Source organism: Campylobacter sp. FU_497, from assembly GCF_025772425.1.
Classification (GTDB): Bacteria; Campylobacterota; Campylobacteria; order Campylobacterales; family Campylobacteraceae; genus Campylobacter_D; species Campylobacter_D lari_C.
Window position 1 is genome coordinate 1 of the sequence record NZ_JAKMSC010000003.1, and the last position, 54760, is coordinate 54760.

Annotated in this window: 67 protein-coding genes and 1 pseudogene (1 of these 68 cut by a window edge); 51 read left to right on the forward strand and 17 right to left on the reverse strand. The window is 29.8% G+C overall.

Annotated elements, in window-relative coordinates:
- Nucleotides 1-591, reverse strand: a pseudogene (locus L8W68_RS02060) (hypothetical protein); the annotation flags it as partial.
- A 40-nt stretch (nucleotides 592-631) separates the two neighbouring features.
- Nucleotides 632-1666, reverse strand: coding sequence for a pseudaminic acid synthase (gene pseI / locus L8W68_RS02065; protein WP_263674829.1), 1035 nt, complete (start codon nucleotides 1664-1666; stop codon nucleotides 632-634).
- Nucleotides 1667-1783: 117 nt separating this feature from the next.
- On the opposite strand from pseI, the gene L8W68_RS02070 reads away from it, so the two are divergent.
- The 3 genes from L8W68_RS02070 to L8W68_RS02080 are packed head-to-tail and all read left to right on the forward strand — an operon-like array spanning nucleotide 1784 to nucleotide 3254.
- Nucleotides 1784-2206, forward strand: a complete 423-nt coding sequence (locus tag L8W68_RS02070) for a hypothetical protein (protein ID WP_087699344.1) — start codon at nucleotides 1784-1786, stop codon at nucleotides 2204-2206.
- Nucleotides 2203-2499 carry a flagellar motor switch protein FliN gene (fliN, locus tag L8W68_RS02075; protein WP_039617302.1) on the forward strand — a complete coding sequence of 99 codons (297 nt, stop codon included), beginning with the start codon at nucleotides 2203-2205 and terminating at the stop codon, nucleotides 2497-2499. The genes L8W68_RS02070 and fliN overlap by 4 nt, the downstream gene beginning before the upstream one ends.
- Entirely contained in the window at nucleotides 2496-3254 is a 759-nt protein-coding gene (locus tag L8W68_RS02080; RefSeq protein ID WP_263674830.1) for a hypothetical protein, read from the forward strand. The genes fliN and L8W68_RS02080 overlap by 4 nt, the downstream gene beginning before the upstream one ends.
- Here the strand turns inward: L8W68_RS02080 and L8W68_RS02085 are convergent.
- From L8W68_RS02085 to plsY, 5 genes are all read right to left on the reverse strand, one after another.
- Nucleotides 3251-4747 carry a Ppx/GppA phosphatase family protein gene (locus L8W68_RS02085; RefSeq protein ID WP_263674831.1) on the reverse strand — a complete coding sequence of 499 codons (1497 nt, stop codon included), beginning with the start codon at nucleotides 4745-4747 and terminating at the stop codon, nucleotides 3251-3253. The two genes, L8W68_RS02080 and L8W68_RS02085, sit on opposite strands and share 4 nt — an antisense overlap.
- Nucleotides 4747-4992 (reverse strand): YfhL family 4Fe-4S dicluster ferredoxin, encoded by a 246-nt coding sequence (locus L8W68_RS02090; protein WP_012660922.1) that lies wholly within the window; start codon nucleotides 4990-4992, stop codon nucleotides 4747-4749. The genes L8W68_RS02085 and L8W68_RS02090 overlap by 1 nt, the downstream gene beginning before the upstream one ends.
- 115 nt (nucleotides 4993-5107) lie before the next feature.
- Nucleotides 5108-5782: a homeostatic response regulator transcription factor HsrA gene (gene hsrA, locus L8W68_RS02095; protein WP_039617309.1), complete on the reverse strand. Its 675-nt coding sequence runs from the start codon at nucleotides 5780-5782 to the stop codon at nucleotides 5108-5110.
- A gap of 77 nt (nucleotides 5783-5859) precedes the next feature.
- Nucleotides 5860-6177: a dihydroneopterin aldolase gene (locus L8W68_RS02100; RefSeq protein WP_263674832.1), complete on the reverse strand. Its 318-nt coding sequence runs from the start codon at nucleotides 6175-6177 to the stop codon at nucleotides 5860-5862.
- Nucleotides 6162-6773: a glycerol-3-phosphate 1-O-acyltransferase PlsY gene (gene plsY / locus L8W68_RS02105; RefSeq protein WP_263674833.1), complete on the reverse strand. Its 612-nt coding sequence runs from the start codon at nucleotides 6771-6773 to the stop codon at nucleotides 6162-6164. Before plsY ends, L8W68_RS02100 begins: the two co-directional genes overlap by 16 nt.
- A 199-nt stretch (nucleotides 6774-6972) precedes the next feature.
- Here plsY and L8W68_RS02110 point away from each other — a divergent pair, with 199 nt between their 5' ends.
- The 4 genes from L8W68_RS02110 to L8W68_RS02125 all read left to right on the forward strand — a co-directional run bounded on the left by L8W68_RS02110 (nucleotide 6973) and on the right by L8W68_RS02125 (nucleotide 9235).
- On the forward strand, nucleotides 6973-8007 hold the full coding sequence (locus L8W68_RS02110) for a cytochrome-c peroxidase (RefSeq protein ID WP_263674834.1): 1035 nt from the start codon (nucleotides 6973-6975) through the stop codon (nucleotides 8005-8007).
- 151 nt (nucleotides 8008-8158) lie between these two features.
- Nucleotides 8159-8467, forward strand: coding sequence for a 50S ribosomal protein L21 (gene rplU / locus L8W68_RS02115; RefSeq protein WP_039617324.1), 309 nt, complete (start codon nucleotides 8159-8161; stop codon nucleotides 8465-8467).
- Between the two features lie 10 nt (nucleotides 8468-8477).
- Nucleotides 8478-8732, forward strand: coding sequence for a 50S ribosomal protein L27 (gene rpmA, locus L8W68_RS02120; RefSeq protein WP_002862355.1), 255 nt, complete (start codon nucleotides 8478-8480; stop codon nucleotides 8730-8732).
- A gap of 65 nt (nucleotides 8733-8797) precedes the next feature.
- The gene (locus L8W68_RS02125) at nucleotides 8798-9235 is read left to right on the forward strand and encodes a hypothetical protein (protein ID WP_263674835.1); all 438 of its coding nucleotides are present in this window, start codon (nucleotides 8798-8800) and stop codon (nucleotides 9233-9235) included.
- Here the strand turns inward: L8W68_RS02125 and L8W68_RS02130 are convergent.
- Nucleotides 9220-9582: a hypothetical protein gene (locus L8W68_RS02130; protein WP_263674836.1), complete on the reverse strand. Its 363-nt coding sequence runs from the start codon at nucleotides 9580-9582 to the stop codon at nucleotides 9220-9222. The two genes, L8W68_RS02125 and L8W68_RS02130, sit on opposite strands and share 16 nt — an antisense overlap.
- A gap of 88 nt (nucleotides 9583-9670) precedes the next feature.
- Between L8W68_RS02130 and L8W68_RS02135 the strand changes: the two genes are divergently transcribed.
- The 26 genes from L8W68_RS02135 to recO all read left to right on the forward strand — a co-directional run bounded on the left by L8W68_RS02135 (nucleotide 9671) and on the right by recO (nucleotide 28950).
- Nucleotides 9671-9811, forward strand: coding sequence for a hypothetical protein (locus L8W68_RS02135; RefSeq protein ID WP_263674837.1), 141 nt, complete (start codon nucleotides 9671-9673; stop codon nucleotides 9809-9811).
- Between the two features lie 156 nt (nucleotides 9812-9967).
- Nucleotides 9968-11011, forward strand: a complete 1044-nt coding sequence (gene obgE / locus L8W68_RS02140) for a GTPase ObgE (RefSeq protein ID WP_263674838.1) — start codon at nucleotides 9968-9970, stop codon at nucleotides 11009-11011.
- Nucleotides 11011-11478, forward strand: coding sequence for a DUF6194 family protein (locus L8W68_RS02145; protein WP_263663535.1), 468 nt, complete (start codon nucleotides 11011-11013; stop codon nucleotides 11476-11478). Before obgE ends, L8W68_RS02145 begins: the two co-directional genes overlap by 1 nt.
- The gene (gene fmt / locus L8W68_RS02150; protein ID WP_263663537.1) at nucleotides 11475-12386 is read left to right on the forward strand and encodes a methionyl-tRNA formyltransferase; all 912 of its coding nucleotides are present in this window, start codon (nucleotides 11475-11477) and stop codon (nucleotides 12384-12386) included. Before L8W68_RS02145 ends, fmt begins: the two co-directional genes overlap by 4 nt.
- Nucleotides 12367-13002 (forward strand): biotin--[acetyl-CoA-carboxylase] ligase, encoded by a 636-nt coding sequence (locus L8W68_RS02155; protein ID WP_263663538.1) that lies wholly within the window; start codon nucleotides 12367-12369, stop codon nucleotides 13000-13002. The genes fmt and L8W68_RS02155 overlap by 20 nt, the downstream gene beginning before the upstream one ends.
- Entirely contained in the window at nucleotides 12999-13781 is a 783-nt protein-coding gene (locus tag L8W68_RS02160) for a ParA family protein (protein WP_012660935.1), read from the forward strand. Before L8W68_RS02155 ends, L8W68_RS02160 begins: the two co-directional genes overlap by 4 nt.
- A gap of 3 nt (nucleotides 13782-13784) precedes the next feature.
- Nucleotides 13785-14636 carry a ParB/RepB/Spo0J family partition protein gene (locus L8W68_RS02165; protein WP_263674839.1) on the forward strand — a complete coding sequence of 284 codons (852 nt, stop codon included), beginning with the start codon at nucleotides 13785-13787 and terminating at the stop codon, nucleotides 14634-14636.
- 63 nt (nucleotides 14637-14699) lie between these two features.
- Nucleotides 14700-15125, forward strand: a complete 426-nt coding sequence (locus L8W68_RS02170; protein WP_263674840.1) for a FoF1 ATP synthase subunit B' — start codon at nucleotides 14700-14702, stop codon at nucleotides 15123-15125.
- A gap of 9 nt (nucleotides 15126-15134) precedes the next feature.
- Nucleotides 15135-15647, forward strand: coding sequence for a F0F1 ATP synthase subunit B (locus tag L8W68_RS02175; protein ID WP_263674841.1), 513 nt, complete (start codon nucleotides 15135-15137; stop codon nucleotides 15645-15647).
- Nucleotides 15647-16168, forward strand: a complete 522-nt coding sequence (locus L8W68_RS02180) for a F0F1 ATP synthase subunit delta (protein WP_263674842.1) — start codon at nucleotides 15647-15649, stop codon at nucleotides 16166-16168. Before L8W68_RS02175 ends, L8W68_RS02180 begins: the two co-directional genes overlap by 1 nt.
- A gap of 9 nt (nucleotides 16169-16177) precedes the next feature.
- Nucleotides 16178-17683, forward strand: a complete 1506-nt coding sequence (gene atpA, locus L8W68_RS02185; RefSeq protein WP_039617356.1) for a F0F1 ATP synthase subunit alpha — start codon at nucleotides 16178-16180, stop codon at nucleotides 17681-17683.
- Between the two features lie 9 nt (nucleotides 17684-17692).
- Nucleotides 17693-18577, forward strand: a complete 885-nt coding sequence (gene atpG, locus L8W68_RS02190) for an ATP synthase F1 subunit gamma (RefSeq protein ID WP_263674843.1) — start codon at nucleotides 17693-17695, stop codon at nucleotides 18575-18577.
- Between the two features lie 14 nt (nucleotides 18578-18591).
- Nucleotides 18592-19989 carry a F0F1 ATP synthase subunit beta gene (gene atpD / locus L8W68_RS02195; RefSeq protein WP_039617358.1) on the forward strand — a complete coding sequence of 466 codons (1398 nt, stop codon included), beginning with the start codon at nucleotides 18592-18594 and terminating at the stop codon, nucleotides 19987-19989.
- 2 nt (nucleotides 19990-19991) lie between these two features.
- A complete protein-coding gene (gene atpC, locus L8W68_RS02200; protein WP_039625212.1) occupies nucleotides 19992-20384 on the forward strand; it encodes an ATP synthase F1 subunit epsilon in 393 nt (130 codons plus the stop codon).
- Nucleotides 20384-20944: a MotA/TolQ/ExbB proton channel family protein gene (locus tag L8W68_RS02205; protein ID WP_039617360.1), complete on the forward strand. Its 561-nt coding sequence runs from the start codon at nucleotides 20384-20386 to the stop codon at nucleotides 20942-20944. The genes atpC and L8W68_RS02205 overlap by 1 nt, the downstream gene beginning before the upstream one ends.
- A gap of 3 nt (nucleotides 20945-20947) precedes the next feature.
- Nucleotides 20948-21334 carry an ExbD/TolR family protein gene (locus L8W68_RS02210; protein WP_263674844.1) on the forward strand — a complete coding sequence of 129 codons (387 nt, stop codon included), beginning with the start codon at nucleotides 20948-20950 and terminating at the stop codon, nucleotides 21332-21334.
- Between the two features lie 3 nt (nucleotides 21335-21337).
- Nucleotides 21338-22117, forward strand: a complete 780-nt coding sequence (locus L8W68_RS02215; protein WP_263674845.1) for an energy transducer TonB — start codon at nucleotides 21338-21340, stop codon at nucleotides 22115-22117.
- Entirely contained in the window at nucleotides 22114-23313 is a 1200-nt protein-coding gene (gene tolB / locus L8W68_RS02220) for a Tol-Pal system protein TolB (RefSeq protein ID WP_214135611.1), read from the forward strand. Before L8W68_RS02215 ends, tolB begins: the two co-directional genes overlap by 4 nt.
- A gap of 69 nt (nucleotides 23314-23382) precedes the next feature.
- Nucleotides 23383-23868: a peptidoglycan-associated lipoprotein Pal gene (gene pal / locus L8W68_RS02225; RefSeq protein ID WP_214135612.1), complete on the forward strand. Its 486-nt coding sequence runs from the start codon at nucleotides 23383-23385 to the stop codon at nucleotides 23866-23868.
- Nucleotides 23869-23879: 11 nt separating this feature from the next.
- Nucleotides 23880-24869 (forward strand): tetratricopeptide repeat protein, encoded by a 990-nt coding sequence (locus L8W68_RS02230; protein ID WP_263674846.1) that lies wholly within the window; start codon nucleotides 23880-23882, stop codon nucleotides 24867-24869.
- 14 nt (nucleotides 24870-24883) lie between these two features.
- On the forward strand, nucleotides 24884-25468 hold the full coding sequence (locus L8W68_RS02235) for an FKBP-type peptidyl-prolyl cis-trans isomerase (RefSeq protein WP_039617371.1): 585 nt from the start codon (nucleotides 24884-24886) through the stop codon (nucleotides 25466-25468).
- Nucleotides 25468-26388: an ACP S-malonyltransferase gene (gene fabD / locus L8W68_RS02240; RefSeq protein ID WP_263674847.1), complete on the forward strand. Its 921-nt coding sequence runs from the start codon at nucleotides 25468-25470 to the stop codon at nucleotides 26386-26388. Before L8W68_RS02235 ends, fabD begins: the two co-directional genes overlap by 1 nt.
- Nucleotides 26385-27071 carry a 5'-methylthioadenosine/adenosylhomocysteine nucleosidase gene (locus L8W68_RS02245; RefSeq protein ID WP_214135615.1) on the forward strand — a complete coding sequence of 229 codons (687 nt, stop codon included), beginning with the start codon at nucleotides 26385-26387 and terminating at the stop codon, nucleotides 27069-27071. Before fabD ends, L8W68_RS02245 begins: the two co-directional genes overlap by 4 nt.
- A complete protein-coding gene (locus L8W68_RS02250) occupies nucleotides 27068-27829 on the forward strand; it encodes an ATP-binding protein (protein ID WP_263674848.1) in 762 nt (253 codons plus the stop codon). Before L8W68_RS02245 ends, L8W68_RS02250 begins: the two co-directional genes overlap by 4 nt.
- On the forward strand, nucleotides 27822-28334 hold the full coding sequence (locus L8W68_RS02255) for a cysteine hydrolase family protein (RefSeq protein WP_263674849.1): 513 nt from the start codon (nucleotides 27822-27824) through the stop codon (nucleotides 28332-28334). The genes L8W68_RS02250 and L8W68_RS02255 overlap by 8 nt, the downstream gene beginning before the upstream one ends.
- Before the next feature lies 1 nt (nucleotide 28335).
- Entirely contained in the window at nucleotides 28336-28950 is a 615-nt protein-coding gene (gene recO / locus L8W68_RS02260; protein ID WP_047207928.1) for a recombination protein RecO, read from the forward strand.
- Here recO and L8W68_RS02265 read toward each other — a convergent pair.
- The 7 genes from L8W68_RS02265 to bamA form a co-directional block, all read right to left on the reverse strand.
- The gene (locus tag L8W68_RS02265) at nucleotides 28934-29254 is read right to left on the reverse strand and encodes a hypothetical protein (RefSeq protein WP_263674850.1); all 321 of its coding nucleotides are present in this window, start codon (nucleotides 29252-29254) and stop codon (nucleotides 28934-28936) included. The genes recO and L8W68_RS02265 overlap by 17 nt on opposite strands.
- Before the next feature lie 61 nt (nucleotides 29255-29315).
- Nucleotides 29316-30242: a tRNA dihydrouridine synthase gene (locus L8W68_RS02270; protein ID WP_263674851.1), complete on the reverse strand. Its 927-nt coding sequence runs from the start codon at nucleotides 30240-30242 to the stop codon at nucleotides 29316-29318.
- On the reverse strand, nucleotides 30239-31222 hold the full coding sequence (locus L8W68_RS02275) for a hypothetical protein (RefSeq protein WP_263674852.1): 984 nt from the start codon (nucleotides 31220-31222) through the stop codon (nucleotides 30239-30241). The genes L8W68_RS02270 and L8W68_RS02275 overlap by 4 nt, the downstream gene beginning before the upstream one ends.
- Nucleotides 31219-31575: an RNA polymerase-binding protein DksA gene (gene dksA / locus L8W68_RS02280; RefSeq protein ID WP_263674853.1), complete on the reverse strand. Its 357-nt coding sequence runs from the start codon at nucleotides 31573-31575 to the stop codon at nucleotides 31219-31221. Before dksA ends, L8W68_RS02275 begins: the two co-directional genes overlap by 4 nt.
- Before the next feature lie 8 nt (nucleotides 31576-31583).
- On the reverse strand, nucleotides 31584-32039 hold the full coding sequence (locus L8W68_RS02285; RefSeq protein WP_263674854.1) for a 23S rRNA (pseudouridine(1915)-N(3))-methyltransferase RlmH: 456 nt from the start codon (nucleotides 32037-32039) through the stop codon (nucleotides 31584-31586).
- Between the two features lie 3 nt (nucleotides 32040-32042).
- A complete protein-coding gene (gene accD / locus L8W68_RS02290; RefSeq protein ID WP_263674855.1) occupies nucleotides 32043-32885 on the reverse strand; it encodes an acetyl-CoA carboxylase, carboxyltransferase subunit beta in 843 nt (280 codons plus the stop codon).
- 50 nt (nucleotides 32886-32935) lie between these two features.
- On the reverse strand, nucleotides 32936-35152 hold the full coding sequence (bamA, locus tag L8W68_RS02295; protein WP_263674856.1) for an outer membrane protein assembly factor BamA: 2217 nt from the start codon (nucleotides 35150-35152) through the stop codon (nucleotides 32936-32938).
- A 77-nt stretch (nucleotides 35153-35229) separates the two neighbouring features.
- Between bamA and L8W68_RS02300 the strand changes: the two genes are divergently transcribed.
- The 14 genes from L8W68_RS02300 (at nucleotide 35230) to ribD (ending at nucleotide 49282) form a co-directional block, all read left to right on the forward strand.
- The gene (locus L8W68_RS02300; protein ID WP_263674857.1) at nucleotides 35230-36057 is read left to right on the forward strand and encodes a prephenate dehydrogenase; all 828 of its coding nucleotides are present in this window, start codon (nucleotides 35230-35232) and stop codon (nucleotides 36055-36057) included.
- A 71-nt stretch (nucleotides 36058-36128) separates the two neighbouring features.
- On the forward strand, nucleotides 36129-37508 hold the full coding sequence (locus tag L8W68_RS02305) for a M23 family metallopeptidase (RefSeq protein WP_263674858.1): 1380 nt from the start codon (nucleotides 36129-36131) through the stop codon (nucleotides 37506-37508).
- Nucleotides 37509-37510: 2 nt separating this feature from the next.
- Nucleotides 37511-38395: a UDP-3-O-acyl-N-acetylglucosamine deacetylase gene (lpxC, locus tag L8W68_RS02310; RefSeq protein ID WP_214099828.1), complete on the forward strand. Its 885-nt coding sequence runs from the start codon at nucleotides 37511-37513 to the stop codon at nucleotides 38393-38395.
- 41 nt (nucleotides 38396-38436) lie between these two features.
- Nucleotides 38437-38841, forward strand: a complete 405-nt coding sequence (locus L8W68_RS02315; protein ID WP_039642498.1) for a glycoprotease — start codon at nucleotides 38437-38439, stop codon at nucleotides 38839-38841.
- A gap of 8 nt (nucleotides 38842-38849) precedes the next feature.
- Nucleotides 38850-39728, forward strand: coding sequence for a homoserine kinase (thrB, locus tag L8W68_RS02320; protein ID WP_263674859.1), 879 nt, complete (start codon nucleotides 38850-38852; stop codon nucleotides 39726-39728).
- Nucleotides 39729-39776: 48 nt separating this feature from the next.
- Nucleotides 39777-40019, forward strand: a complete 243-nt coding sequence (locus L8W68_RS08240; protein WP_412175553.1) for a hypothetical protein — start codon at nucleotides 39777-39779, stop codon at nucleotides 40017-40019.
- Nucleotides 40000-42633 carry a translation initiation factor IF-2 gene (gene infB / locus L8W68_RS02325; RefSeq protein ID WP_263674860.1) on the forward strand — a complete coding sequence of 878 codons (2634 nt, stop codon included), beginning with the start codon at nucleotides 40000-40002 and terminating at the stop codon, nucleotides 42631-42633. The genes L8W68_RS08240 and infB overlap by 20 nt, the downstream gene beginning before the upstream one ends.
- Entirely contained in the window at nucleotides 42630-42989 is a 360-nt protein-coding gene (gene rbfA, locus L8W68_RS02330; RefSeq protein ID WP_115644958.1) for a 30S ribosome-binding factor RbfA, read from the forward strand. The genes infB and rbfA overlap by 4 nt, the downstream gene beginning before the upstream one ends.
- A complete protein-coding gene (locus L8W68_RS02335) occupies nucleotides 42982-43869 on the forward strand; it encodes a HipA domain-containing protein (protein ID WP_115644960.1) in 888 nt (295 codons plus the stop codon). The genes rbfA and L8W68_RS02335 overlap by 8 nt, the downstream gene beginning before the upstream one ends.
- Nucleotides 43866-44579 (forward strand): HIRAN domain-containing protein, encoded by a 714-nt coding sequence (locus L8W68_RS02340; protein WP_263674861.1) that lies wholly within the window; start codon nucleotides 43866-43868, stop codon nucleotides 44577-44579. Before L8W68_RS02335 ends, L8W68_RS02340 begins: the two co-directional genes overlap by 4 nt.
- Nucleotides 44569-44991 carry a ribosome maturation factor RimP gene (gene rimP, locus L8W68_RS02345; protein WP_263674862.1) on the forward strand — a complete coding sequence of 141 codons (423 nt, stop codon included), beginning with the start codon at nucleotides 44569-44571 and terminating at the stop codon, nucleotides 44989-44991. The genes L8W68_RS02340 and rimP overlap by 11 nt, the downstream gene beginning before the upstream one ends.
- Nucleotides 44992-45055: 64 nt before the next feature.
- Nucleotides 45056-46906 (forward strand): McrB family protein, encoded by a 1851-nt coding sequence (locus L8W68_RS02350; RefSeq protein ID WP_263674863.1) that lies wholly within the window; start codon nucleotides 45056-45058, stop codon nucleotides 46904-46906.
- A complete protein-coding gene (locus L8W68_RS02355; protein WP_263674864.1) occupies nucleotides 46899-48281 on the forward strand; it encodes an McrC family protein in 1383 nt (460 codons plus the stop codon). Before L8W68_RS02350 ends, L8W68_RS02355 begins: the two co-directional genes overlap by 8 nt.
- Nucleotides 48282-48289: 8 nt before the next feature.
- On the forward strand, nucleotides 48290-49282 hold the full coding sequence (gene ribD / locus L8W68_RS02360) for a bifunctional diaminohydroxyphosphoribosylaminopyrimidine deaminase/5-amino-6-(5-phosphoribosylamino)uracil reductase RibD (RefSeq protein ID WP_263674865.1): 993 nt from the start codon (nucleotides 48290-48292) through the stop codon (nucleotides 49280-49282).
- Here the strand turns inward: ribD and sppA are convergent.
- Together sppA and L8W68_RS02370 are read right to left on the reverse strand one after the other, a co-directional pair.
- Entirely contained in the window at nucleotides 49279-50172 is an 894-nt protein-coding gene (sppA, locus tag L8W68_RS02365) for a signal peptide peptidase SppA (protein WP_263674866.1), read from the reverse strand. The genes ribD and sppA overlap by 4 nt on opposite strands.
- Nucleotides 50160-51383 carry a metal-dependent hydrolase gene (locus L8W68_RS02370; RefSeq protein ID WP_263674867.1) on the reverse strand — a complete coding sequence of 408 codons (1224 nt, stop codon included), beginning with the start codon at nucleotides 51381-51383 and terminating at the stop codon, nucleotides 50160-50162. The genes sppA and L8W68_RS02370 overlap by 13 nt, the downstream gene beginning before the upstream one ends.
- An 88-nt stretch (nucleotides 51384-51471) precedes the next feature.
- On the opposite strand from L8W68_RS02370, the gene aroQ reads away from it, so the two are divergent.
- The 4 genes in view from aroQ to flhF are tightly spaced (at most 8 nt apart) and all read left to right on the forward strand, a layout consistent with a single transcriptional unit that may run on beyond the window.
- Complete coding sequence (gene aroQ, locus L8W68_RS02375; RefSeq protein WP_263674868.1) at nucleotides 51472-51951, forward strand: type II 3-dehydroquinate dehydratase; 480 nt, start codon at nucleotides 51472-51474, stop codon at nucleotides 51949-51951.
- The gene (locus L8W68_RS02380; protein ID WP_263674869.1) at nucleotides 51951-52976 is read left to right on the forward strand and encodes a M24 family metallopeptidase; all 1026 of its coding nucleotides are present in this window, start codon (nucleotides 51951-51953) and stop codon (nucleotides 52974-52976) included. Before aroQ ends, L8W68_RS02380 begins: the two co-directional genes overlap by 1 nt.
- Before the next feature lies 1 nt (nucleotide 52977).
- Nucleotides 52978-53451: a 2-amino-4-hydroxy-6-hydroxymethyldihydropteridine diphosphokinase gene (gene folK / locus L8W68_RS02385; RefSeq protein ID WP_263674870.1), complete on the forward strand. Its 474-nt coding sequence runs from the start codon at nucleotides 52978-52980 to the stop codon at nucleotides 53449-53451.
- An 8-nt stretch (nucleotides 53452-53459) separates the two neighbouring features.
- Nucleotides 53460-54760: the 5' portion of a flagellar biosynthesis protein FlhF gene (flhF, locus tag L8W68_RS02390; RefSeq protein WP_263674871.1), read on the forward strand. Its footprint extends 82 nt past the window's final position; the window shows 1301 of its 1383 coding nt (coding positions 1-1301); its start codon is at nucleotides 53460-53462; its stop codon lies off the right edge, out of view.

Sequence of the window (54760 nt, forward strand, 5' to 3'; positions counted from 1 at the left end):
ACCTTCGAAGGAGTCTTCTGATGAGTTTCCTTGTCTAATAACCAAAGATTTTATACTTTCTATACATAAAGAGTTGGTTGTGGTTATAGCATATTCATAGTTTTCATAGAAATTTGACATTAAAATCAAGTCATAAGTTTTTACAAAAAAGTGAATTTTTTCTTGTTCAAAAAAACGATAAAAAGTTAAAAAGTTAATATCCTCATATAGATAAATATGAAGTCTTTTATCTTGTAAATCTTGACTAAAATCATTTAAATGCAAAGCAATATATAAAAGTTCTATTTCAGGTTCTATAATGCAAATATAATCTTTAAGGGGATTTTTTAATAATTCAAAAATTAACATGCCGTTGCCAATTCCAAAAAAGATCAAAAATGGATGTCTTTTGTAGTTTTGCTCATAAAAAGATAAATTATCTAAAGCATTTTGTATACAAAATTGTTTTGTTTTATGATCATAAATATCGTAGTTTTTTTCAAAAAGTTCAAATCTTTCGTTGGATTTTACTTGCAAGATTTTATCGGCTAAGCTTGCATTGATTTCTTTTAAAACTTGTAAATTTTTAGAAAAATTAAGTTCAAGTAGCATTATAGTTCCTTGTTTATATTTTTTTAAGCAAAAGCATAAATCATTCCAAAATATACTCTTCTTTTAACGCTTGTCCAAATTCTATATCACAACTTGCTTTTTTGCCAAGTATGATAGGCAAAAATTTAGGATGCAAACCTAGGCTCGGTCTTACGCTTTTTATATTTTCTCGTGTGAAAATATCACCTTTTTTGATGTCTTTGCTTGCGTATAAACTTCTTGCAAAATGGCGGTTTTTTAAAGTTTTTTCATCCATGCTAAATTCTTTGTTTCCTAAAGCTTGCTCGCTTAAACGCACCATAGAACACATTTGCTTAAATTCCTCAAAATCAAGACTAAATTTAGCATCAGCGCTATTTAAAGTTTTGTCTAATATAAAATGTTTTTCTATAACTCTTGCACCAAGAGCTACGGCTAAAGTTGTTGCTAAAAATCCCTCGCTATGATCACTTAAACCAATAATAGTGTTAAATTTTTCTTGTAAAGTTTTTATGACATTTAAATTTAAATCACAAATTTGTGAAGGATAAGCTGAGGTGCATTTTAGCAAAATCAAATTCGGATTGTTTTCTTCTTTAAAAATTTTAACAATCATTTCAAGTTCTTCTTCATAGGCTATGCCTGTAGAAACTAAAGTAGGTTTGTTTTCTTTTGCTACATAACGCAAAAAATCATAATCATTTGCTTCAAAGGAAGCGATTTTATAAGCTGGGGGATTAAATTGCCTTAAAAAATTTACATCTTCTTTAGAAAAAGGACTAGAAAAGCAAATTAAACCTTCATTTTTAGCACATTCAAAAAGTTTTTCATGCCACTCATAAGGAGTTTTAGCTTCTTCGTAGAGCTCATATAGTTTGCGTCCATGCCATAAACCACCTTCAATAATAAAATCTTTTTTGTCAGAATTTAGTGTTAAGCTATCTGGGGTATAGGTTTGAATTTTTATAGCATCAGCTCCTGCTTGTTTGGCTGCTTGTATGGTTTTTAAAGCCACTTCAAGGCTGTTTGCGTGATTTGCTGAAAGCTCGGCAATGATGAAAACTTTTTCATTTAAATTGAAATTTTCTATAAACATTAAAAACCTTTTTTTAATTTAAATAAAAATTTACTATATTTTATATTTTAATTATTAATTATGATTAAAGGTTTATTTAGTAAAATAAATTTAATTAAGTTATCTAAGGAAAAAGCTATGACTAAAACACTTGAATATTCGATTTATCATTTTTGTGAACACATTTTAAAACTTAAAATTGCACCAACAAGTGTAATCAGAGGTGAGCTTTATGGAGCTTCTATACCTTTATATTTTAAAGATGAGGAATATAGTTTTTATTTATTTTTTCAAAAAAAAGCTTTAAATGAAATTGCGTTGTTTTTATTGCATGAAGAATTAAAAGAAGATGGTTTGGCAGATCTAGTTAAAGAAGTGGCTAATCAAATCATAGGTTATGCTAAAAAATTACTTAATGATACTAATGGAAAAGATGAATACCGTTTAGGGGTTCCTGAGTATTTAGGGCGCATTGATGGATTTTCAAAAATCAAGCTCAAAGAAAAATTTACCTATGAGATGAAAAATGCTCGTTTTAGAATAGGTTATAAAAAATTATGATAGAAGATCATTTAGGATTATTGCAATCTTATGAAGATATTTTAGATATTAGTGTTGATTTTGTTAGTGAGCTTGGCACAACTAATATGAGCGTGAGAGATCTTTTAAAACTAGAAGTTGGTTCTGTGATAGATCTTGAAAAGCCAGCAGGTGAGAGTGTGGAGCTTTACTTAAATAAAAGAATTTTTGGCAAAGGTGAGGTGATGGTGTATGAAAAAAACCTTGCCATAAGAATTAATGAGATTTTAGATTCAAAATCAGTATTGCAGTATTTTAAAAAAGAATTGCAATGAAATTTATTTGGATTTTACTACTTGCTTTGCCTCTTTTTGGGGCAAAAATTCTTGATTATAATATCTATCCAAGAGAAGATAGGGTGGATATTACTTTTTCATTTGATGTTCCTTATAAAGAAGGTATTAGTCAAAAGAGAAAAGATAATATTATCATTTTTACTTTAAATGCTCAAAGTGTTAAAGAAGAAGATAGGATAATAAATTCTAATATTGTTAAAAAAATAAAAATCTTTTCAGAAGGTAAAAAAACTTTTATAGCTTTAAGTACTGGCGATAAGATACAAATTAATGCAGATACAATTGGTGAGTATGGTTTAAGACTACGTGTGCAAAAAGAGGGTGTAAATTTAACTACAAAAAAAAGCTTAAATGAAAAAAATGAGGAGATAAAAATGCAAGAGTATGATTTTACAAATTATATTTTAGTTGTAAGTGTTTTGATACTTTTGCTTATTGGACTTTGGTTTTTAAAAATGTATTTAAGGCAAAAACATCCTTTAGATAGAAATTTTACTTTGATTTTTCAAAGACCGCTTGATAGACATAATCAACTTGTAGTTTTTGAGTATGGTCTAAAACGTTATACTATGATTATAGGAAATTCTAATGTGGTATTAGAAACGAGTGAAGCTTTGGCAAAAAATGAAGAGCAAAATAAAACACCCCAAAAACCAAAAGAAAAAGATTTTGACTCTTACTTTGAAGAAAATAAACAAAGATTGCAAAATTTACTTTTAAAGCAAAATAATTAATTTTTTTGATTAAAAGCTAAAATGATAAGCTTTGGCTTTGAAATCTTTTTAATCTCTTCTTTTGAAAAATAAATTTGCTTTTTATCTGAGTAAATATATAAAGTGTGGTTTTTTAGCATAAAATCAAGATTTATATCAGTATCTTTTGCTAATTTTTTTGCTAATGCTAGAATGAAATTAAGCCAAGTTAATATATGATTGTTTGGCAATAGTTCTTTGATATGTTCAATGGCAAATGGATTGATTTTTTTACCATTGGCCTTTAAAAGGGTAGAGATAAGTAAAATTTCTTTGTGTGAAAAGCCAAAATGCAAACCATTTAAAGCCATATAAGCGCTATGCTCATTAGCAAAATAAAAATTAATCCTTTCACCTATGTGAGCTAATTTGGCAGCATTTAAAAGATCTTTTTTAAAGTTAATATCAACTTTGTGAATAGGCAAAAGTGTATCAAATAATTTATTTGCAAAATACGCACTTTTATCGCTATAATCTATATTAAAACGATCTTGTAAAGATTTTAAACTTGGATTAAAATTAGGTGGAAATTTAGCGTTAAATTTTGAAAAATCAGTGGTGTCATTTTTTACCTTGGCGTATTTTTGAAAAAGATTGGATAAAAACACACCCTCTCTTACGCCCACTGCTGAGGTGATGATATTTTTGGCTTTCAAGTTTTTTGCTAAGGCTAAAAAGATTACACAACCTTCTTTTATGGTATCAAAACGATCTTTTTTGATATTAAAATCAACTAAATTTTTAGCATTTTGAATTTTTTCTATGTGGTTTTTTTCTTTCTCAAAACTATAGCTAAAATTGTGAATCATTTTTAATGGATAAGAATTTTTTTTCATTATAGAATTTGATAACGCTCTTAAACTCCCGCCTATGGCAATAATATTGTCATTTTGAAAGCGTTTTGGAACTTGCATTAGCGCTTCTTGTATAAACTGATCTAGTGCATTAAATCTTTTGGTGTCATAAAAAATTTCTTTTAATCTTACTGTGCCAAGATCAAGTGAAATACAATCTATAATTTTACCTTCTTTAATCAAACAAAGCTCAGTTGATCCTCCGCCTATGTCTATAGTAGTGGCATTTTGAATATTTGATAACAAATTTAGCGCAGCAAGACCGCCTAAAAATGATTCGGTTTTTCCATTAATACATTTTATATTTAAACCTACATTTTTTGCTATTCTGGCAATAAAGTCTTTTGCATTTGGTGCATCTCTTAATGCAGAAGTTCCAACAGCAATAATTTTTCTACATTTTTCTTTTAAAGCTTTTTCTTTAAAGTAAGCCAAAGCTTTCTCAGCCTTAAGCATAGCTTCTTCTTGGAGGATTTTGTTATTGTTGTAGGCATTTTCTCCAAGTCTTACTTTCTTTTTATGTTCGCTACAAATGAAAAAACCATATCTTGAGGTTCTTTCAAAAACAACCATACGAACGGAATTAGAACCAAGGTCAATTACTGCTGTTTTTTTAGCCATTAAATATCTTTATTTTTATGTTTCAAGCGAAGCTCATCAATGCTTTCTACATTGTCAGGATCAGGTATGATACAATCTACTGGACAGGCTACTATACAGGCTGGCTCTGAAAATTCATTCACGCATTCAGTGCATAGATCAGGATCTATAACATAGATTGGATCATTATCATAAATAGCCTCATCCGGACATTCTTCCCTGCATGCATCACAGGATATACATTCTCTAGTGATTAAAAGTGACATACTTTTCCTTTTATGAGTAATAAAGCAAACTTATACTATATAAAAACTTATAGCTAATTTAAATGAAAGAAAAAATAGAACCAATTTTTAGAATGATTGAATCATTCTAAAAATTTTAGTTAGTTTTTTTAGGAAAACAAAAGCGATATCCTCTGCGACGTACAGTTTCTATGGTAGAGATATTAAGTGGTTTATCCATTTTTTGTCTTATTTGATTGATTGCAACTTCTATAACATTTGGAGTTACAAGTTCAGGCTCTTCCCAAATAGCATCTAAAAGCTGTTCTTTTGATACGATTTGATCAGAATGTCTAGCAAGGTGAGTTAAAACTTCAAAAGGCTTTCCTTTTAATTCTATATCCTTTCCTTGATAAGTGATTTTTTCTTCATCAGGGTCAATCACTAAATCATCAATTTTAATCACATTGGTTCCACCAAATCTAAGTCTAGCTTCAATTCTCGCCATTAAAATTTCAAAATCTAAAGGTTTTTTTATATAATCATCTGCTCCAGCTTTTAAAGCTTTGATTTCATTTTCTTTATCTGCTTTTGAGCATATTGTAACTATAGCAGTTCTTGGAGATTTTTGTTTGATAGCATTGATCAAATCACTTGCGTCGTTATTGCCTATAGTCCAATTTGATAATACTAAATCATAGTGTCTAATACCTATAAAATACTCAGCGTCTTTAAAATTTTCTGAAGTATCACTTTGGTAGCCAAACTCGTTTAAAGTGTTTGATAAGGTTTTGTTAAGTGATGCTTCATCTTCTACAACTAAAATACGCATTTTATTCCTTTGAAGATAGTTTTAGTGCAAAAGTATAACACAAATTAAGCAAATATTCAAAATTCTTTAAAAAATTTTTAATATTTTTTGCTTAAACTAGCTCCAACGCATGCATTTTTAATAATATCAGGCTTATAGCAGGTAATATGTATAAACTGAAGTTTTTTATGGTGCTTTTTGATATCTTTGCATATATATTTTAAAGATTTTTCTATTGTCTTAAATTTTTTCTTTTTATAGATTTTTTCTATTCTCGCACATAGTTTTGCATAATCTAAAAATTTTTTACTTTTAGCTTCTAATTCTATTAAGACTTTTTGCTCTTGAATTCTTTCAAAATCCAAAAGTCCTATAATGCATTTAAATTCTAAGCTAACTTTTATATGACTTTGCATTCTTGTTTTCCGATTAATCTTAAAATATTTGGTATATGTTTATAAATAACTATAAAAGCGATAATAAATATCGGTGCATGAGTATTAATCACAGGCATATCATAATGAAATATAAAAGAAGTTATGATTAAAACAATCAAGGCTCCAAGTGAAGCTAAGCTTGAAATTTTAAATACCTTTCCTATGATAAACCAAGCTAAAATCGCAGATATAATTTCAAAAGGTAAAAATACTGCTAAAACTCCAGCTCCAGTAGCTACCCCCTTACCCCCTTCAAATTTTAAATAAGGAGAAAAACAGTGGCCAAATACCGCTAAAACCGCCATAGTCCATAAGATATTTTCATCATAGCCTAAAAATTTTGCTACTAATATAGGTATAATCCCTTTAAGTGCATCTAGAACAATAGTTGCAACAGCAAGTGTTTTGGCAAGTTTAGGATCACTTTCTTTTACTACTCTTAAAACATTAGTAGCCCCTATGCTTTTACTACCTGCATTTTTAATATTTGTTTTAGCAAAAATTTGAGCTAGTAAAAGCCCAAATGGTATAGCACCTATAAGATAAGCCAAAAGATAGATTATTAAATTTTCCATTTATTTTTTATCCTGATTATATAAAACTTTATAAAATGATAGCAAAAAACCCTGAAATAAATATTTAAGATATATTTTATCCTATAATAATTTTTATTGTTAAATAGAAATTTTTTATTTTGTTTAAAGAAAATTATAGATATATTTTCAATAAGTTTATTTTAAATAGGCTTTATTTTATCTTATTTAGGAGTAGATAATGAAAAAAATTTCATTATTAGTTGCATCATCATTATTAGTTGCATCAACTGCTTTTGCTAATGATAGAGCTTTACTAGATGAAGCAAAAGCTGCAGGTTTAGCACCTTTACCAAAGGATCAAGCGGGTGTTGAAAAACTATTAAAAGAAATGGGAGTTAAGGCTAGCAAATTCTCTAAAGAAAAAGCTAATCTTGGTAAAAAGCTGTATTTTGAACCAAGACTTTCTAAAAGTGGCTTGATTTCTTGTAATACCTGTCATAATTTAGGTATGGGTGGTGCTGATGGTATAGCAGCTGCTGTAGGACACAAATGGACAGCTAATCCTCATCATTTAAATTCGCCAACAGTTTATAACTCAGTTTTAAATTCAACTCAATTTTGGGATGGTAGAGCAGGTACTTTAGCAGATCAAGCAAAAGGACCAATCGAAGCAGAACCTGAAATGGCAACCCCGGCAAAACTAGCTATTGAAAAAATTTCTTCTATGCCAGAATATGTCAAAGAATTTAAAAAGGTTTATGGTAGTAGTGGAGTGACTTTTGACAATATCGCAGATGCTATTGCTACATTTGAAAGAACACTTTTAACTCCTTCTAAATTTGATAAATTCTTAGAAGGTGATACAAAAGCATTAAGCAAAAAAGAAAAAGAAGGTTTAAAAACTTTCATCGATAAAGGTTGTACGGCTTGCCATACAGGAGTAAATTTAGGTGGTAGTATGCAGGCTTTCCAAGTAGCAGCTAAATATAAATTTGCAAATGTAGGAGATTTTAAAGGTGATGCAAATGGCTTAGTTAAAACTCCAACCTTAAGAAATATTGCTGAAACTGCTCCGTATTTCCACAATGGTGCTATTTGGTCTTTACAAGAAGCAATCAAAGAAATGGGTAGTGTGCAACTTGGCATAGAAATTTCTGACAAAGAAGCAGCTTCTATAGAAACTTTCTTACATGCTCTAACAGGTAAAAAACCAAGTATTACTTATCCTCAGCTTCCAAAAGCAACTGAAAAAACTCCAAAACCAGAGCTTTAATTTAAATCTTAAGACGCTTTTTGCGTCTTAAGCTTACTTTATATAAAATCAAGATATAATTACCGCTTTTAACCACTAAAGCTTTTTAAATTTATGTTTTATGCATAATGCTTTATGGTGCTACCAAAATATTTTAAGAAAGGATAGCTGTATGTATGCTATTATAAAACACAGTGGAAAACAATACAGAGTAAGCCAAGGTGATGAGCTTAAACTAGATCGTTTTGAAGCTGAAGCAAAATCAAGCGTAGAAGTAAGTGAAGTTCTTGCTGTATGCGATAAAGAATTAAAGGTAGGTGCGCCGTTTGTTGCGGGTGCAAAAGTTGTTTTAGAAGTGATTGCTCATGGAAAAGACAAAAAAGTTGTGATTTATAAAAAAAGACGTAGAAAAGACTCAAAATTAAAACGCGGTTTTAGAAGACAATTTACTCGCGTTAGAGTAGTAGATATTAAAGCTTAAGGAGTAAAGAATGGCACACAAGAAAGGTCAAGGTTCAACTCAGAATAATCGTGATTCTATAGGTCGTCGTCTAGGTGTTAAAAAATTTGGTGGAGAATTTGTTCGTGCTGGTAACATCATCATTCGCCAAAGAGGAACAGCAACTCATGCAGGCAATAACGTAGGCATGGGAAAAGATCATACAATTTTTGCTTTAATTGATGGTTTTGTAAAATTTGAAAGAAAAGATAAAAATAGAAAAAAAGTTTCTGTTTATCCTGCATAATTTTCCTAGATTATCTAGGAAAATTCTTTGTAAATATAAATTCTTAAATACAAGATGGCTTTTGAATGTATAGAATATCCAAAGATGAATTAAGAAGATATATTCTAGAGCAAATTTCAGATGATGTGAAAATAAAACAAGTAGAAGATCTTATTGAAAAAGCCATGAAGGATCTTCGATACACAGAAATAAATATAAAAAATATAGACGAAGTAACAAAATATATCTTAGAAAAAAATACATTAGCTGATAAGAAATTAAGCAGTCCTAGAAAAAATAATTTTTTACCTTTTTTGACCGCATTAATTATAGGTGGTAGTGGAGTTTATTATTATAAGAATGAAACTCGTTATACAGTAAAAGAAGAATACGCATTTATTTCAACTTGTGTTGGGCTAAACTTAAGCCATGAAAGAAAATGGGCGTGTATTGCAAAATTAGAAATATGTCAAAAAAATGAAAAAAGTTTTATCGAGTGTGCAAAACATTATTCTTCAGAATAGTGTTTAATTAAAATTTTATAATATTCATCTCCAAAAATTTCTCTTTCAAATTGATCGTCAATTAATGGTTTATAAATTTTATCTTTTTTTATTTCTTCATTTTCTAGCAAGAAACTATATATTTTTTCTATTTCATTTTTTGGAGTACCTCTTTGTATAATTTTTTTATATTTATCAACATACTGTTTTCTTGTTCTCTCATCTATAATATATAATTTTTCACACTCTTCTTGGAGGTCTATATAGGCATCTATAAATTCTCTTTGGCTTTTGTAGGCTTTTTTTAAATTTTTGGTTATAAATTCTTGATAATTATTTTTATATTTTTTTTGATGTAGTTTTTCCATTTTGTCCCTATTTGTCTCTAGTGTATTTTATAAAATTATATCTATAAAGTTATTAACTTTATAATTTTTTTTAAAAAAGGAGAATTAAATGAACAAAAAAATTGATCCCAAAGATAATGCATCAAATATGCAAAATCCAAATAAAGGTACACCTGGAACAAATAAGCAATATGATCAAAATCAAGGAGATCGTGGGAAGCAATTAAATCCTAATCAAAAAAATAAATGAGGCTATAATATATAGTTACAAATACTATAACACCTAATAATTAGAGATAAATATTCTAAAATTAGGTGTATTTTCTACTTTAAAATTTAAAAAAGCTACTCTTTTGAAATTATTTATATTTTGATATACTTCTTTTTAATTTATTTAAGGTTATGTATGTTTATAGATAATGTGAAATTAGTTTTAAGTTCAGGTAATGGTGGCAAAGGTGCTGTGAGTTTTCGCCGTGAAAAACATGTTCCACTCGGTGGACCTGATGGTGGCGATGGTGGAAATGGTGGCGATGTGTATTTTATATGTGATAACAATACCCATACTCTAGCACACTTTAAAGGTAAAAAAGAACTTAAAGCACAAAATGGCCAGCCAGGCCTAGGTCGTAATAAAAACGGCAAAAGAGGGGAAAGTTTAGAGTTGATTGTCCCTCAAGGCACTCAAGTAATTGACGCACAAAGTGGAGAGGTTTTGCTTGATATGCTAGTAGAAGGCCAAAAAGAACTCTTTTTAAAAGGCGGTAAAGGCGGTCTTGGTAATACTCACTTTAAAAACTCTACTAATCAACGCCCAGATTATGCCCAACCAGGTGTGGCAGGAAAAACCTTAAGTGTGCGTTTAGAGCTAAAACTCATAGCAGATGTTGGACTTGTAGGCTTTCCAAATGTAGGAAAATCCACTCTTATAAGCGTAGTATCTAATGCAAGACCTGAAATAGCTAATTATGAATTTACTACTTTAACTCCAAAACTTGGTATGGTTGAAGTAGATGATTATAATTCTTTTGTGATGGCAGATATCCCAGGTATTATAGAAGGCGCGAGCGATGGTAGGGGTTTGGGACTTGAGTTTTTAAGACACATAGAAAGAACTTCTTTTTTACTTTTTGTGCTTGATTCATTAAGAGAAATGAGTTTAAAAGAGCAATTTTGTATTTTAAGAAAAGAATTAGAAAAATTTTCAAGCAAGCTTTATGCAAGAAATTTTGGCTTAATGCTTTCAAAAAGTGATAGTGTAAATTTAGGCGAAGAATTTGCACAAAAAATGGAAGATGATTATAATGAATTAAAAGCTTATTTACAAAGTCAAAATAATCCACAAAGCTTTTTTGTTAAAGTATCAAGTCTTGAAAAAACAGGTTTAAAAGAGCTTAAATTTATGCTTTTAGAAGAAGTTAAAAAAATTAGAAATCAAAATAATCTTTGATGAGTGAAAATTTAACTATAGATTTTATCCAAGAATATATCAAGTCTAATTTTAAAGGCTTGGTATATAAATTTACCTATAAAGAGCATAGCTTTTTTTATAATCCCGATAGGGTTTTAAAAAACGGAGTTTATTTTTGTACTATTAAAGAAAATGATGGCATAAACGATAAAGCTTCGAAATTAAATAGAGAAGGTGTGTTTCGTCTAAGTTGCTCTCTTTGTGATCAAGATTACCAAAATCTTTTTGGTCAAAAACCTAAAAAAGCTTTAAAGGGTGAGATTGTTAGTTTAAATTATGATTTTTCTATGCTTGATCTTATCATGCCTCATCCAATTTATGCTTATATGGGATATATTTGTATTAACAATCCTTCAAGAAAAAATTTTGAAATTTTTAAAGATTATCTTGAGCTTTCATATCAAAAAGCTATAAAAACTTATCAAAAAAGGATAGTGGCGTTATGAAAAATATCATTTTTATGGGGACTCCATCTTATGCAACATGTATTTTAAAAGAGCTTGTCGATAAAGGATTTAATATCCAAGCTTTATTTACTCAACCTGATAAACCTGTGGGAAGAAAACAAATTTTAACTCCAAGTGATACTAAAAAATTTGTTTTAGAAAATAATTTAAATATAGAAATTTTCACTCCAAAAAGCTTAAAAGATGAAAATATAATCAATGGAATAAAAAACTTAAAACCTGATTTTATAGTTGTTGCTGCTTATGGGAAGATTTTACCAAAAGAAATTTTAGATATTGCTCCTTGCGTCAATTTGCATGCTTCCTTGCTTCCTAAATATCGTGGTGCTTCACCTATACAAAGTGCTATTTTAAATGGGGATAAAATAAGTGGGGTTTGTACTATGCTTATGGAAGAAGGGCTTGATAGTGGTGCAATTTTAGAAAGCATAGAATGTGATATAGAAGGTAAAAATTCAGCTGAAGTTTTTATCATGCTTTCAAATTTAGCAGCTAAGCTTACTATTTCTACGCTTTTGAATTTTGAAAAAATTATCCCAAAAAAGCAAGATGAAAATTTAGTTACATATTGTAAAAAAATCAAAAAAGAAGATGGCTTGATTGCTTTAGATAATGCAAGTGAAATTTATCAAAAATTTCTAGCTTTTACACCTTGGCCTGGAATTTTTTTAGAAAATGGTATGAAATTTTTAGACATAGAATTAATCGATAATGAAAAAACTCAAAAATCAGGTGTGATTTTACAAGTAGAAAAGGAAAGCTTTTTGCTTTCATGTACAAAAGGTATTTTAAGGATTAAAACTTTACAAGAAAGTGGAAAAAAAGCTTTAGATGCTAAGACTTATTTAAATGGAAAAAGGTTAAAACTTGGAGATAGTTTATTTTGATGAACTTGAATCAACTCAAGTTTATTTAAGTGATAAAATTCGTAGTGGAGAAATTACTAACAATACAGCCATTTGTGCTTTTATTCAAAGTGCTGGTATAGGTAGTAGGGACAATACTTGGCAAAGTAAGCAAGGAAATTTACATGTATCTTTTTGCATAAAAACTCAAGAATTAGCACAAGATCTTCCTTTGGCTTCTGCTAGTATATACTTTGCATTTTTAATGAAAGAAGTATTGCAAAGAAAAAATTCGAAAGTATGGATTAAATGGCCTAATGATTTTTATATAGAAGATAAAAAAATAGGCGGATTGATGAGTTCTAAAATCAATGATTTTTTGGTTGTAGGAATGGGGATTAATCTTAAGTATGCTCCATTTAATGCTGAAATTTTAGACATAGAAATAGATATAGCAAAACTTTTAAATGAGTATTTTTCTTATGTAGATGAGAAAATTTTATGGAAGAATATTTTTAGCAAGTATATGCTAGAATTTGAAAAATCAAGAAATTTTTTTATACATAATGAAGGTAAAATTTTATCTTTAAAAGATGCTTTGTTGTATAAAGATGGTTCTATATTGTTAGATAATAAAAGGATATATAGTTTAAGATGAGTGAGATAATAACTATTGCAAATCAAAAAGGTGGGGTGGGTAAAACTACTACAGCTATTAATCTAGCGGCTTCTTTGGCAGTAGCTGAAAAAAAGGTTCTTTTGATAGATATTGATCCACAAGCTAATGCTACAACAGGGCTTGGTTTTAATAGAAGTAATTATGAATATAATATTTACCATGTTTTTATAGGTAGGAAAAAACTTTCTGAAATCATTTTAAAAACTGAGCTTCCACAATTATACTTAGCTCCATCAAATATTTCTTTGGTTGGAATTGAGCAAGAAGTAGTAAAAGAAAGCGGAGAATATAGAACGATTTTAAGAGAAAAAATCAAAGAAATTGCCAAAGATTATGATTTTATTATCATTGACTCACCACCTGCGCTTGGAAGCATTACAGTGAATGCTTTTGCAGCAAGTGATAGTGTTATTATCCCTATACAATGTGAGTTTTATGCACTTGAAGGTGTTGCGATGGTTTTAAACACTATTAAATTTGTGAAAAAAACTATCAATCCAAAATTAAAAATAAAAGGTTTTTTACCAACTATGTATAGTTCACAAAATAATCTTTCAAAAGATACTGTGGAGGATTTAAAGCAAAATTTCAAACAAAAGCTATTTAGAACAGGTGATAATGAAGATGATTTCATCATCATACCAAGAAATGTAAAACTTGCTGAAAGTCCAAGCTATGGAAAGCCTATTATACTTTATGATATAAAATCTCCAGGTTCGGTGGCATATCAAAATTTAGCACATTCTATATTAGGATAAAAAATGGCAAAAAAAAGTGCACTAGGAAGAGGTTTAAGCAGTATTTTGGCTGATATTGATGAGGTTTATGAAAAAGAATTAGGTTCTAATGAAGGCAGAATAGAAGAAATTGATATAGATTTAATTAGCCCAAACCCTTATCAACCAAGAAAAAATTTTGATACCCAAGCTTTAGAAGAACTTGCAGGTTCTATCAAAGAATATGGTTTGATTCAGCCTGTTGTGGTTTTTAAAAAAGATGAATTTGATTATATTTTGATAGCAGGCGAGAGAAGATTTAGAGCATGTAAGCTTTTAGAAAAAGAACAGATTAAGGCTGTAGTTTTAAATGTAGATGATATAAAATTACGTGAGCTTGCCTTAATAGAAAATATTCAAAGAGAGAATTTAAATCCTATAGAATTAGCACATTCTTATAAGGAATTGTTAGAAATTCATGATATTACTCAAGAAAAATTAGCAGATCTTATCCATAAATCAAGACCTCAAATTGCTAATACCTTAAGACTTTTAAATTTAAATGAGCAAACGCAAAATTTCATTGTAGAGGGTAAAATTTCGCAAGGTCATGCAAAGGTTTTAGTGGGGCTTGAAAAAGAAGAAGAAAAAATGATAGTTGATACTATCATAGGACAAAAACTTAATGTAAGAGATACTGAAAAACTAATTAAAAATTTTAAAAATACAAATCAATTAGAAAAAAACACAATTTCAAATAAACAATATCAATCTATAATAAATTTAAAAGAAAAAATTGAATCTTTAGGCTTGAAAGTAAATACAAAAGATTTAAAAATTACTATAAATTTTGAAAATGAAGATGAGGTTAGGGAATTTCTAAAGACATTAAATTAAATATGTTTTTAGGTATGTTTTGCTATAATTTCGCGTTTTATTTAGATTTATTTAGGAGTATTAATGTTTAATGATGTACATTTTTCCATCATGATAGCCACCGGTGTCATTTTTTTGCTTATGATAGCGATTTTAAATTCTATGCTCTATAAACCTTTGATTAAATTTATGGATTCTAGGGATTTAACTATAAAAAATGATGAAGAAAAAATGAAAAAAAATTCTGATGATGTTTCAAATGTAGAAAGTGAATTAGAAAAAATTCATATTCAAACAAGAGATGAAATCAATCAAATTAAATCAAAAGCAATAGAAGAAGCTAAATTAAAACAAGAAAAAGAATTATCAACAAAAAAAAGAGAATTAGAAGATCAAATGCTTGTTTTTCTTAAAAGTTTAAGAGAAAAAGAAAAAGAGTTAAAAGAAGAAATGCGTTTAAAAATGCCAGAATTTAAACAAAGCTTTAAAGATAGCTTGAGTAAAATTTAAGGAAGATAAATGTTAAAAAAAATTACATTATTGTCGGTACTTCCTTTTTGTGCTTTTGCAGCAGGTAATGGAAGTGGTGAATACGATATCATTCCAAGAGCGGTTAATTTTGTTTTATTTGCCGCTATTTTGTACTATTTTATTGCAACCCCTTTGAAAAATTTTTACAATGGTAGAATTGCAAAAATTGCTTCTAGAATGAATGAAATTCAAGAAAAGCTTATTGCGAGCAAAAATCATAAATTAGAAATGATGAAAAAACTAGACTTAGCTAAACAAGAAGCAATCAATGCAGTAGCTCTTGCAAAAAAAGAGGCGGAAATTATCACAGATAAAATAGAAGCTGAAACAAAAATGGAAATTAAGGCTTTAGAAAAAACTTATGAAGAACATAAAGAATACGAAATAAGAAGAATGGAAAAAGAAGTTGTGCAAGCGGTTTTAGAAGAGATTTTTGAAGATCAAAATTTACAACTTCAGCAAAAAGAAATTCTAAATATCATGATGAAAAAGGTGTCTTGATGGAAAGTGTGATTGCAAAAACCTATGCAAAGGCGATATTAGAAAGAAATGATTTTGAAGATTTTTATTCTAATTTATTAGAGTTAAGTTCAGCTTTTGCATCTAATAAATTTGTAGATGTTTTAAATTCTTATGAGATAAAACAAGGAAAAAAACTAGAATTTATACTTTCTTTATTAGATAATCCAAGTGATGCTTTTAAAAATTTTATAAATTTAATCGTAGATAATAAAAGGGAGATGTTGATCCCAGAAATCACTAAAGAATTGAGTGAGCAAAAGGCATTAAAAGAAAATACATTCTTAGGGCAAGTTTATTCAAAAGAACAATTAAGTGCAGAAGAAATTAAAAATTTAGAAGAAAAACTTAGTACTAAGTTTAATGCAAAAATTAGATTAGATAGTAAAATAAGTGATAATGACAGTGTGAAGATTAGCTTAGATGGTCTTGGTTATGAAATTTCATTTTCAATGCAAAGCTTAAAAGCTAAAATGAATGAATATATATTAAAAGCAATTTAAGGAGATTTGATGAAATTTAAAGCAGATGAAATTAGTTCTATTATAAAAGAAAGAATTGAAAAATTTGACTTTAATCTTGAAATAGAAGAAACAGGTAAAATTATTTCAGTTGCTGATGGTGTTGCTAAGGTTTATGGTCTTAAGAATGCCATGGCCGGAGAGATGGTTGAATTTGAAAATGGCGAAAAAGGAATGGTGCTTAACCTTGAAGAATCAAGCGTTGGTATTGTTATCTTAGGAAAAGGTCTTGGCCTTAAAGAAGGAAGTTCTGTAAAAAGACTAAAAAAACTTCTAAAAGTTCCGGTAGGCGATGCGTTGATAGGACGTGTTGTAAATGCTTTGGGTGAGCCAATTGATGCTAAAGGTGTGATTGAAGCAAGTGAATATCGCTTTGTGGAAGAGAAGGCAAAAGGTATTATGGCTAGAAAAAGCGTTCATGAGCCACTACACACAGGTATTAAAGCAATTGATGCTTTAGTTCCAATTGGTAGAGGACAAAGAGAGCTAATTATCGGTGATAGACAAACAGGCAAAACAACTGTTGCAATTGATACTATCATTAGTCAAAAAGGTAAAGATGTTATTTGTATTTATGTTGCAATTGGCCAAAAACAAAGTACAGTAGCTCAAGTAGTTAAAAAACTTGAAGAATACGGTGCAATGGATTATAGTATAGTAGTAAATGCAGGTGCTTCTGATCCTGCTGCATTGCAATACCTTGCTCCATATACAGGTGTAACTATGGGTGAGTATTTTAGAGATAATTCAAGACATGCATTGATTGTTTATGATGATTTAAGTAAACATGCTGTTGCATATCGTGAGATGTCTTTGATTTTACGTCGTCCTCCGGGTCGTGAAGCTTATCCAGGGGATGTATTTTATTTACATTCAAGATTGCTTGAAAGAGCAAGTAAGTTAAGCGATGAGCTTGGCGCAGGAAGTTTGACTGCACTACCTATTATCGAAACTCAAGCGGGCGATGTTTCAGCTTATATTCCAACTAATGTTATTTCAATTACTGATGGGCAAATTTTCTTGGAAACAGATTTATTTAACTCAGGTATTCGTCCTGCGATTAATGTTGGTCTATCTGTATCTCGTGTTGGTGGTGCTGCGCAAATTAAAGCAACAAAACAAGTTTCAGGTACATTAAGACTTGATTTAGCTCAATATAGAGAGTTGCAAGCTTTTGCACAATTTGCAAGTGATTTGGATGAAGCAAGTAGAAAACAGCTTGAGCGTGGGCAAAGAATGGTTGAAGTTTTAAAACAACCACCATATTCTCCGCTTTCAGCTGAAAATCAAGTAGTGATGATTTATGCAGGAACCAAAGGATATTTAGATGATATAGCAGTTTCGAAAATTGGAGAATTTGAAGCAGCTTTATATCCATTTATTGAAGCTAAATATCCAGAAATTTTTGAGCAAATTAGAACTAAGAAAGCTTTAGATAAAGATTTAGAAGAAAAATTAGCTAAAGCATTGAGTGAGTTTAAAGCAAACCATATATAAGGTTTTTAAATGTCTAATTTAAAAGAAATTAAAAGAAAAATAAAAAGTGTTCATAATACACAAAAGACAACTAATGCTATGAAGCTTGTCTCTACTGCCAAATTAAGAAAGGCAGAAGAGGCAGCTAAAAAGTCAAAAGTTTTTGCTCAAAAAATTGATGAAGTTTTATCTGAAATTGCATTCAAGATTAATCAATACGAAGGACTTGATGATAAGCTTCCGTTTTTTAGAAAAAAAGACAATATTGAGAAAATGGATATTATTTTCATTACTGCCGATAAAGGTTTATGCGGTGGTTTTAACATCAAAACCATTAAAACAGTAAATGAAATGCTTGAAGATTGTAAAGCAAAAAAAATCAAAGTAAGATTAAGAGCTATTGGTAAAACAGGTATAGAGTATTTTAATTTTCAAAATATTGAAATTTTAGAAAAGTATTTAGATACAAGCTCTAGTCCTGACTATGAAAAAGCATGTGCTATTATACAAAGTGCAGTAGATGATTTTGTAAATGAAGTAACTGATAAGGTTGTGATTGTGCATAATGGCTATAAAAATATGATTTCTCAAGAAATTCGTATTAATGATTTATTGCCAGTGCAAGCTATTGCAAGTAAGGAAGAACAAGAATCACAGTCTTTAATGGACTTAGAGCCAGAAGATGAAGAAATCTTAAATGATTTATTAAAAACTTATTTTGAATATAATATGTATTTTTCTTTGGTTGATTCTTTGGCGGCTGAACATAGTGCAAGAATGCAGGCTATGGATAATGCAACCAATAATGCAAAAGCAAGAGTTAAGCAGCTTAACTTAGCTTATAACAAAGCAAGACAAGAATCTATTACCACCGAATTGATAGAGATTATCAGCGGTGTTGAGTCAATGAAATAAATTTAGGAGTGATGATGCAAGGTTTTATTTCTCAAGTTTTAGGACCAGTGGTTGATGTTGAATTTAAAGAATATCTTCCACAAATTAATGAAGCTATTATTGTTAATTATGAATTAGAAGGAAAAGAATGTAAGCTAGTTCTTGAAGTAGCTGCACATTTAGGTGATAATAAAGTAAGAACTATTGCTATGGATATGACCGATGGTCTTGTTAGAGGTTTAGCCGTAGAGGCAACTGGTAACCCAATCAGTGTTCCAGTGGGCGAAAAAGTTCTTGGAAGAATTTTTAATGTAACGGGTGATTTAATTGATGAGGGTGAAGAGATTAATTTTGATAAACATTGGTCAATTCACAGAGATCCTCCTCCATTTGAAGAGCAAAGCACAAAAAGCGAAATTTTTGAAACAGGTATTAAGGTGGTTGATTTATTAGCTCCTTATGCTAAAGGTGGTAAAGTTGGTCTTTTTGGTGGTGCCGGTGTTGGTAAAACCGTTATTATTATGGAATTAATTCACAATGTTGCATTTAAACATAGTGGATATTCAGTTTTTGCAGGTGTTGGTGAAAGAACACGTGAGGGTAATGACCTTTATAATGAAATGAAAGAAAGTAACGTATTGGATAAAGTTGCACTGTGCTATGGTCAAATGAATGAACCACCAGGGGCAAGAAATCGTATTGCATTAACAGGTCTTACTATGGCTGAGTATTTTAGAGATGAAATGGGACTTGATGTATTGATGTTTATTGATAATATTTTTAGATTTTCTCAATCAGGTTCAGAAATGTCAGCGCTTTTAGGAAGAATTCCTTCAGCTGTTGGTTATCAACCAACCCTAGCTAGCGAAATGGGTAAGTTCCAAGAAAGAATTACATCAACCAAAAAAGGATCTATTACTTCAGTTCAAGCAGTTTATGTGCCAGCAGATGACTTAACAGACCCTGCACCAGCAACAGTTTTTGCACACTTAGATGCAACTACGGTTTTAAATAGATCGATTGCTGAAAAAGGTATTTATCCAGCTGTTGATCCACTTGATTCTACTTCAAGAATGCTTGATCCGCAAATTATAGGTGAAGAGCATTATAAAGTAGCGCGTGGCGTACAATCAGTGCTTCAAAAATATAAAGATTTACAAGATATTATTGCTATTTTAGGTATGGATGAATTAAGTGAAGAAGATAAATTGATCGTTGAAAGAGCGAGAAAAATTGAAAAATTCCTATCTCAGCCATTCTTCGTTGCAGAAGTATTTACAGGAAGTCCTGGTAAATACATTAGTTTAGAAGATACAATAGCAGGTTTTAAAGGTATTTTAGAAGGAAAATACGACCATTTACCAGAAAATGCTTTCTATATGGTAGGTGGAATTGATGAAGTTATTGAAAAAGCAGAAAAACTTAAGGCTTAATAATGGATAATTTAATACATATAGAGGTGGTAACACCTCTTGGTATGATTTACAATGATAATGTAAAATCTATTGTTCTTCCTGGAAGTGAAGGTGAATTTGGTGTTTTAAAAGGACATGCATCTTTAATCTCTTCTTTAAAGGCAGGAATTATAGATATAGAAAAATCAGATTCAACTCATGAATTAGTTGCTATTGATTCAGGTCATGCAAAGGTATCTGAAACTAAAGTAAGTGTTTTAGCAAAAGGTGCTGTATGGGTTGGTGGAAATAGCGATAGTGAAATAGCAAAAAGATTAGAAGAAGCAAAAGATTTGATTAAATCTATGAGTAGTGATAGCGTTGCTTTGGCTTCTACTTTTGCTAAGATGGATAATAATGTAAGGCAAAAATAGTGGATTTTCAAGCAATTTTTCATTTCTTTGAAAATACAAGCTTAATCACTTATATTGTATTAGCTTGGCTTTCAGTGTATTTTATACTTAGTTTTAGTATTTTATTTTCAAGATTAATGCTTATTAATAAATGGACTCAAAATGAAAGCCAAGCTTTAGAAGCTTTAATGAGAGGGGAAAAAGATTTAAGTCAAAGTGCGTCAATTTTAAAAAAATGTGTGGAAATTGATGAAACTAAAATGAACATTTATAAAAATTCTGTAGAAAAAAAAGCTACAATAGGATTAACGTGGCTTAGTATCATAGCTTCAACCTCTCCTTTTATAGGGCTTTTTGGTACAGTGATTTCTATACTTGAAACCTTTGGTGGTTTAGAAATGCAAAATTCTTTAAGCATTATTGCTCCTAAAATTAGTGAAGCTTTGGTGGCTACAGGTTGTGGGATTTTAGTGGCAATCCCTGCATATAGCTTTCATTTGATTATCAAACGCAAGGCTTATGAGTTGATTAATATCTTAGATAGTGAAATCAAGGTGCTGGTAAGTTCTATAAAGGCTTAATTTATGTTTTTAGAAGAAAAACCAGAATTAAACATTACACCTTTAGTTGATATTATGCTTGTATTGCTTGCTATTTTGATGGTAACTGCACCAAGTATCACATATGAGGAAAAAGTGCAACTTCCTCAAGGTTCACAAAAAACTTCAAGTGCGCCAAATATTAAAAGTTTAATTGTAACAATTAACGCAAAGAAAGAAATTTTTATAGGAAAAGATAAGTTTAATTTTGTAAGTTTTGCAGACAATATGAATGCTTTAAAAGTTCAATATAATACTCAAGAGACAGTTTTCATAAGAGCAGATAAGAATTTAAAATATGATGATGTAATGAGTGTTTTAAGAACAATGAAACATTTAGGTTTCCAAAAAGTTGCTTTGCAAACTGAGTAGAAAATGGAAGAAAATTCTATACATAATTTTAAATCCTTTATTTATGCAATTTTAGTTTATTTTTTTGTTGTTTTCTTAGTTTTTTTTAAATTAATTGAATATAAACCAAAAGCTATTGAATATACTGATGATCCTAATAGTTTTATTAATATAGAACTTGGCGATAGTATAAATCAAAATCAAGTAAATATGATACAAGAATTGCAAAAAGAAAATTTGCAAAGCTTATTTGAAGAAAATCTTTTACAAAAATACACCACAAACAAAAGTGTCAATACACAAAATATAGAACAACAAGCAAGTGTTTTTAATGAGCTGTTTGGTAAAATAGAAGACTATCAAGAAGAAAAAACAACCAAAGTGCAATCTTCTATGCCTTCAAAAAAACCTACTTTTGCCCAAAGAGAAAAAATCAATGATTTTTCTAAGCAACTTAATGAAAATTTGCAAATTAATCAAGAATTAGGACAATCTGTTATAGAGCAAAAAGTAGGGGTTTATGATCAATTTTTAGGCGCTGTGAGAAAATACCTTGAAGATAGATGGAGAATTTACAATCCTAGCGGTAATTTAAGTATAGAGGCAGAATTTGTAATTGATAATAATGGTTATTTTTATTTACTAAGTGCCACTAGCGCACATAGTGATAATTTTGATAAAAAAGCAAAAGAATTTTTACAAAATTTAGAAGGAAAATACATAACTTTACCTCCAAATGGTAAAATAAGAAAAATCAAAATGCAACTTAGTGATATAATTGAGTTTAAAACGGAGAAACAATGAAAAAAATACTAGTATTTTTATTTTTTTGTTCAGTATTATTTGGACAAGATGCGACAATATCTGTTGTTAATAAAGGTATGCAATTGCCTAAAATTTACATTAAAGATCAGTCTAAATTGAATGATTTAGATCTTAAAAAAAGTTTTTACAACATGCTTGTTAATGATATAAAAGTAAGTTCTAATTTTGAGATAACTCAAGATGAAAAACAAGGCGATTATATTTTTTCTTATATATTAAATAAAAATGGCAAACTTTTAGATATCGATGTTGAAATTTTAGCCGCAAACGAAACTAAAACAAGATTTTATGAGCAAATTCTATCTATTGAAGAGTATCCATTTTTGTCACATAGAAGTGTCGCTCAAATGAATAGAAAATTAGGTTTTGCACCGGTTGATTGGATGGATCATAAAATTTTAATAGCTAGAACCCAAGGTAATAAGCAAAGTGATATTTTATTAGCAGATTATACTTTAACTTACCAAAAAGTATTGATTTCAAAAGGTTTAAATTTGTTTCCTAAATGGGCAAATAAAGAACAAAATGCATTTTATTTTACTGCTTATGAAGATGAAATTCCAACTCTTTATAAATACAACATGAAAAATAAAAATATTACAAAAATCATTGCTAGCAAAGGTATGATGGTTGCTTCTGATGTGAGTGATGATGGTAAAAAAATTTTACTTACCATGGCTCCAAAAGACCAACCTGATGTATATTTGTATGATGTAGATTCAAAAAATCTGACACAAATTACAAACTATATGGGTATTGATGTAAATGGCAATTTTGTTGATGATGATAAAAAAATTGTATTTGTATCTGATCGTTTGGGTTATCCAAATATTTTTATGCAAAATTTAGATTCAAATTTAACAGAACAAGTTGTTTTTCATGGTAAAAACAATTCTTCGGTTTCTACTTATAAACACTATATGGTTTATTCTAGTAGAGAAGTAAATCAAAGCGGAGTTTTTAATCTTTATTTAATGTCTACTCAAAGTGATTATATAAGACAGCTTACTGCAAATGGCAAAAATCTTTTTCCAAGATTTTCTAGTGATGGAGAAAGTGTTGTGTTTATTAAATATTTAGGTTCACAAAGTGCATTAGGAGTTATTAGAATTAATGCAAATAAAGCCTTTCATTATGGTTTAAAAGTAGGTAAAATTCAATCAATTGATTGGTAAAATATCAAAATAGCATTTTTTTTGTTATAATTAAATTATGATTTTTAAATAAATAAAAGGGGAAAAGCAATGAAAAAAATCATTTTTGCTTCAATTACTGCATTTGCTGTTATTGTAAGTGGTTGTGCTACAAAAAATACTAGTGTAAGTAGCTCAAGTAGTGTAGATGGCTCAAAAGGTAGCGGTGGTTCTGATAGATTTGAAAATCTTGAATCTTTAAATTCTGTAGCAAATGTATATTTTGACTTTGATAAATTTAATGTTAGAAAAGATATGCAAAAAGTTATTGCAAACAATGCTGAAATTTTCAACAAAGAAGCTGCTAATGCTGCAATCGTGGTTGAAGGAAACTGCGATGAGTGGGGAACTGATGAGTATAATCAAGCTTTAGGTTTAAAAAGAGCTAAAGCGGTAAAAGAATCTTTAGTGGCTCAAGGTGTTAGCGCAGATAGAATTAGCGTAAAAAGCTATGGAGAAACTAATCCTGTATGTACTGAAAGAACAAAAGCTTGCGATGCTCAAAATCGCCGTGCAGAATTTAAATTATCAAAATAAGTTTTAAATAAATGAAATTAAAATTATTATCAGTAGCTCTTTTAGGAGCTACTTTTTTACACGCTGAAATTTCAGCATTTGATGCAGGAAAAGTAGATACAAAAACACCTTATGGTTTAACTCAAAATGAAAAATTACAATATGAAAATCAAGAACGCTTAAAAGCTTTAAATGAATATTATACAAATTTAACAAGTAAAATAAATACAGCCATAGAAAACATAGAAGGCTTGCAAAGTGTAACTGAAGGCTTAAATGCTCAATATTCAAAAGCTAACACAAAATTGCTTTCGTTGGAAGAAAATTATCAAAATTTTGATGCAAATATTACTCAAGAAATTCAAAATTTAAGAGCTTATGTTGAAGAAAATAGACAAATTCAAGAAAAAAATCATCAAGAAATTCAAAAGGTTTTAGGTGAAATTACAACTTTAATCAACAAGATCAATGATGATTATATCTCAAAAGAAGATATGAATAAAACTATAACTTTCTTTCAATCTGAAATAGCTAGAGTGCAAAATCAGACAAAAGTTGCCCCTGTCATTCCTATTGTAAGTGATGATAATAAAACCCAAGAAATCATTCAAGATGCAAATGAAACTCAAGATGAAGTGATTGAAGTAAAAGATGATAGTTGGAAAAAATTACAATCTAGTGAAATTTTGAAAAAAGCAATTGATGAAACTAATAAAAATCAATTTGAAGATGCAAAAGAAAAATTTGAACATCTAATTAGTATTCACTATAAACCTGCTAGATCTACTTTTTGGCTTGGAGAGATAAGATATAAACAGCAAGATTACGCAGGTGCTTTGGGATTTTATAAGAAAAGCTCTGCTATAAGCACTAAAGGCGATTATGTGCCAAAATTGCTTTATCATACAGCTATTAGCTTAGATAAGGTTGGAGATCCAAAAAGTGCTAATAAATTTTATAAAGCTTTAAAAACAGCTTACCCTGATAGTCCTGAAGCAAAAGTTTCACCAGATAGAAAATAACAAAGGAGAGAAAAATGGCTATAGAAAAAAATAGTGTAGTTTCAATGTTTTATGAGTTAAAAGATGCAAATACTAATGAAGTTTTAGAATCAAATATTTATGCTGAACCTATTTCTTTTATTTTGGGCAAAGGTCAAATTTTAGAAGGATTAGAAGAAGAAATTCAAAAGCTTAATGCCCCATGTAATGCTGATATTGTAATAAAAAAAGAAAATGCTTTAGGTGAATATGATGCAAATGCTTTGCAAACTTTACCAAAAGAGCAGTTTGCGGGGATTGATTTACAAGTTGGTATGGAGCTTTTTGGTGAAGGTGAAGATGGCAATACAGTAAGAGTAATTGTTAGAGAAATTACTGAAAATGAAGTTACTATTGATTACAATCATGCTTATGCGGGAAAAGACTTGTTGTTTTCAATCAATATCGTAGATGTTAGAGCTGCAAGTGAAGATGAAATTTTAACAGGAATTATTGCAGGCAGTAGAAGTTGTGGATGTGGTGGTGGAGGACATCACCATGATCATCATCACGGACATGGCGGTGGCGGATGTTGTGGAGGCCATGGGCATGGTGGCGGTGGCTGCTGCGGTGGTCATTAATGAATAGTGCATTTATTTTCCCAGGTCAAGGCTCTCAGAGTGTTGGCATGGGTTTGAGTTTTTATGATAATTCTAAAAAAGCAAAAGAATTATTAGATAATGCTAGTGATTTTTGTAAAATTGATTTTAAAAATTTGCTTTTTAAAGAAAATGAAAATTTAAACAAAAGCGAATTTACGCAAATGGCTATAGTGCTAAACTCGCTAATGGCCTATGAAGCTTTAAAAGAGCAAGTTGATATAGAAGCTAAGTATAGCTTGGGTCATTCATTAGGAGAATTTAGCGCTTTAGCAACCCAAGATGCATTTGACTTTTTAGATGTAATAGCACTTGTTAATAAACGCGGTAAGTTTATGCAAGAAGATTGCTCTAAAATCGAAGCTGGTATGATGGTGATTTTAGGACTTGAAGATAAAGTGGCAGAAGAACTTTGTCAAAAGGCATTAAGTGAACAAAAAAGTATTTTTGCGGCTAATTATAATTGTGATGGGCAAATTGTAGTAGCAGGTTTAAAACCTGATTTGGCTTCTTATGAGAGTGAGTTTAAAAATGCAGGAGCTAAAAGAGCTATGCTTTTGAACATGAGTGTTGCAAGCCATTGTCCATTATTAAAAAATGCGTCTTTGAAACTTACAAAAGAATTAGAACCTATTTTAAAAGAGAGTTTTAAAAGCGTAGTATCAAATGTCAATGCAAAAGTGTATAATGATAAAAATCAAGCTCTAACGCTTTTAAGCGAGCAACTCATCAAGCCTGTTCTTTATAAACAAAGCATTAAGGCAATAGATGAAGAAGTAGATTTTTACATAGAATTTGGTGCAAGTGTATTAAAGGGTTTAAATAAAAAAATCACTCAAAAAGAAACTTATACTTTAAGTAAAATAGAAGACATTGATGAAATTTTAAAGGTAATTAAATGAAAATAGCTATTTTAGGAGCTATGCCTGAAGAGGTTACTCCTTTACTAGAAACATTAAAAGAATATCAAACAATAGAATATGCAAATAATACTTATTATCTTGCAAAATATAAAAATCATGAATTAATAATCGCTTATTCTAAGATAGGGAAAGTCAATTCCACTCTTAGTGCGGCTATTATGATAGAAAAATTTAAAGCCGAGCTTTTACTCTTTACAGGTGTAGCCGGTGCTTTTAATCCTAGTTTAGAAATAGGGGATTTAATCTATGCTACAAAGTTAGCTCAATATGATTTAGATATTACAGCTTTTGGTCATCCACTTGGTTATGTTCCAGGCAATGAAATTTTTATAAAAACAGATGATAAGCTTAATAATCTTGCCATAGAGGTTGCTAAAGAACTTGGTGTTAAATTACAATCAGGTATTATCGCTACAGGCGATGAGTTTATTTGTGATGAGAATAAAAAAGCAAAAATTAGAGAGATTTTCAATGCAGATGCTTGCGAAATGGAAGGAGCTAGTGTAGCTTTAGTGTGTGATGCTTTAAAAATTCCATGTTTGATTTTAAGATCAATGAGCGATAAAGCAGGTGAAAAGGCTGAATTTGACTTTGATGAGTTTGTGGAAAAATCTGCTAAAATTTCAGCTAATTTTGTCTTAAAAATTTGTGAGAAATTATGATAAATCTAAGCAAAAAATTAATCAGAGAAGTTGCAAAAGCAAATGCTAAATTTTCCTTAATAGGAGATAATGACAAGGTTTTATTAGGACTTAGTGGCGGGAAAGATTCTCTAGCTCTAGCTCATCTTTTAAAGCGCATGCAAGCACATGCACCTTTTAAATTTGAACTTAAAGCAGTAACTTTAAGCTATGGTATGGGTGAAGATTATACCAAACTTCATAATCACTGCAAAGAACATGGTATTGACCATGAAGTGATTGATTCTAATATTTATGAAATTTCAGGTGATACTATTAGAAAAAATTCAAGCTTTTGTAGCTATTTTTCAAGAATGAGACGCGGAGCTTTATATACTTATGCTTTGGAAAATAGTTTTAATAAACTAGCTATAGCTCATCATTTAGACGATGCAGTGGAAAGTTTTTTTATGAATTTTATTTATAATGGTGCTCTTAGAAGTTTAGCTCCAAAATATAAAAGTAAAAGAGGTGTAGAGGTTATTCGACCTTTGATTTTTGTAAGAGAAAGACAACTAAGAGAAAATGCTATTAATAATGAATTAGAAGTTATTGGTAATGAATTTTGTCCTGGTATGAAATTAAGTGAAAAAAATGTAAAATTTCCTCATGCTAGAGAAGAAGCTAAACAGCTTTTAGCAAATTTAGAAAAAGAAAATCCAAAATTATTTACAAGCTTAAAAATTGCATTTGAAAATATCCACACGGATAGTTTTTTCATGGTTAAGGATAATGACTAAACTTTTAGTCGTCGTTGATTATCAAAATGATTTTATCGATGGTAGCTTAGGTTTTGAAAAAGCTACCAAGATAAAAGATAATATTCTTACTCTTTTAAAAAATCATCAAGGTGATATTGTTTTTACTTTTGATACGCATGATGAAAATTATTTAAAAACTCAAGAAGGAAAAAAATTACCTATTTATCATTGCATTAAAGATACTTTGGGTTGGCAAATGCCAAGTGATTTTGATATGTATTTAAAAAATGCAAAAAAAATCTTTTATAAGAATGCTTTTGGTAGTTTAGAATTGGCTAATTTTTTAAAACAAAATCATTATGAAAGTATAGAATTTTGTGGTTTGGTTTCACATATTTGTGTATTTAGTAATATTATTTTAGCTCAAAGCGCTAGTATCAACTCAAAAATTATATTGCATAAAAATGCAACAGCAAGCTTTAGTAAGTCTTTAGAAAATAGTGCTTATGAAATTTTGCAAGCTTATGGCGTAGAACTTTTATAAAATGCAAGGTTTTATCTTACACACTCAGAGCGTAAAAGATGAGGACTTAATCGTTTATCTTTTAAGTGCTAAAAGAATTATTAAAAGTTATAGATTTTACGGAATGAGACATTCTAATATTTTAAGTGGATATAAGATTGATTTTGAGCTTGAAGAAAGTTCTAGGTTTTTACCACGCTTAAAAGATGTTTTGCATATTGGTTTTTCTTGGATTTTAGACAGAGAGAGAATGTTTTTTTGGCAAGAGTTTATTAGGCTTTTTTATTGGCATTTAAAAGATGTTGAGGAGATTGATAGTTTTTATTTTGAGCTTTTAGAAGATTGTGCTAAACGTTTTGAAAAACAAGATTGCAAGCGTGTGATTGTGGATGCTTACTTAAAGATTTTAAGTTTTGAAGGACGTTTGCATAAAAGCTTTGTGTGTTTTTATTGTGATGAATATATACAAAAAAACGTTGTGCTAGTAAGAGCTTTTTTACCTGCACATAAAAAATGTGCTTTTGGCTATGAGTTTAAAGCTGAAGATCTTGCAAAGTTTTATGAAAATTTTAATTCATCGCATTTTAGCGATGAATATATTGATAATTTATATAAAATCATTAAAGAGGGTTTTTAAGGGTAATATCATACATCATAATAGCCTCTTGTCTTAATTTTGCGATGATATTTGCATTATCAATATGTGTATTTTTTATAATAGCTTCCTTGCTATTTTTAATATCTTCAAGCAAATTTCCAAGTTGTTTTTGAGAGCTTTGTAGGCAAGTGCTTATACATTTTGGTTGTGTTTGTTGTAAAACTTGCTCGAAATTTAAACTTTGATTGTTAAGCTTTGAAGCATGTGCTGCTAAATTGTTTGCACTTGTTCTAATGCCACCTAATGCTTTGTAAATCCCTTTTGAATTGATATGAGCTGCCATGAACCTTCCTTGTTTTATGGTATCTCTTCATTCATATTGCTTAGAAATTTACAAGCAAAAATCATTCCTTATTGAAAAATTCTTGAATATATTTTCGCATAATATCTGCATCATTAATACGATTAACATAATCTCTAAAATTAGATGCATCTTCATAACCTTTAGAATATTCATGTAAGTGTTTTCTAAAGATGCTTATACCTTGTTCTTTATAATGCTTTAACATTTCTTCAAAATGTGCGAAAATGATTTTATTTTTCATAGCTTTTTCGATTTTTTTGCCAGTTTTTATCTCATAAAATATCCAAGGTTTTCCTATGCTTGCACGCCCTATCATCAAAGCATCACAATTTGTAATTTCAAATACTTCTTTAGCATTTTCTGTGCTAATATCACCATTTGCTACTAAAGGAATTTTGATATTTTCTTTGGCTAAAGCTATGGCTTCATAATCAGCATTTCCACTATACATTTGTTTTCTAGTGCGACCATGCATACTGATAAAATCTACTCCAGCATTTTCACACGCTTTAGCAATAACAATGGGATCTTTTTTATCAAACCCCAATCTTACTTTGACACTAGTTAATTTTTTATTACTTGTTTTTTTGATAAGTTCTAAAATTCTTTGTAATTTATCAAGATCTTGTAAAAGAGCGCTACCTGCACATTGTTTTATAACTTTATTTACAGGACAACCGCAATTAAAATCAATTCCATCTATAAAATCAAAACGATTTAATATTTCTACCGCTTTTTGAATTATGCTTTCATCTGAGCCTGCAATTTGAACTATGTAAGGATTTTCAAGTTCAGCTTTTTCTAGCATTTTAAGAGTTTTTGAGCTCTCATACACTAAAGCATTAGAACTTATCATTTCACTAATGGTTACATCAGCCCCAAATTGTTTAACTAAATTTCTCAAAGGCAAGTCTGAAAAACCTGCCATAGGGGCTAAAAATAAAGACTTTTTGCTAAAATCTATCATTGTATTAATTTTTCAAGTTCTATTTTTTTATTATGTTCTCTTAAAAAGAGCAAGAGTCTAAAGTCTTTATGCTCATTTTGATCATTTCCTAATTCATTAAGCAATTCATCATACATACCAAATTCTGCCAAAGTATAAAGATAAGCTCTTAAAGCCTGAGAATGATTATCTTTTAACTTTTTAAATAAAGCAATTAATACTTGAGGTTCTATTTTTTTACAAAGTATTTTAGCACAGCGTAAATATGACTTATCATCTAAGGTATTCATACTAAGTAAAACTTCGATTTCAGCATGATTTAATTCTAAGTTTTCTTTATCAAATCTATTCAAAAGTAATAAAATATCATCTTGGTTTTTTTGAGTTTTTAGCGTTTTAATTTGACTATAGGGTGCATTTTCTAATACCATTTTATAAGCAAAAATTTCTAACTCATTAGCTAAGGTATCTTTGTTTTTAATAAAAGAAAAAGCATAATTGCTATCATTTTGAAAGTGATTTTTTTCATTTAAAATAAAAATTTCATTGTTTGGATCTAGCTTGTATTTTTTTAATTCCACAAATTCTTTTTTATCTAAGTTCTCAAAAATATCAATAATTTCATCTATTTTAGGATTTTGAATTTTTTCTTTAAAACAAAGAGCTTGAGTGTTTTTTGCTATATTTTGAAATTCTTGAGTTTTAAATTTAACCTTACTTGCTTTTTTTAAAAAAATATCAATAATAAAATTTTCATAATTTTTACTATCTTTAATTAGATTTTTATATTGTAAATGTTTTAAAAAACCATAAAAACTCATATGTGCTAATGCCAATATCATTAAAAATAAAGCAGGCAAAACAACCCATAAACTAATAGGCAAATTTAATTCAAAAGTAGAAATTGTGAAAGTGTAATTTCCTAAGTTTAGATTATAAACTAAGGCAGCAACAATTAAAAGATAAACTAAACTTGCAAATAAAAATAATCTTATCTTCATAGCTCTTTCCTTTTTTCTAGGGTTTCACGGCAATTGATACAGTATTTTGCGTGAGGTTTTACCTTAAGTCTTTCAGGATGAATATCATCTTTACAATACTCACAAATACCATAAGTATTGTTATCTATTTTACTTAATGAATGTTTAATTTCTTCTAGCTCGGCTTTTAAATTTTCGTTGATTTTAAAGTCAATATGAGAGCTATTGTCAATTTGTTGCAAATCAACCTCATCTCTAGGTTCGCTATCTTGTAGATTATGGATATTGTTTATATTACCCTGAAGTTCTTGTAAAATTTCTTTTTGTCTTTGAAGTAATATGTTTTTAAATTCTTCAAGATTTAATTCTTGCATAAACGCTCCTATTTGTGATATGGGTGATTTGTATTAATGCAAAATGCACGATAAATTTGCTCTAAAAGCATAGTTTTGGCAAATTTATGCACTAAAGTCATTTTGCTAAGAGCTATGCTTGTATGCATTTGTGCGATGAATTCTTTTTCAAGGCCATAAGCACCGCCTATAAAAAATGAAATTTCATTTTTATCTTGTAATAATCTTGCAAATTCTACACTTGTAAGCTCTTTACCATTTTCATCTAAGGCTATACAAAAACCTTTTTTATAAGGACTTAGTGCATTTGTATAAGATTTTTTTGCTTCTATGGTATTAGTGTTTTGTGCTTGATTGATTTTATTATTAAAAATACATATATCATTAAAACTGCAAAATTTTTTGATGAGCTTGATATAATGCTCATCTATCTTGCTAAATTCATCATTATTGTTTTTTTGAATGCTTAAAAGATTGATTTGCATTTTTTAGTTTTTAGAAAAAAATCTTAAAAAGTCTGCTATAAATTTTTTATGATCACTTCTTTCTACAATCGCATCAATCAATCCATGCTCGAGTAAAAATTCAGCTTTTTGAAAGCCTTCTGGTAAATCAGCTCCTATGGTTTGTTTGATTACCCTAGCTCCTGCAAAGCCTACTAGGGCACCAGGTTCAGCTAAGATGATATCTCCAAGCCAAGCAAAAGATGCACTCACTCCACCCATGGTCGGATCAGTTAATACTGAAATATAAGGAAGTTTTTCTTCTGCTAGCAGTTTTAATGCTGCACTTGTTTTACTCATTTGCATTAAAGAATAAGTACTTTCTTGCATCCTAGCTCCACCACTTGCACTCACTATAACAACAGGGGTTTTTTTCTCAATTGCTCTTTCAATAGCTCTAAGAATTTTTTCACCTTCTACTGAGCCTAAACTTCCACCCATGAAAGAAAAATCAAAAACAACAAGTTGAGTTTTTATCCCATCTATATTACATTCGCCACTTATTATGGCACTTTTTCTTCCTGTTTTTTCTTCATTTTCTGCTAATCTTTTTTTATATGATTTACTATCTACAAATTTAAGCGGATCGATTGCATGTAAGTCTTTATCCATTTCTACAAATGTACCTTCATCACTAAGTAACTCGATGCGTTTTAAAGGATTTAATCTCATATGAAAATTACATTTAGGGCAAACATTATAACAAGTTTCTATTTCTTTATAATACATTAACGCATGACAAGAATTACATTTTACCCAGTGATTTGGAGCTTCACTTGGAGTGGCTTGCTTGCGTCTTATACTAGAAAAAATATCTAAAAAATTCATTATCTCTACCTAAAATAAAATTTCAAAATTATAGCAAGATTTTAGTATTTTTAAAATCTTGCACCCAACATAAACTCAAATTTACTTAAATCATCTTTTGAATTAGTGTTAAATGGTTTAGCAAAAACTAAATTTAAAGCACCTAGTGGAGTTAGCCACTCAAAACCAACACCTGTACTCCACCTTTGAATTTGACTTAAAGAACTTTCACCTATGGCACCATAGTCAAAAAATACACTTCCTCTTAGTTTGATTCTATCAAAGATTGGAAAGCTAAGTTCAACAGAGTTAGCAAAAGCCACTGTACCACCTGTTTCATCACCCCACGCATTTTTAGGGCTTACACTTCTTCTATCAAAACCTCTAATAGTTCCTATACCCCCAAGGTATAATTTTTCATTGATAGGTAAATAACCTTGATCCCATACCTTATAAAAACTTGCTTTATAACGATAAATCAAATCCCAGCCTATAAACTCTTCCAAGCCTTGATAATAATTAAATTTAGTAGTAGAGCTTATAAATTCTTGATCTCCGCCTAAGCCTGCATATTCAAGTGAGGTTGAAGCGATAAAACCTGATCTTGGTAGATAATAATCATCTGTATTGTTAAATACGATTGAAGGTGTAATGGAGCTTTTATAAGTTTTTCCAAGTTTATATCCTTGAGCAATCAAGCGATCACTTAAATGATAAATATCACTTTGCTCAAGATTATAAGTTAAATCAACGCTTGTATATCTTCCTAAAGTTTTACCAACGCTTATGTCAAAACCATAATTTCTCTCATCATAGCTATCCCATTCTAAACGATCTGAATATAATGATCCTCCAAGAGAATAATCACTATCATTTACTCTAGGATTTCTTAAAGATACTCTACCTGAAAGTGTATCATCGCCTTTGTCTATACTTACACTTCCTTTCATACCAGAACCTAAGATATTTGCATCAGATAATGAAGCGCTAAGTAAAATTCCATCACTAGTCCCATAACCAATACCACCTGAGATAGCCCCAGTTGAAGCTTCTTTGACTTCTACTATTAAATCAATATGCGTATCATCTACTCTTTGTTCTTTAATATCTACATTTTCAAAATACGCAGTTCTTCTTAGAGCATTTCTTGAGTCCATTAAATCAGTTCTATTATAAAGATTACCTTCGGTTAGATAAAGTTCTCTACGAACAACCCTATCAACTGTTTTGGTGTTACCTGAGATGATGACATCTCTTATATATACTTTTTCATTTGGTATGACTTTAAAAATAATCATAGCTTCATGATTTTCTTTATCTTTTTGTATATCAGGTATAACTTGTACAAAAGCATAGCCTAAATCTGCTGTTTTAGTTTCTATAGTCTTTATATCTTCTCTTAGTTTTTCTATATTAACTATTTTTCCAACACTTAATTTTAAATCATTTGCTAAAGCTTCATTTTCTTCATCACTAAAAATTGGATTAAAAATTTTAATCCCTTTAACTTTATAAACCTCACCCTCGTTGATAAAATAAGTCAAATCAGCTTGATAAGTATCTGTGTAAGTATTTAAAAAAGCAGGAGATACGCTCACATCAAGATATCCTTCTTTTAAATATACATCTGAAATTCTTGAGCTGTCATTTGCTAAATCAAAGATTTTAAGCTTACCATCATTAAAACCCCACATCCAACCCAAAGCTTCTCTTTGTTTATTTGCTACTGCAGGTTCAATATCTGAATAGCTTAAATTTTTTGCACCGCTTAAATGCACTTTTTCTATGATGATATTTTCTCCACGATTTACAACAAAAGTAAGTTTCAATGAGCTTGAATTACTTAATTTTTCATCTTTGATTTCTACAACAGTGTCATAAAAACCTTTGGCTTGATAAAAAAGCTTGATTTTTTCAGCAGCATCTTTAGCTGAATTTTCATCATATAAAATTCCAGGTTTTAAACCAACAAGGCTTTCTATTTGTTTTCTATCGTTACTTGCTATACCTTGAATATCTATTTTTCCAATGGAAGGTTTTTCTATTACTTTAAAAGTTAGCACCCCATTTTTTTCTTCTACTACTATATCTTTAAAATAATTTCTATCAAAAAGGTTTTTAATTGCTGTATCTATACTAGCAGGATCAATTTTTTGCCCTATTTTTAATTTAGAAATAGCAATAGCACTTTCTTTAGAAAGTTGTGATAAGCCTTCAAATTTGATATCTTTAATCGTAGCTGCACATAAAGAACTTGAGAGTGCAAAGAAAACAAACCATTTTTTCATCATTTTACCTAAATTTTTATATACAAAATCGTTATAATACCAAAATATTTTTAACTAATGCTTTTTAAGGAAAATTTATGAAAGTAGGTATAGTCGGACTTGGCTTAATAGGTGGATCTTTAGGCCTTAGCTTAAGAGAGAATAAATTAATAGATTTAGTTTGTGGGTATGATATAAACAAAGAATTTGAGCAAATTGCACTAGAGCGAAAATTAATAGATAAGATTGTTTCTTTTGAAGAGTTGAAAAAATGTGATGTGATTTTTTTAGCTATTCCTGTAAGAGCTATTGTAAAAATCTTAAAAGAATTTCAAGGTATTTCTAAAGATTGTACTATCATTGAGCTTGGAAGTACAAAAGAAGAAATTATTAAAAATTTACCTTCTTATTTGAAAAGTCAATTTATCGCAGCTCATCCTATGGCAGGAACTGAAAATAGCGGTCCAAATGCAGCTATAAAAGATTTATATAAAAATGCAGTTTGTGTTTTGTGTGATGTGCAAAATGCTGATCATATTCACCAAAAAAGAGCCATAGAAATTTTTTCAGATTTAGGAATGAAGCTTGTATTTATGGATAGTATCTCACATGATCATCATGCTTCTATCATTTCACACTTACCGCATGTGATCAGTTTTTCTTTGGCAAATTTTGTGATGAAAGAAGAAAATAAAAAAAATATAGCCCATCTAGGAGGCCCTTCTTTTAAAGATATGTGCAGGATTGCTAAGTCAAACCCTCAAATGTGGAGTGGTATTTTTGAGCAAAATAAACAAAATTTATTAAATTCTATTGATTTATTTCAAAAAGAATTACAAGAATGTAAAAAAATGATAGAAAAATGTGATATAAATGAGCTTGAAACTTGGATTAAAAGTGCAAATAAATTAAGAGAAATTCTATAAAATTTTTTATAATTTACTCTTAATTTGCTAAAGAATAATATATTTTTAAAAAATAGATTGAAAGTGAAAATATGGTTTTTGCGCGTAAAAGATCAAATAAAAAATGGATTTTTGTAGTTTTTTTAATACTTTTAGCCTTTGTGGTGTTTGTTTTAAATACAAAGTTGTTTGAAAAAAATCCTCCATTGATTCAAACAAAATCAGATGTAATTTATAGTAATCTAACAGATCCTATATCTATAGAAGTAAGCGATGAAAGTGCTTTAAAAGATATAAAAGTTACTTTATTTAAGGCAAATGAGCTAAATGGCGAAATACTTGTAAATGAGCATGTTAAAGGCAATAAAAAAAGCATTCATTTTGATTTAAAATTACCAAAACCAGCTTATAAAGAAAAAGTCGATTCATATAAACTTGCAATAGAAGCAAGCGATAGTAGTTTTTGGAATTTCTTTTTAGGAAATCAAGCGTTTAAAGAAGTGAAAGTTATCATTGATACCAAAAAACCACTTGTAGAAATTTTAGATAATTCTTATCAAATCGAACAAGGCGGAGTAGGTAGTGTGGTATTTAAAGCAAGTGATGAGAATTTACAAGAAGTTTATATCACAACTGATAAAGATAAAATTTTTAAAGCAACTCCTTATGTGAAAGAAGGATATTATGCTGCTTTGATTCCTTGGGAGGCGACTGATGAGCACTTTAGAGCTTATGTAGTGGCAGTAGATAAAGCAGGTAATGTAAACAAACAAAGAATTAGATATTATTTTACTAATAAAAAATACCGTGTATCTAATATAAAAGTAAATGATAGATTTTTAGATGGTAAGATCGAATTTTTAGCACAAAAATATGCTCCAAAAGATAGAGAATTAAGTAGACTTGAAAAATTTAAATTTGTGAATGAAGATTTAAGAGCTTCTAATGAAGTTATTATTCATGATATTACAAGTAAAGTTCCTGATACTATGATTAATAATTTTAAAGTTAATCTTTTCAAACCTTTAAAAAATGGCCAAAAAGTAGCTGATTATGCTGATCATAGGTTTTATTCTTATAATAATCAAGCATTTAGTAGCTCTTATCATATGGGGCTTGATTTAGCAAGCGTAAAAGAAGCGCCTATCATTAGTAATAACGATGGTGAAGTGGTATTTGTGCAAGAAAATGGAATTTATGGATTAAATATTATTATCTATCATGGCTTTGGTATTTATACTCTTTATGGACACTGCACTAATGTGGATGTAAATGTAGGAGATAGGGTTAGAGCAGGTGATGTTATAGGCACTACAGGCACTACAGGCTTAGCACTTGGAGATCATGTGCATTTTGGTGTTTTAGTACAAGGAGTTGAAGTGCGTCCTGAGCAATGGCAAGATGCAAAATGGATAAAAGAAAATATCTATAATGTATTAGAGTCAAGCAAAAAAAGAATTTTGAGTGAATAAAAATGAATCAAACAACAATAGCAAAAGAAGTTAAAGGTGTTGGCATAGGTTTGCACAAGGGCGAGCCTATTAGTATAAAATTAGAGCCATTAGAAGCTGGCAGTGGTATAGTGTTTTATAGAAGTGATTTGGGAATTTCTTATGAAGCAAAGCCTGAAAATGTCATCGATACGCAAATGGCTACTGTAATAGGTGATCATAGAGGTTATGTTTCTACTATAGAGCATTTAATGAGTGCGATTAATGCTTATGGTATTGACAATGTGCGCATAGTTTTAGATGCTAATGAAGCTCCTGTAATGGATGGTAGTAGCATAGGCTTTTGTATGATGCTTGAAGAAGCAGGTATAAAAGAACTTGATGTGGCTAAAAAAATTTTAGTGATTAAAAAAAGTGTAGAAGTAAAAGAAGGTAATAAATTCGTACGTTTAAGTCCTACGGATATGCCTATTATAAACTATACAATCGAATTTGATAATCCTATTATAGGTAAGCAAAATTATTGTTTTGAATTTAGCAAACAAAACTACATAGAGCAAATAGCAAGAGCAAGAACCTTTGGATTTTTAAAGGATGTTCAAGCTTTAAGAGCTATGAATTTAGGTCTTGGTGGAAGCTTAGAAAACGCTGTTGTGATTGATGATAATCGTATTTTAAACCCTGAAGGTTTGCGTTTTAAAGATGAATTTGTGCGCCATAAAATTTTAGATGCTATCGGGGATTTAACCTTACTTGGATGTAGAGTTTTTGGAGATTATACTTCTTATGCGGGTTCGCACAAACTTAATCATCTTTTAACCAAAGAGCTTTTAAAAGATCCTAGTGCCTATGAAGTGGTAAGTTTAGAAAAAAGTGCATATAAAGTTTATGAAAAGGTTTTTGCATAAAAAAGGTTACTTTACTTTTAAATGCCATAGCAAAACCTTTGATGCTTGGTATTTATGAAAATGATGTATTGATAAAAACCATTGAGAATGATTTAAAAGTTAGTGAAGTTTTGCCAAAAATATTGCAAGATTTACTTTCACAATATGAGTTTGAAAAGCTTATTTATGTGCATGGACCAGGCTCTTACATGGGTATAAAAATTTCTTATGTTTCTTTTAAAACCTTAGCTATAGTTAAAAATATACCCTTAAAAGCTATTAGTGCTTTTGAGCTAAATAATAACGCTCCTATAGCCGCTAATAAGCATTTGTGTTTTGTAAAAAAAGATGATGAAATTATTTTAGAAAAGACACAAGCGGGAAGTTTTTTTATGCCCCAAAGTTTAAAAGGTTTAAATTTCAGTAAAGAAAATACACCTTTTTATGTTTTAGATGCGATTAATTAAGGTAAAAAATGAAGATTTTAGTTCCTGCTACAAGTGCAAATTTAGGTCCTGGTTTTGATTGTTTGGGTTTGAGTTTAAAATATTTTAATCAAACTATAGTTGAAAAATCTAAATTTTTTAGCATTAGCATACACGGAGAAGGTGAAAATAATATCTATCTTAAAAAAAACAATAGTTTTGTCAATATTTTTTATGAAATTTATCAAAGACTTAGCGGTAAAAAAGATAATTTCCGCTTTATTTTTCAAAATAATATCCCTTTAGCTAGAGGCATGGGAAGTTCTTCTGCTGTGATAGTTGGAGCTATTGCTTGTGCTTATGAATTAAGTGGGTTTAAAGCGGATAAAAATACCATTTTAAATGAAGCTTTAAAATATGAAAACCATCCAGATAACATAGCTCCAGCAGCACTTGGGGGTTTTGTGTGTGCATTAACTCATAATGAAAAAGTTTTAGCTATAAAAAAAGAAGTGGATAAAGACTTACAAGCTGTTATAACCATACCAAATGTAGCGATGAATACTCAAAAATCAAGAGCAGTTTTAGCTAAAAAAATCAACCTAGAAGACGGTGTTTTTAATCTTTGCCATGCTTCATTTTTAACCGCTTGTTTTTTAGAGAAAAAATATGATTTATTAAAATATGCAAGTTTGGATAAACTTCATCAAAACCAAAGAATGAAACTTTTGCCAGAACTTTTTGAAGTACAAAAACTAGCTTTAGATAATAATGCTCTCATGAGTACGCTTTCAGGATCAGGTTCGAGTTTTTTTACTCTAGCTTATAAAGATGATGCCAAAAAAATCAAAGAAAAAATCAAAAATAAATTTGCTAAATTTAGAGTTGAACTTTTAGAATTTGATGATGAGGGCTTTAAAATTTGCTAAAAATTCCAAAAAAAAGATATAATTTTGAAAAATCATATACCCATTAGAATGTGCATTGTTTGCAAAGGCCGTTATAAAAAGCAAAGTTTGCATCAATTTCAAATAAAAAATTCTCAAATTATCACTAAAGTGGAATTTGGCAGGAGTTTATATATTTGTAATTCATGTTTTGATAAAGATGAAAAAACATTGCAAAGGGCTTTTATGAGAGCTTGCAAAGGCAATTTTCATGGTAATATAAATCAGCAGGATTTAAAGGAGATATTTTTTAATGGCAGATGTAAAGATTAGCGAGATCGCTCAAGAGTTAGGATATACAAGTAAAGAAATTATAGAAAAAGCCAATGAAATGGGCTTAGAAGATATTAAATCCCCTAACAAAAAAGTATCTTCTGAAATCGCAGAAGCGATTTATCAATACGTTCAATCTGGTGAAATATTAGATGTAGTAAAAAAAGTAGCCAAACCTAAAAAAGAAAGTACAGCAAAAAAAACTACTAAAAAAGAAGAAAGTAAGAAAGAAGAGAAAAAAACTACCACTAAAAAAGAAAGTAAAAGCCCTGCTAAAGCAGTAAGTGAAAAAAAAGATGAAATCAAAAAAGAAGAAAAACAACCTGAAAGTCCTATAAAAAATGAAGTATTAGAAGAAAAAAAAGAAGAAATTAAACTTGATGAAAAGCTAGGTTCTAATTTAAATTTAGCTAAAAGAAGAGGCTTGGTCATCGTTAAAAAGAAAAAAGAAGAAAGCAAAGAAACTCAAATAAACAAAGAAGAAAAACTTAGTACGCAAACTACTCAAGGTTTAAGCCTTAGTATGATTTTTTCAAATTCAGATGAGAATTTAAAAAGAAAGAAAAAAGAAAAGAAAAATCATCCTGTAGCAAGCAAAAAAGAAAGCACTACTAAAATGGATCTTTTAGGAGATAAAGACTTTGCTGATATTTCTTTAGAAGATGATGATATGGTAGTTTTACCTGATTTTAGTGTAAAAGAAAACAAACCAGCACAACCAGCAAACAAAAAACAACCAAATATCTTAAAGCAATCTTTAAATAATTCTATCAATCCATTTGGCGAGGGTGGTATACAAAGAAGAAGTCGTAAAAAGCCACCTAAAAAGGTAGAAAAAAAAGAAAGTGAAGCGATCACAAGTGTAAGTATACCTAAAGAAATTCGTGTGTATGAATTTGCTGAAAAACTTGGTAAAAACACCGGAGAAGTTATCTCTAAACTTTTCATGCTTGGTATGATGACGACTAAAAATGACTTTTTAGATGAGGATGCTATAGAAATTCTTGCAGCTGAATTTGGTGTGGAGATTAATATCATCGATGAAGCTGATGAGTTTGATTATGTAAAAGATTATGATGAAAACCAAACAGAAGAAAATTTAAGCCAAAGAGCTCCGGTTATCACTATCATGGGGCATGTGGATCATGGTAAGACTTCTTTGCTTGATTATATAAGAAAATCACGCATTGCAAGTGGCGAAGCAGGTGGGATCACTCAGCATGTTGGTGCTTACATGGTGGAAAAAAATGGTAGAAAAATCACTTTTATCGATACTCCAGGCCATGAGGCATTTACTGCTATGCGTGCAAGGGGAGCTAGTATAACGGATATTGTTATTATCGTAGTAGCTGCAGATGATGGGGTAAAACCACAAACTAAAGAAGCGATCAATCATGCAAAAGCAGCTAATGTACCTATCATCATCGCTATTAATAAAATGGATAAAGAAAACGCAAATCCTGACATGGTAAAAACCCAACTAGCAGAAATGGACATCATGCCAGTAGAATGGGGCGGAAGCCATGAATTTGTGCCAGTTTCAGCTAAAAAGGGTGATGGTATAGAGGATTTACTTGAAATTGTATTGTTACAAGCTGATATTTTAGAGCTTAAAGCAAATCCAAAAGCTCATGCTAAAGCAAGTATTATAGAATCTTCAGTGCAAAAAGGTAGAGGTCCTGTGGCTACTATCATCGTGCAAAATGGTACTTTAAGAGTGGGAAATACTGTTGTAGCAGGGGAAGCTTATGGTAAAGTGCGTGCTATGAGTGATGATCAAGGCAAAGCTTTAAAAGAAATAGGCCCAGGTGAGTGTGGGGTGATCATAGGTCTTAGTGAAGTAGCTGATGCAGGAGAAACGCTAATAGCTGTAGATAGCGATAAACAAGCAAGAGAATACGCTAATAAACGCCATGAATACAACCGCCAAAAAGAATTAAGTAAATCCACTAAAGTAAGCATAGATGAGCTTGGTGCAAAAATCAAAGAAGGCAATTTAAAAGCCCTTCCTGTGATCTTAAAAGCAGATGTGCAAGGTTCACTTGAAGCGATTAAGGCTAGTTTAGAAAAACTTAAAAACGATGAGATTAAGGTTAATATCATCCATAGTGGCGTAGGTGGGATTACTCAAAGCGATATAGAGCTTGCAAGTGCTAGTGAAAACTCTATCGTTTTAGGCTTTAATATACGCCCAACTGGTGAGATCAAAGAGCGTGCCAAAGATAAAGGCGTAGAGATAAAAACTTATAATGTTATTTATAACTTGCTTGATGATGTAAAAGCCTTGCTAGGTGGTATGATGAGTCCTATTATCTCTGAAGAACAACTTGGTCAAGCTGAAATTCGTCAAGTGATCAATGTGCCAAAACTAGGACAAATTGCAGGTTGTATGGTAACAGAAGGCACGATCAATCGTGGCGCAAAAATCAGGCTCATTAGAGATGGGGTTGTGGTATTTGAAGGTAATGTAAGCTCACTCAAACGCTTTAAAGATGATGTAAGAGAAGTTGCAAAAGGCTATGAATGCGGTGTAGGCATAGAAGGTTGTAATGATATGAGAGTGGGGGATTATATAGAAAGTTACAAAGAAGTTGAGGAACAAGTAAGTCTATGAACCCAGCTGAAATCAAAAAACTACGCACAGAAAGCATTTTAAAAGAACTTATACCAGAAGCTTTAGCAAATTTAGACAACGAAGCTTTAAAAAATTTGTGTGTAGTGGATGTGGAGTGTAAAAAAGGCAGATATGATGCTTTTGTGTATTTAGATAAAATGTTTTTTAATACTCAAGAGCAAGAAATCATACTCAACCAACTCAAAAAAGCCGCCCGTGCTTTGCAAAATTATTGCATGAGTGAGCAAGGGTGGTATAGATGTCCGAATTTTCACTTTAAATTTGATGATAGATTAGAGTATCAAAATCATATGGATGCACTTTTTGAAAAGATAAAAAAAGATAAAAATGAATAATTCTTATCAAATACTAGAATTTAGCTCAAAACATTTTATCGAACCATTGGGAACTAAGGAAAAGTTTTGGACTCAAGATAAGAAATATTTATTTAAAATAGGTAGAGAAAACACTTTAGAAAATTGTAGTGAAAAGATTGCATGCGAGCTTGCAAAACTTATAAATTTACCCTGTGCCGAATATGAACTAGCTATTTATAAAAATGGAAACACATCACATGGAGTAGCTAGTAAAAATTTTTTAAACTCTACTTCTAATCTAGTTTTAGGTAATGAGCTTTTAAGTGAAACATTACAAGAGTATGATGAAAATGTAAAATATAAATCAAAAACATATACTTTAGACAATGTTTTGTCTTTGAATATTTTTCTTGAAAATCCATCGATTTTAGAAAATATGATAGGATGTTTGGTTTTTGATGTTTTTATTGGCAATCAAGACAGACATCATGAAAATTGGGGAATTGTTTTTGATGAAGAAACAAAAATAAATGCTTTGGCTCCAAGTTTTGATCATGCAGCGGGTGTAGCTTCCAAAATTAGCGAAGAAGCAGCCAAAATAAAACTTCAAACTAGAGATAAAAACCAACAGGTTTTAGCATATTGTCTTAAATCAACTAGTGCTTTTAGCGATAATAATGGTAAGCGTTTAAAAAATTTAGATGTCTTGAGAATTATTTTAAGTAAAAGTTCCTATAATATAAATATTTTTGCAAAAGATTGGATTGAGAAAATTAAATCTATTGATCAAAATACTTGTGAAAATATAATTAATAAAATTCCAAATAATTTTATAGGAGAATTTCAAAAATCATTTATCTTGGAAATGTTAGATATAAATAAAAAATTCATTTGTGATTTAGCAAGGGAAAATACATGATTTTAAAAGTATGCTGGAAATCATCAAAAAATAAGCAGTGGTATTTCATAGGAGAACTTTCTTATGAAAAAGAGCAATATAAATTTGTTTATGATGAAAATATTTATAAAGCACAAGAACAGGGGTTTGAATTATTTACAAATTTAAATGATGTAAAATTAAGCTATTATAGTCAAGAGTTATTTTCAATATTTGCCAATAGATTGCTTTCAAAATCAAGATTAGAATATAAAGAATACAAAGAATGGTTGGATCTAAAAGATGATAAAAATCCACTTGAAGAATTATCTAAAAATAATGGCTTTAGAGCTGTTGATTCTATCGGTTTGTATCTAATACCGCAAAAACGCGAAAAATATGTAATAGAATTCTTTTTATGCGGTGTTGATTGTATATTTGAGTATAAAAAATGTTTAAAGCAAATAAAACAAGGCGATAATCTTTATTTAGTTAAAGATATCCAAAATGAATATGATAAAAATGCTATTTTGGTAAGAACTAAAGACCCCATCGCAATTTTAGGATATATTCCAAGAATTTATAATAAAGATATAATATCTATTTTAAAACATGATAAAAATTCAAAATTTTTTATTAAGAAAATAAATGTGGAAGCGCCAACTCAGTTTCAAATTCTATGTCGATTTGAAGCTAAATGGCCTAAAAATTTTACAGCATTTTATACAAAAAAGGAACAAAATGAATCTTGAAGCACTTTGTAAAGAAGCAGGACTTAGCTTTTATGATGATGAGCTAGTAAGTGAAAATGGTAGAAAGATTTATAGAATTTATGTGCAAAAAGAAGGTGGAGTAAATCTTGATGATTGTGCTAGGCTTAGTGAGATTTTATCGCCTATTTTTGATGTAGAACCACCTGTGGGCGGGGAGTATTTTTTAGAAGTATCAAGCTGTGGGCTTGAAAGAAAACTTAGTAAAATTGAGCATTTTGCAAAAAGCATTAACGAACTTGTAAAAATCACAACTAGTGAAAAAGAAAAAATCGAAGCAAAAATCATCGCCGTAGATGATGAAAATATCACTTTAGAAAATTTAGAAACTCAAGAAAAAACTACTATAAATTTTAGCGACATAAGAAAAGCTAAAACTTTTGTTATATGGTAAATTTAAGTTAAATATTAATATAATTTAATTATTTTTTATAAAAAACAAAAATCAAGGATGTTAAATGTCAAAAATATTTTCTGAAAATAACAAGAAAGAAATCCAAGATATTTTTAAAAAAATGATTGATTTGGCAATGAAATTTTACAATGATCGCAATTCTACTTTCAAGGACGACATAGAAGATATTCAAAATTTTTTTGAAAGCTATGAGTGGAAATTATATACCGGATTGCAAACACTCCAAAAGGATGAATATAAAGGGTTTGCATTATATAAAGAATTTGAAGAAGAAGAGTATATAAAGTTTAAAAAAGGTAGATCCGCTTGGCATGGTATTTATATATGGTTTGGAGTGTCAAGGGATGATATCTATATGCGCATAGTTACCAAAGAAGAAGAGAAGTGTAATGCATTGCTTAAAATGCAAAAAGACAATATACTCGATTATAAATTTGAAGAAAAAATTGATAAATTTGAAGAAATAAAAGATAGGTTATTTGATGTATTTTTATACTTATCAAACTATATAAATAATTTATCTAAAGATGATTTTAAAATTATAAAGGACTATAATATGATGAAGAACAATACGCCTTTAAATCAAATTCTTTATGGGCCTCCAGGGACAGGAAAAACTTATCAAACGATAGATAAGGCTTTAGAGATTATATCAAAAGAAGAAAAAATACAAATTCCAAGCAAAGATGATAGAAAAAATAGAAAAGAATTATTTGATGAGTATGTAAAAAATGGGCAAATAGTTTTTACCACTTTTCATCAAAGCTATGGATATGAAGAATTTATAGAAGGCATAAAACCTATATTAAACGATGATGATAATATTCAAGAATTAAAATATGAAATAAAAGATGGGGTCTTTAAGGAACTTTGTAAAAAAGCTTTGGATAATAGAGATAGTATCAAAAATTTTAACTTTTACATAGATAAATTAAAAGAAAAAACAAAAGAAGATGATAATAATCCAGAAAAATATTTTGAATTGCCAAATACTAAGTATTCTATTCAATATAGAGGAGGAGAAACATTTAGAATTAAATTTGATGATATGAGTAAAAACTATAGAGATTATCCAGTAAATATAGATAATATAGAAAAACTATATAAAACCTCCAGTACAGATGAAATATATAATTCAGCATATGTTAAAGCTATATTGAATTATCTAAAATTACAGGGTTTAGAAGATTACAAAGAAAAAGATGAAAAAACAAATTTACCTTACATAATCATCATAGATGAGATTAATCGTGGTAATGTAAGTAAGATTTTTGGTGAACTTATAACCTTGATAGAGCCTAGCAAAAGAATAGGTGAAAAAGAAGAGTTGAGAGTAAGATTGCCTTATAGCGGTGAAGAATTTGGAGTGCCTAAAAATGTTTATATCATAGGTACTATGAATACAGCTGATAGAAGTATAACTTCACTCGATACAGCTTTGCGAAGACGCTTTGAATTTGTCGAGATGATGCCTAAACCTAGTAAACTATCTAAAATTGAAGATATAGATTTACAAGAATTATTAAAAGCTATCAATACGCGTATAGAATACTTGCTAGATAGAGAAAAGACTATAGGCCATGCATTTTTTATGGGTATTAAAGACCTAAATGATTTAAAAAATGTTTTTCAAAATAAAATTATCCCATTATTGCAAGAGTATTTTTACAATGATTATGCTTTGATAAATGCAGTTTTAAATGATAATGGTATGATTTTTGAAGATAAAAAAGATGATAAATATCTTCAAAAAAAGAATTTATATAATGTTGATAATGAGAGAAATATTTATAGTATTGCTCCATTTGATGATGAAATTTGGAACGATATAAAAACATATCAAGCAATATATGATGATAAAATAACAAATAAAACAAAAAACGAAAATGAATAACACCTTTTCTATCATCGAATACCAAGATTTTTCTAAAGAAGATTTAAAAGAAATTTTCAAAGAAAAAGCTGAAATATTTTATAAAGAGCTAGAAGACTTCGCAAAAAACAATGAAAGTCTTCTAGGCTTTAAAAGTAAAAACGCCTTAAAAGCTAAAAATTATGTTGGTATTATACAGACTAAAAGCGGTGTTTTAGAAATTTTGCCAAAATGCACAAATTTGGATAGCTATAAAGAAAAAAAAGATAAATCTTTGAAAGTTTCAAAGAGTAAGTTAAATTACGCCTATACAATAAGCAATGGTAATAAATTATATACTAATTTTAGCTATTTTCAAGAATATAAAATTGTGAAAAACATTAAAGTAAAGAAATGGTATAGTATAAAAGAGATAAATTTCAACCCCAAAAATCTTTTAATCAACATGCTAAAAACCTTAAAAAATTCTCCCTTTAAAAAGTCTCAAATTTCATCTTTGCAAATTGCCAAAATGCCTTTGTTTGAAGTATTTATCACGATGTTTTTAGATGAATTTGATAGTGTGTATAAAAAAGGTTTGATGAGATCTTATGTAAGTAGCAAAGAAAACAGAGCTTTCTTAAAAGGAAAATTACTATTTAATGAGCATATAAAATCAAATTTAATACACAAAGAAAGATTTTTTACAAGTAGTGATGAATTTGTTTTAGACATAGCGCCAAATCGTTTGATAAAATCAACGCTAAATTTTTTAAAATCCAAAACAAGCTTGAATAAATTTAAAATCATCAAAGCTATGCAAATGCTTGATGAGGTAGAATTTTCTAAAAATTATGAAAAAGATTTTAGTTTTAAAATTTCAAGACATTTTGATTATTATGAAAATATACTTTCTTGGTGTAAGGTATTTTTACAAAATCAAAGCTTTGCTCCATATAAAGGTAAAAAAGAAGCCTTTGCTTTGCTTTTTCCTATGGAAAAACTTTTTGAAAACTATGTAGCTTATATGTTTAAACTTGCTAATCCTAGTGAAAATATAAAAACCCAAAGCAGTGGAAAGTATTTAATCTCAAAAAATGATGAAAAATGTTTTATGTTAAAGCCTGATTTATATATAGAAAATAAAATGATCTTAGATACCAAATGGAAAATTCCAGATGATAACGAAGATGAGAAAAAGCATGGCATATCGCAAAGCGATTTATACCAAATGTTTGCTTATGCAAACAAATACGAGATAAAGGAAATTTATCTTATTTATCCTCTATGCGAGAGAACTTTTGACTTAAGAGAGAAATTAAAAACTAAAGATATTAAGTTTTTAGCACAAGGTTTTTTAAAAGCTTGCGATGAGCATGTAAAGCTTAAGGTATTTTTTGCACCTTTGCCTTTTTAGGAAGTAATATGAATCACGAATTTTATATGAATTTAGCCATAGATGAAGCTTGGAAATATCAGCTTTTAACCTACCCAAATCCAGCCGTAGGTTGTGTGATTTTAGATAAAAATGGCAAAATTTTAAGCATAGAAGCGCACAAAGAAGCAGGTAAAGCTCATGCAGAGCTTGAAGCAGTGAGTAAAGCCTTAAAAGTGCTTAATCCAAATTTAGATTTACCACAAAATGCAAACGATTTGCATGAGTTTATTTGTCAAAATCATCAGGGGTTATTAAAAGGCGCTAGTGCTTATGTGAGTTTAGAACCTTGCAATCACCAGGGTAAAACCCCACCTTGTGCAAAGCTTTTTAGCACGCTTGGTTTTAGCGAAGTTTTTATCGCCACTAAAGATGAGCATAAGCTCGCAAGCGGTGGGGCAGAGTTTTTAAAAAATCAAGGCATAAAAGTTCACATGGGAATTTGCGAGAAAAGAGCCAAAGAGCTTTTAAAGCCTTTTTTAAAATGGCAAAAATCAAGCTTTAAATTTTTTAAACTAGCCCTTTCTTTAAACGGCTCTGCTTATGGTAAAATCGTAAGTTCTAAAGCAAGTAGAACCTATGCTCATGCATTGCGCTCAAAGCTTGATTTGCTTGTAGTGGGCGGAGAAACTATAAGGCATGATAGGCCTATTTTAGATGCAAGGCTAGCTCAAGCTAAAGCACCAAATTTATGCATACTAAGCCGTCAAAATTTAGAAAGCTTTGATCCAAACATTCCTTTATTTAGCGTAGCTGAAAGAGAAATTTTTACAAATATTCCTAGCAAAGCAAAGTTTATTATGTATGAGGGTGGGGAGAATTTTTTAAAAGCCTTTAAAGATGAGTTAGATATGCTTTTGATTTTTTCAAGCTCGAATTTAAATACCTTTGAAAATGTTAAGTTAGATTTAAAGCTAAAGCCTTTATACAAAGGCTTTTTAGAAAATGATACTTATGGATTTTATGAGATTATTAAATCTTAGTAGATTTTTTGTGAGCTTACTTGTGTGAAAAATTGCGCTAAAGTGTTAGCAAAAAAGCTAGCACTTTGCTCTTCTAATCGTTTTAAAAACTTATCTATAGCATCTTCTTTTTGCCAGATAGGGTTTTGCACTTTGGCTAGTTTTTCTAACTCTTTTTTGGCTTGCTCGTAATTGCCTATTTTATCAATGAGTTTTAATTTTAAAGCCTCGTTTGCTAAAAATACTTTCGCATCAGCCCATGAGTTTGTTTGATTTAAGTCTAATTTACGATTTTTAGCTACAAATTGTGTGAAAAGCTCATAGCTTTGATTAGCTAAATTTTGTAAAAAGTCTTTTTCATCTTCGCTCCATTTACGCATGAAAGTTCCCGCTTCTTTGTAATTTCCTGCTTTGATAGTTTGTTCATTTATACCAAGTTTTTGTGCAAGCTCACTTACTTCAAAGCCTTGCATAATTACCCCAATAGATCCTACAAAGCTAGCAGGATTAGCGATGATCATATCAGCTCCTACTGCACTTAAGTAGCTTCCACTTGCTATAGTTCCACCTGCATAGACTACCACAGGCTTTTTAGCTTTAAGATCTTGTATAGCTAAAGCTATTTCCATACTTGGTGCAAAAGCTCCACCAGGGCTATCTATAAAAAGCAAAACCCCTTTTATAGCTTTATCATCTTTGACTTTGTAAATTTGTTCTAAAAGATTACTCGCATCGCTAATTTCACCTTTAAGGTTAATTTGTGCTAGGTTTGCATTAGAAAGTTTGGCATTATCCCCGCTTGGAGTAAGGATTAAAAACACGATAAATAAAAACACAAAGGTTTTAAAATAAGTGTTGATATAAGAGATGATTTTTCCAATTCCTTTAAAAAATGATTTTATAATTTGCATTCTTTCCCTTCTATAAAAAGTTTTAATACTTCTTTGCTTTGTAAGATAAATTGCAAAGGAAGTTGTTTTAAATTTACACTATTTGGTAAAGCAAAAAGACTAAAATCAGCTATTTTGCCTTTTTGAATTTGACCTAGGTTTAAATTTAAAGCTTTTGCGGCTTTGTTTGTTGCCATTAAAAGCAATATTTTAGCAAAATTTTCTAACTCTAAATCATCATGTATAAGTAAATTTGCTCTCATTTCATCAAGCATACTTAAAGAAGTATTTGAGCTTAAGCCATCAGTTCCTAAGTGGATATTAACACCATTTTTTAAAGCAGATTTTAATTTAAAAGTGTTTTTACTCAAAAGTCTGTTTGAAAAAGCACAATGCGTGATCGAGTGTAAATTTTTATCTAGCAAATCCCATTCTTTAAAATACACACAATGAGTAAATAAAGTCCTTTGATTTTTAAAAAGCTCTAAAAAGCTTTTTGAAGTGTAAAATGGCATAGGGTTTTTGTTAAATTTAGCCAAGCTCTTTTTAAAACCACCTTTTTTAAACCTTAGCCAGTTGTTTTCATGATTACTTTCAAGAAAATGCGTACTTAGCAAATGATCATTTTCTCTAGCAAGTTTTATAGCAAATTTGGCAAGTTCTGGGTGGGTTGAGTAGGGTGCATGTACTGAAATAGCAGGGATAAATTTAGAAGTTTTAAAATGCATGCTTTTTTCATAACGAGTTAAAAATTCCTCTTTTTTAGCTTGGATAAAATTTGCATTTGAGCCTAAAATTTCATTGAAAAATATCACTCTAGCTTGTGAATTGACACAAGGGTTTAAATCACTCCCAAAACTTGAAATTTCTCCTATAGTAGCAGTGCCACTTTTTAGCATTTTATGGATATTTTGCGAGATTAATTTTTCTTTGGCTTTTTCGTTTAATTGCTCGCGGTTATTAAAAACGCTATCAAGCCATTTTAAAAAGTCTCCAAATACTAAATTTCCATTATTTGCACTAAATTCTAAATGCGTGTGTGGATTGATAAAAGCAGGCAAAAGTAAAGTATCTTTTGGAGTTGGTATAAGCTTAGCTTGTGGGTAGGATTTTTGTAAATTTTCTAAGCTATCAATTTCTAAAATATTATCATCAAAAAGAACTGCCTTGTTTTCTAAAATATTAAAATCATCATCGCAAGTTAGGATGATTTTAGGTGTTATTATAAACATTTTACCTCCTTTAAAAAGGGAAATTGTAGCTAAAATTTAGCTTTAAAATGCTATAATATAGTAAATTTTACTAAATAAAGGTTAGATTATGAAAGTTATGGTGATACAAGGACCAAACATCAATATGCTTGGTGTGAGAGAAACTCATATTTATGGCAATATGAAAATGGAAGATATCCATGAGCAAATGAAACAAGCTGCAAAACAAGCTAATGTAGAGATTGAGTTTTTTCAAAGCAATTTTGAAGGTGAGTTAGTTGATAAAATTCAAGAATGCTTAGGTAGTGTAGATGGAGTGATTATTAATGCAGCTGCTTATGCACACACTTCTATAGCAATCCGCGATGCGATCGCAGCGATTAATATGCCTGTGATTGAAGTGCATATTAGCAATACTTATAGAAGAGAAGAATTCAGACAAAAAAGCATGATAGCGCCAGTTTGTGCAGGTAGTGTGGTAGGTTTTGGTCCTTTTGGTTATCATATGGCTTTAATGGGACTTTTCCAAATTTTTGATCAAATCAATGCATATAAAGCAGCTCAAGCAAAAGCACAACAAGCAAATTAATGAATTTTATCTTAAAAAACGAAAATGCACTTTTTTATGAGTGTGGCTATTCTTGCGATAATGCTTTGTTTTTAAAACTTGAAGATAAAGCTTTTTTCATTACTGATGCAAGATATAGCTTTGAAGCTAGCGAAATGATAAAAAATGCTAAGGTAGTTTTAGCACAAGATCTTTTTACTAGTGCTAGAGAGCTTTTAGAAAAAGCAGGAATTGATAGGGTGTGTTTTGACCCAAAAGACTTTAGCTATTTTGAATTTAAAGAACTTAGTAAAAGTGCAAATATCGTTTTTGAAGAAAAATTAGACTTGAGTAAAAACAAACGCATTATAAAAAATGCTAAGGAATTACAACTTTTGCAAAAGACTGTAAATTTTGGCAAAGAATGCTTTGAAGAATTTGCTAAATTTATCAGCCAAGAAGGCTATGGAAAAAGCGAAAAAGAATTACATTTTAAAGCATGTGAAATTTTTCAAAAAAAAGGTGCTTTAGGACTTTCTTTTTCACCTATTGTGGCTATTAATGAAAATGCGGCTAAAGCACATGCTTTACCTAGTGATAAATGTTTAGAATATGGAGATTTGTTATTAGTTGATGCGGGTGTGGTTTATCAAAGGTATTGTTCTGATCGCACAAGAACGGCTTGTTTTGATGAGAGTGGCATAGTATTTGATAAAAATAAGCCAAATTTTAAAGATAAAGAAATTATGCAAATTTATGAAGTGGTTAAGCAAGCCCAACTTCAAGCTATTGAAAAAGCACGCGTTGGTATGATGGCAAGTGAGCTTGATTTTATCGCAAGAGAAGTGATTAAAAACGCAGGTTTTGAAAAAGAATTTATTCATAGTTTGGGGCATGGAGTGGGACTTGATATACATGAGTTACCAAACATTAGTCCAAGAAGTGATTATGAGTTAAAAGAAGGTATGGTATTTACCATTGAACCTGGAATTTATATCAAAGATAAACTTGGTATTAGGATAGAAGATATGGTCTATCTTGATAAAGAAAAGGCAGTGGTGTTATAATTTGCTGATTAAAGGAGCTAGAAGGTTAGAAAAAATTCGTTTTTTTCCTTTTTATTCAAAGGCAGATAAAAAAGGAAAATACATAGCCATTATAGGACTTGGAAGTAATATAGAAGATGAAAAAAAACGCTTTCGGAGTTTATTTAGGCTTTTAATGCAAGATAAACGTTTGCAAGTATTGCAAACATCGCCATTTTTGATTAATAAGGCTTTTGGCTTTGAAGAGCAAAAAGACTTTACTAATGCAGTGATGGTTGTAAGTACAAGTTTGCATGCAAGAGCACTTTTAAAAGTTTTGTTTTTTTATGAGTTTAAATTCAAAAGAAAAAGAACTTTTAAAAATGCTCCTAGAACGCTTGATTTGGATTTGTTGTATTTTTCAAAAAAAGCGCGTAAAGATGAGTATTGCACAGTGCCTCATGCGGGGGTAAACGATAGAATTAGCGTAACTTTGCCTTTGGGCTTGTTAAGATAAGGAAAAATATGGGACAATTGATTCATACTTTTACAGTTGAAAGCACAGATGAGATTATACCTAAGGTTAAGCAAGATTATGGCGATAAGGCTTTGATAGTAACTAATAAGCAAATTCGTCCAAAAACTATCAATCAAAAACCTTTATATGAGGTTATAGTGGCGATTGAAGAGGCTGATTATGAAGAGCATTTAAAACAAAATAATTTACCTATGCCATCAAAGAAAAAACCAAATACAGCAAGTTTTCCTGAGGCTAAAATTCAAGCTCCAAAACTTGAAGATGAAAAAAAAGAAGAAGATGTAGTGCTTGATTTTTCTTCAAAAGCTAAGCAAAAACCTATTAATCCTTATTTAAATACAAGCAAAAAAGATGATAATTTTTTAAATTTAAAAAACAAGCTTTCTCAGGTTAGCTCAGAAATTAGCAAGGTTTCAAACTATCAAGATTTTTCTATGCCAAATCCAAATTATGATAAAAAAATTGAAGCCTTTGAAAAACAAATGAACAAGCTTAATGATAAAATGAATTTGCTTGTGGATATGATGTGGGATGATAAGGCAGATTTACGCAAAGAATTAGCTATACCGCCTGAGTTTGCAAGTATTTATAAGCAAGCTAAAGCAAGTGGTATGCAAGAAGCGCATTTAGAAGCGATTATGAAAGCGACTATTGAAAATATGCCAAGCACTATGAAAGCAAATCAAGAAGCAGTGCAAAGGTATTTTTACTCACTTTTGCGTAATATGCTTCCATGTCGTTTAGAAAGTGAAATTAAAAAGCAAAAAATCATGATGTTAGTAGGCCCAACAGGAGTGGGTAAAACTACTACTTTAGCTAAACTTGCTTTTCGCTATGCTTATGGAGATAGACGCTATAAAACCGGTATTATAACTCTTGATACTTATAGAATAGGTGCGGTAGAGCAACTTTTTCAATATGCTAAGATGATGAAACTTCCTATCATTGATAGCATAGAGCCAAACGACTTAGATGATGCGATTAGAAGTTTAAATACTTGTGAGGTTATTTTAGTAGATACAACCGGAAATTCACAGTACGATAAGGCAAAACTTGAAAAAACAAAAGAATTTTTATCACATTCTAATGCACAAATTGATGTAAATTTAGTGCTTTCAGCAAATACAAAATATGAAGATTTATTAGAAACTTATAATAATTTTTCGTTTTTAAATATAGACACCTTAATCATTACAAAATTTGATGAAACAAAAGTATTTGGAAATGTGTTTTCTTTACTTTATGAAACTAGCACTCCGATGAGCTTTTTTTCCATAGGTCAAGAAGT

Excerpts from the sequence above, each read along its gene's own strand:
- fmt (WP_263663537.1), top strand. The coding sequence starts at position 11,475 with ATGAAAAATATCATTTTTATGGGGACTCCATCTTATGCAACATGTATT.
- L8W68_RS02255 (WP_263674849.1), top strand. The coding sequence starts at position 27,822 with ATGACTAAACTTTTAGTCGTCGTTGATTATCAAAATGATTTTATCGAT.
- L8W68_RS02245 (WP_214135615.1), top strand. The coding sequence starts at position 26,385 with ATGAAAATAGCTATTTTAGGAGCTATGCCTGAAGAGGTTACTCCTTTA.
- L8W68_RS02380 (WP_263674869.1), top strand. The coding sequence starts at position 51,951 with ATGAATTTTATCTTAAAAAACGAAAATGCACTTTTTTATGAGTGTGGC.
- aroQ (WP_263674868.1), top strand. The coding sequence starts at position 51,472 with ATGAAAGTTATGGTGATACAAGGACCAAACATCAATATGCTTGGTGTG.
- L8W68_RS08240 (WP_412175553.1), top strand. The coding sequence starts at position 39,777 with ATGTGCATTGTTTGCAAAGGCCGTTATAAAAAGCAAAGTTTGCATCAA.
- L8W68_RS02215 (WP_263674845.1), top strand. The coding sequence starts at position 21,338 with ATGGAAGAAAATTCTATACATAATTTTAAATCCTTTATTTATGCAATT.
- L8W68_RS02160 (WP_012660935.1), top strand. The coding sequence starts at position 12,999 with ATGAGTGAGATAATAACTATTGCAAATCAAAAAGGTGGGGTGGGTAAA.
- tolB (WP_214135611.1), top strand. The coding sequence starts at position 22,114 with ATGAAAAAAATACTAGTATTTTTATTTTTTTGTTCAGTATTATTTGGA.
- L8W68_RS02250 (WP_263674848.1), top strand. The coding sequence starts at position 27,068 with ATGATAAATCTAAGCAAAAAATTAATCAGAGAAGTTGCAAAAGCAAAT.
- accD (WP_263674855.1), bottom strand. The coding sequence starts at position 32,885 with ATGAATTTTTTAGATATTTTTTCTAGTATAAGACGCAAGCAAGCCACT.
- obgE (WP_263674838.1), top strand. The coding sequence starts at position 9,968 with ATGTTTATAGATAATGTGAAATTAGTTTTAAGTTCAGGTAATGGTGGC.
- L8W68_RS02300 (WP_263674857.1), top strand. The coding sequence starts at position 35,230 with ATGAAAGTAGGTATAGTCGGACTTGGCTTAATAGGTGGATCTTTAGGC.
- L8W68_RS02180 (WP_263674842.1), top strand. The coding sequence starts at position 15,647 with ATGGAAAGTGTGATTGCAAAAACCTATGCAAAGGCGATATTAGAAAGA.
- L8W68_RS02135 (WP_263674837.1), top strand. The coding sequence starts at position 9,671 with ATGAACAAAAAAATTGATCCCAAAGATAATGCATCAAATATGCAAAAT.
- plsY (WP_263674833.1), bottom strand. The coding sequence starts at position 6,773 with ATGGAAAATTTAATAATCTATCTTTTGGCTTATCTTATAGGTGCTATA.
- atpA (WP_039617356.1), top strand. The coding sequence starts at position 16,178 with ATGAAATTTAAAGCAGATGAAATTAGTTCTATTATAAAAGAAAGAATT.
- ribD (WP_263674865.1), top strand. The coding sequence starts at position 48,290 with ATGAATCACGAATTTTATATGAATTTAGCCATAGATGAAGCTTGGAAA.
- L8W68_RS02235 (WP_039617371.1), top strand. The coding sequence starts at position 24,884 with ATGGCTATAGAAAAAAATAGTGTAGTTTCAATGTTTTATGAGTTAAAA.
- bamA (WP_263674856.1), bottom strand. The coding sequence starts at position 35,152 with ATGAAAAAATGGTTTGTTTTCTTTGCACTCTCAAGTTCTTTATGTGCA.
- rbfA (WP_115644958.1), top strand. The coding sequence starts at position 42,630 with ATGAACCCAGCTGAAATCAAAAAACTACGCACAGAAAGCATTTTAAAA.
- L8W68_RS02125 (WP_263674835.1), top strand. The coding sequence starts at position 8,798 with ATGTATAGAATATCCAAAGATGAATTAAGAAGATATATTCTAGAGCAA.
- pseI (WP_263674829.1), bottom strand. The coding sequence starts at position 1,666 with ATGTTTATAGAAAATTTCAATTTAAATGAAAAAGTTTTCATCATTGCC.
- L8W68_RS02100 (WP_263674832.1), bottom strand. The coding sequence starts at position 6,177 with ATGCAAAGTCATATAAAAGTTAGCTTAGAATTTAAATGCATTATAGGA.
- rpmA (WP_002862355.1), top strand. The coding sequence starts at position 8,478 with ATGGCACACAAGAAAGGTCAAGGTTCAACTCAGAATAATCGTGATTCT.
- L8W68_RS02230 (WP_263674846.1), top strand. The coding sequence starts at position 23,880 with ATGAAATTAAAATTATTATCAGTAGCTCTTTTAGGAGCTACTTTTTTA.
- L8W68_RS02340 (WP_263674861.1), top strand. The coding sequence starts at position 43,866 with ATGATTTTAAAAGTATGCTGGAAATCATCAAAAAATAAGCAGTGGTAT.
- hsrA (WP_039617309.1), bottom strand. The coding sequence starts at position 5,782 with ATGCGTATTTTAGTTGTAGAAGATGAAGCATCACTTAACAAAACCTTA.
- L8W68_RS02305 (WP_263674858.1), top strand. The coding sequence starts at position 36,129 with ATGGTTTTTGCGCGTAAAAGATCAAATAAAAAATGGATTTTTGTAGTT.
- L8W68_RS02265 (WP_263674850.1), bottom strand. The coding sequence starts at position 29,254 with ATGGCAGCTCATATCAATTCAAAAGGGATTTACAAAGCATTAGGTGGC.
- L8W68_RS02165 (WP_263674839.1), top strand. The coding sequence starts at position 13,785 with ATGGCAAAAAAAAGTGCACTAGGAAGAGGTTTAAGCAGTATTTTGGCT.
- infB (WP_263674860.1), top strand. The coding sequence starts at position 40,000 with ATGGCAGATGTAAAGATTAGCGAGATCGCTCAAGAGTTAGGATATACA.
- rimP (WP_263674862.1), top strand. The coding sequence starts at position 44,569 with ATGAATCTTGAAGCACTTTGTAAAGAAGCAGGACTTAGCTTTTATGAT.
- L8W68_RS02175 (WP_263674841.1), top strand. The coding sequence starts at position 15,135 with ATGTTAAAAAAAATTACATTATTGTCGGTACTTCCTTTTTGTGCTTTT.
- L8W68_RS02070 (WP_087699344.1), top strand. The coding sequence starts at position 1,784 with ATGACTAAAACACTTGAATATTCGATTTATCATTTTTGTGAACACATT.
- atpD (WP_039617358.1), top strand. The coding sequence starts at position 18,592 with ATGCAAGGTTTTATTTCTCAAGTTTTAGGACCAGTGGTTGATGTTGAA.
- fliN (WP_039617302.1), top strand. The coding sequence starts at position 2,203 with ATGATAGAAGATCATTTAGGATTATTGCAATCTTATGAAGATATTTTA.
- L8W68_RS02270 (WP_263674851.1), bottom strand. The coding sequence starts at position 30,242 with ATGATAGATTTTAGCAAAAAGTCTTTATTTTTAGCCCCTATGGCAGGT.
- dksA (WP_263674853.1), bottom strand. The coding sequence starts at position 31,575 with ATGCAAGAATTAAATCTTGAAGAATTTAAAAACATATTACTTCAAAGA.
- L8W68_RS02275 (WP_263674852.1), bottom strand. The coding sequence starts at position 31,222 with ATGAAGATAAGATTATTTTTATTTGCAAGTTTAGTTTATCTTTTAATT.
- L8W68_RS02090 (WP_012660922.1), bottom strand. The coding sequence starts at position 4,992 with ATGTCACTTTTAATCACTAGAGAATGTATATCCTGTGATGCATGCAGG.
- L8W68_RS02370 (WP_263674867.1), bottom strand. The coding sequence starts at position 51,383 with ATGTTTATAATAACACCTAAAATCATCCTAACTTGCGATGATGATTTT.
- L8W68_RS02355 (WP_263674864.1), top strand. The coding sequence starts at position 46,899 with ATGAATAACACCTTTTCTATCATCGAATACCAAGATTTTTCTAAAGAA.
- rplU (WP_039617324.1), top strand. The coding sequence starts at position 8,159 with ATGTATGCTATTATAAAACACAGTGGAAAACAATACAGAGTAAGCCAA.
- lpxC (WP_214099828.1), top strand. The coding sequence starts at position 37,511 with ATGAATCAAACAACAATAGCAAAAGAAGTTAAAGGTGTTGGCATAGGT.
- L8W68_RS02350 (WP_263674863.1), top strand. The coding sequence starts at position 45,056 with ATGTCAAAAATATTTTCTGAAAATAACAAGAAAGAAATCCAAGATATT.
- sppA (WP_263674866.1), bottom strand. The coding sequence starts at position 50,172 with ATGCAAATTATAAAATCATTTTTTAAAGGAATTGGAAAAATCATCTCT.
- L8W68_RS02170 (WP_263674840.1), top strand. The coding sequence starts at position 14,700 with ATGTTTAATGATGTACATTTTTCCATCATGATAGCCACCGGTGTCATT.
- recO (WP_047207928.1), top strand. The coding sequence starts at position 28,336 with ATGCAAGGTTTTATCTTACACACTCAGAGCGTAAAAGATGAGGACTTA.
- thrB (WP_263674859.1), top strand. The coding sequence starts at position 38,850 with ATGAAGATTTTAGTTCCTGCTACAAGTGCAAATTTAGGTCCTGGTTTT.
- L8W68_RS02335 (WP_115644960.1), top strand. The coding sequence starts at position 42,982 with ATGAATAATTCTTATCAAATACTAGAATTTAGCTCAAAACATTTTATC.
- L8W68_RS02085 (WP_263674831.1), bottom strand. The coding sequence starts at position 4,747 with ATGGCTAAAAAAACAGCAGTAATTGACCTTGGTTCTAATTCCGTTCGT.
- L8W68_RS02285 (WP_263674854.1), bottom strand. The coding sequence starts at position 32,039 with ATGCAAATCAATCTTTTAAGCATTCAAAAAAACAATAATGATGAATTT.
- L8W68_RS02315 (WP_039642498.1), top strand. The coding sequence starts at position 38,437 with ATGCTTGGTATTTATGAAAATGATGTATTGATAAAAACCATTGAGAAT.
- L8W68_RS02130 (WP_263674836.1), bottom strand. The coding sequence starts at position 9,582 with ATGGAAAAACTACATCAAAAAAAATATAAAAATAATTATCAAGAATTT.
- pal (WP_214135612.1), top strand. The coding sequence starts at position 23,383 with ATGAAAAAAATCATTTTTGCTTCAATTACTGCATTTGCTGTTATTGTA.
- atpG (WP_263674843.1), top strand. The coding sequence starts at position 17,693 with ATGTCTAATTTAAAAGAAATTAAAAGAAAAATAAAAAGTGTTCATAAT.
- L8W68_RS02080 (WP_263674830.1), top strand. The coding sequence starts at position 2,496 with ATGAAATTTATTTGGATTTTACTACTTGCTTTGCCTCTTTTTGGGGCA.
- L8W68_RS02145 (WP_263663535.1), top strand. The coding sequence starts at position 11,011 with ATGAGTGAAAATTTAACTATAGATTTTATCCAAGAATATATCAAGTCT.
- atpC (WP_039625212.1), top strand. The coding sequence starts at position 19,992 with ATGGATAATTTAATACATATAGAGGTGGTAACACCTCTTGGTATGATT.
- L8W68_RS02210 (WP_263674844.1), top strand. The coding sequence starts at position 20,948 with ATGTTTTTAGAAGAAAAACCAGAATTAAACATTACACCTTTAGTTGAT.
- fabD (WP_263674847.1), top strand. The coding sequence starts at position 25,468 with ATGAATAGTGCATTTATTTTCCCAGGTCAAGGCTCTCAGAGTGTTGGC.
- L8W68_RS02110 (WP_263674834.1), top strand. The coding sequence starts at position 6,973 with ATGAAAAAAATTTCATTATTAGTTGCATCATCATTATTAGTTGCATCA.